The sequence below is a fragment of the Sphingobacterium prati genome (genome assembly GCF_013167215.1).
Taxonomy (GTDB): Bacteria; Bacteroidota; Bacteroidia; order Sphingobacteriales; family Sphingobacteriaceae; genus Sphingobacterium; species Sphingobacterium prati.
On sequence record NZ_JABJWY010000033.1, the window covers coordinates 87,592 to 145,262 of the forward strand.

Below are 57,671 nucleotides of genomic sequence, written 5' to 3' on the forward strand. Positions count from 1 at the left end.
CCCCCCCCCCTACGTTAACGAAAAAAAGCGGACAACATGAATGCTATCCGCTTTGCTTATCACAAAAAAACACTTATCTCTACAAACCGTTCAACCAGCTATTCACTTCATCTTGTGTTTTTCCGGTCTTCTTCTGAAGTTTACCGACCAATTCGTCTTCTTTGCCTTCTGCATACAGTAAATCATCATCTGTAAGATCTGCATATTGTTGTTTTACTTTACCCTTGATTTCGTTCCAACGGCCTTTCCATGTTAATTCACTCATAATATTTTCCTTTCGTTTTTTTATAAATAGAACAGCCTACAGCCCGAATCGTTTAAGAAATTATGTTATTATAATGTTAAATCCTATTTTACAATGAATGTACTCAGGCAATCTTCATCGCGTGCAGGAATATTCCAGCCATCCCTTTATTATCCTATCGGACGACGTTCGTTTTTATAGCATCCCCATCTTTGGTGTCAGTGGGAAAGGCAGGGACCATGCCTTTTTATGACCGGCAACGATTGCATAGAACTAGCTTGGAAGTGACAGCCAAGTTTGTTATCCTTGTGTAACCAAATTATAAATCCATGAGCACCACTGCAGCAATCAACAAAGTACCGATAGCCATCAAAGCTTCTATATTAGCCTGCCTGCTGTTATTTTCATCTTTTCTTAACAACAAGAAAGAGGTGGTAATCTACCTGATCGGAGACTCCACTGTCGCTGACTATTCGCTTGAAGAGGGATATATGGAAAAACGTTTTCCCCTGGTCGGATGGGGCCAGATGTTCCAAGCATTTTTTGCACCGGACAGCTTGCCGCAGCTACGCCATCTGATTGGCAAAACCGATGTAGTCCGGATTGACGACCGGGCGAAGGGCGGCCGAAGCACCCGTACTTTTTTTCAGGAAGGAAGATGGCGTGAGGTATATGATAGACTAAACAAGGGTGACATTGTGATGATGCAGTTTGGACATAATGATGGCTCAGTATCCCATACCGAACGCTATGTACCTATCGAAGGCTATAAGGAGTTTTTGCGTTTGTTCATCCTTCAAACCAGGCAGAAAGGCGCTATACCTATCCTATTGACACCGGTGGCACGCAATTATCCATGGAAAGAAGGCAAATTAGCTAACGTCCATGGCGATTATCCCGCCGCAGTGCTAGCAATCGCGAAAGAGCAAAATGTACGCTGCATCGACCTGAATGCGCTTTCCATGAACCTGTTTACCAGCAAAGGTCAAGCATACGTGACTCAAAATTACTTTATGAATATTCCTTCCGGAAAGTACAAGGCTTACCCCGAAGGGCAAAAGGACAATACCCATTTTCAGGCAGCTGGCGGTACCGCCGTGGCAGCCCTTGTTTTCAACGCATTAAAAGAAAAACTGCAATAGATACGAAATTCGAATTAAGTGTTTTCATAGTTAGGTTAATTAAAGTGACTCCCCTTCATCGCTCGGTGATTGGGGAGTTTTTTATGCATTCTTATCTTGCAAGGAAACTGACGAAAGATAATTGTATGATCTGTCTCCGAAGTGCGGGGCAATAATCAGAGCTGCCTAAGAAAGTGCATCTTGCCCGATATGGGGTCTACTTCTACGAGTACCTTGCGGTGGTTTTCATATTCATAGATATACCAATCAGGATGATCAGGGTCTCCGGCTGAATATGTATTCAATAAACGATCGTCAGATTCTGTTGATAAGTCTTGCGGATTATTATTATCCATTCGGGGCAATAGTATTAGTGTGCTCTAATTTACGATTTTCTATTTTAGTGTGCAATACTTTCTAGCGTCCATCAAAACAAAACGCCAGGAAAGCCCTACAGCGTCAATTTTTATTTATCCAATGTTTCAAAAAGAGAATTTTGAGACCTGTATTCAGGAACGATTTCCTTGACCAATCTGACCAAATTCATTTTGTCCTCATTGGAATTTGCATTTTTTACAAATTCGCATAAACGTTCTACACGCGCTTTTTGGAAGGCTAAATCCGGTGTATTCACCTTCGCTATCATGATCTTTTCATGATAGGTTTTCTCCGTATTCTCCCCATTAGCCAAAAGCTCCTCGTAGATTTTTTCTCCGGGCCGGAGGCCAACGATTTTAATATCGATATCTTCGGGATAATGATACCCCTTGAGTCTGATCATCTTCTTAGCCAGTTCCATAATCTTCACAGGCTCCCCCATATCAAAAACAAATATTTCACCGCCTTTTCCCATTACCGCAGCCTCCTGTACCAATTGACAGGCTTCGGGTATCGTCATAAAATAGCGGGTTATATTTGGATCAGTGATTGTCAAAGGCCCGCCCTTGAGCATCTGCTTTTCAAACAATGGAATGACCGAACCATTGGAACCCAATACATTACCAAAGCGGGTCACAATAAAATTAGTCCTGGAGTGCATATTGACAGTTGAGATTGCAATTTCAGCAACACGCTTGGTAGCGCCCATGACATTTGTGGGATTCACCGCCTTATCAGTAGAGACCATCACAAATTTGGACACCCCATATTTGTCAGCAAGTCGCGCTACATTATAGGATCCCCATACATTTGTTAAAATAGACTCATAAGGATTAGCCTCCATCAAGGGCACATGCTTATAGGCTGCTGCGTGAAATACATAAGTAGGACGATAAAACTGGAATAAAGTATCCATAAAAGACTCATCCCTAACATTTCCTACAATAAAGGCACAACGCGAAAAATGATGGGAGCCGCTGAGCTCCTGCTGAATATCATACAAAGCCGATTCCGCCTGGTCCAGCACAATAAGCTGCTTTAGATCCGTATGAGCGAGCTGGCGGACCAGTTCACCACCGATCGAGCCGGCACCACCAGTGACAAGCACAATCTGGCCTTTCATCTCAGAGGCAATAGTAGGATTGTCCAGGTCAATCGCTTTACGGCCCAACAAATCCTCGATACGCAGGCTCCTGATCTGTCTCGTCGCCACCTCCCCGGCCAATAGCCGGGCGGTATCCGGTATAATTTTTACAATTAAGGGAATCGGTTCGGCGAGTTTAAAAACTTGATCTAAGCGTTCCGGGTTACGGTCATCCACCGCAATGACAATTTCGGACGCATTCCCGTGCCGCTGTACAAAACCCTTATTTAAAGCATTAATATCGTGAATTTTAAACCCTTGAATACGGTTCCCGATGCGATGGGGATTATCATCCATAATGGCTACGATCCGGTATTTGTTGCGCGAGGTGGTATGGATAAAATGAAAGGTGGTATTACCCATATTGCCGGCGCCAAAAAGAATCACCGGAATACGGTTATCTTTATTGCCCCACATCAATGCATGATACAGCGCACGGTAAAGCACACGACTAACGGTCATGCCAAAACCAGCTATCAATGCATGAAATAAAAGCTGTGTATCCGAGAAAGGAAGCATATCCCCATAGGAAGGAAACAGCCATTCTATGGTTTTAGAAATGAGTTCAACGGAAAAGTATGCCAACACAACCGTCAAGACAATACGTTGCAATTCGCGGATCCCGGTTTTATGAATGACTCCCTTATATGAACCAGAGATACAGAACCAAATCAAATAGATCAACGACACAAGTAGCAATTGTCTACCCATATTGTCTAGCTCTACGGCTCCTCTATGCTTGAATATAAGCACATAGCTGACCAAAAAAGCAGTGGCCACCACCGCCATGTCCAACAGTAGAATGATCCAACGCGGCTTGTTAATGGACAAGCCCTCTTTCCACAAATTACTCATCTAACTATATAAGATATTATATACTTTAATCGCGAAATACGATAAAAAAGTATCCCTTTCAGTAATTAAATATTTTAAAGACAATCCTTACATTTATCGTACCTAAAATCGTCTTATCGGTCAAATTTCAAAAAAACATTTTTAAGCCAGCAGGTTTTTGTGATGATAGCAGTATTCGCCGCGTATTCTCAAAATAAGTAATCGAGTGCGAAATTACTAAACTAAAAGATAAATAAAGGATAAAAAAGTTTGCTATGTTTATTTACACGAAGAGACTACCGAAACATGCAACTGACCTGAGGTATATTCACCGATCAGTACATCAGTCGAAACTAAAGTATAGTTTTTTTGATAAATGACGAGAGGAGCAATCCGATTAGCGGTAGAAATAAGAAATTACAGCCGAGCTCTTGGCTATTGTAGGCAATTGAATCTATTTATTATGCGGCACAATGCTGAAATTGAAAACTTAACCAGACCGCTGTCCAAAAATAAAGACAGTCCAGCAGTTAAATAAGCACATAAGCCCAATGGGTAACCTTCTTAGCTATAATATTGGCAAGAAAAACTAAAAAACACATAGATTTCCAAAAAAAACAACAAAAAAAATAAAAAAATATAAAACAAACCATTTTTATTATAAAAGAATCCATAAAAATTTGATAAAAAATACATTCAAACAAATAAATAACAAAATATTAATACATAATAAATATATTATTCACTTATTAAGTGATAATATCAACAAAAAAAACAACATTAAAACAATTATACCACATATTTTTTAGTTAATTTTAAAAATTAAATACTAAATAATGCATAAATATCTATTTTTTTGTACAAGTTTCAAATAAATGACCTGTTTTCAATACAATATTACCAATAAAATTAAATAAAAAATCAAAATTTGATATCTTATAAATAATTAAAGCGTTATAAACCAATCAAAAAACATTATTTTTTTATAATTAACTATTTAAAAAAACAAATACACCTATAATTGGCCTGTGATTTGTACAGAAATGATCAAACTTAGATCTACAATCTACAAACAACACTGAGTACGCGGGAAACCGCAAATCACCTGTCGCTATTAAATCAAAGCGGCAGGCTAAAATTTATTTTGGATAATATGGCTAACTAAGAAAATTAAAATCACGAAAACGAATCTTATTTTTTTTAAAAAATTAAGATATTTAAAACATTAGTTCATTTAAATGTTATATAAGGAAAATTTACATTCTTATATAACATTAAATACACTATTTAATATAGTTATCGTGATGGTTTTCAAAACAACCTTATCATCCATTGAATTTGACTAATCATTCAGTGTTATGCTAAAATATGTTCAAAACCGTGCGTTAACTTGTATTAAAATGTTACTGATAATAACAGACGCCATTTGCTTAAATTTGTCTTTTTTACTTGTAAATTCATGGAGCACAGCTAATGGATTCATTGACACAGCGGAGGTCATTTCAAGTAACTACTATTCATTCTGGGCCATGTTCAATCTGGCCGCATTGGCACTATCGCTCATCCACCATCTGTATAATGATGCAACGATCGAGCACATTGAGCGCATCTACAGAGCCACCCTGAAAACTGCAATAGCTTTGATGATCGTCTTCTCAGGCTACGCACTTTTAGCACACCCATTTACGGGCATCGGTTCCTTTCTGATTTCCCTTACGATCATCGTTTTTCTGTATTGTTTGATTTCCCGATTTTTGCTCACCTACATTTATGTTAAATTGCCAAAACGATTTAAGTGGAATAAAAAAGTAGCTTTGATCGGCCATTATGAAAATTTAGACAACATTGCAGCCGCTTTCTCAAGGCAAAATGCTTTCTACACAGTAGACACAATTCCCTTTGAATCGGACGAAAAAGACCTCAGTAAAGAAGAAAAGATTGACATCTTTAAGCGCTACTTTGAAGAAGTTTCCAAAGCGGGTATTCACGATGTATTTCTCATTGGTTCAAATGATATTACAGACTGCAGTCAAGAACTAATCCTAGCCGCAGATCACCAATGCGTACAGCTCAATTTTGTTCCCACGATTACCGCCAACATTGCGTATGGGAACGGTCGTCAAGAAGCTTTGACCATGCAGCTTCCGGTACTAAAATCGCATGAAGAGCCCATGTCATCCATGGAAAACAGGTTAAAAAAGCGTTTCGTTGACCTTTTGATTTCATCCTTCGTCATGCTGTTTATTTTAAGTTGGATGATTCCCTTAGTTGGCATTATTATTAAAATACAAAGCCCAGGCCCCATCTTTTTCAGACAGCCCCGCTCTGGCCGCAACAATAAATCTTTCGATTGCTTCAAATTCAGGAGTATGGTTCAGAATAAAGATTCCCATGCCAAACAGGCTTCAAAAGATGACAACCGCATCACGCCAATTGGACGCTTTCTCAGAAAGACCAATCTTGACGAATTTCCACAATTTATCAACGTCTTTCTGGGACAGATGAGTGTCGTCGGACCAAGACCACATATGCTTTCACATACCGAACACTATAGCAAACTAATTCAGCATTATATGGTACGTCATTTTGTCAAACCCGGTATTACGGGCTGGGCTCAGGTTAACGGATATCGAGGCGAAACAAAAGACCCACAGCTTATGGCAAAGAGAGTTGAATACGACCTGGACTACCTAAGCAACTGGTCTGCCATGTTGGATTTTAAGATTGTCTGTATGACAGCGATCAATATGATTAAAGGAGAAGAAAATGCATTTTAAAATCAATATACAAATAAAATATCAAAGAACTCAAGTGTTGACTTGTGATTGTAGGGAGATATTCCGGCCGGTCGCTCCGGCCGGGTATTTCTACAATCCTCAGCTCACGGAGTAATCAAAAACAAAAAACACATGTGGCATTTTTTTAAACGTAATACGTCGAAATACAATTTAGAATGGCTTGGGGTTGATATTCATTCACATATACTCCCGGGGATAGACGATGGTAGCACGTCCATTGCCCAAAGCGTTGCCTTAATGGATTCACTTATGCAGCTAGGCCTAACCACATTCTACTTTACGCCCCATGTGTATCAGGAAGTACATCCCAATACACCCAAATCTATCGCAACTGCCTATCAAATCCTACAGCAACAGTGTGCCGTAAATGGGGGATACGCAGCGGAATATATGGTTGACAGCCACTTTCATTCCCTCATATCTAACGCGAAAGAGCAGGATTTGCTGACACTCCCCGGAAATTTCATCTTGATAGAAATGTCCTACATCCACGAAAGCCGAACCATCGAAGCGGATATTTTTAAGCTTCTGACCTTGGGCTATAAGCCCATATTGGCACATCCCGAACGCTATATCTATTACCATGGCTCCATAGAAAACATCAGAAGATTGCGTGATCGCGGATGCTACCTGCAGCTTAACCTGCTCTCTCTCTCCGGGTACTATGGCTCCCGGGAGAAAACAGCAGCCCAACACCTGATTGATGCAGGACTAATCGATTTCGTTGGTACCGATGTGCACCATAGCAAACATACCAAGGTAATGGAACAGTACTATACAACTCATAATATCAGCATCTTATTTAAAAATTGCAGGCTAAAAAACCAAGAATTAGGCGGACAGGTGCACGCTGTTCTACAACAATAAACTACAATTCTACAACACATACAACACGATTAACATGAGTATTCCTAAAATCCATTTACACAAGGCCCAGTATTTATTATATCTCCTACTTACCTTTTTTTCACTACAGTCCTGTTCAGTAAAAAAAACGGTTTACTTTAACGATCTTCCGGCCGATTCAACCCGCTTATTGCGTACGTCAACAGCCTTTACGGATCCTACCATCCAACAGGATGATATATTAAATATTACCATCCAGACCTCAGACCCTACCTCGGCGGCCATTTCCAATCAGTCCACGCCTGTACAGGCTGTAGGTGCCAGTTCAGCTAGCAACGTGGGTAATCAACTGATATCGGGTTATCTGGTTGACAAAAACGGTTATATCAATATTACCCTGTTGGGCGATATTTACGTCAAGGGTTTAACCACCTTTCAGGCCAGAGAAAAGATCACCAATCTGGCAAAAAAATATTATAATGATCCGAATGTGCTTGTGCGCTTCGCCAATTTCAAAGTCACCATCCTGGGGGAGGTCACCAGACCAGCGACCTATAGTTTACCCAATGAGAAAGTCACCATTCTTGACGCGATGGGACTAGCAGGGGATATGACCATTTATGGCCGTAGGGACAACGTGCTTCTGGCGCGGGATCACGATGGCCAAAAAGAGCTCGTCCGACTCAATCTTAACGACAGCAAGCTCTTTAGTTCTCCATATTTCTATCTGAAACAAAACGACGTAATCTATGTAGAGCCTGGAAAAGGCAAAGCGGCAATGAATAATGCTTCACGGACGCAAACTTTTGCACTCGTAGGCTCATTTTTATCTTTATTAGTCGTCGTATTCACCCGTATACATTGATGTATCCAAATCCATCATTGTATTTTCATTCAACTACTAAACTTACACGCTCTAACTATCTTTTATATGAAGAAAATAAACGACTGGGAAGACGAATTAACTTTTGAAGATACCAAATCGGACAATCGTGATTTGATCCAATTTATTCGGCGACTCTATAGCAACTGGTATTGGTTTGCCTTATGTGCGCTCGTCGGTTTAAGCCTCGCTTATCTCTACCTTCGGTATACTAACCCGACCTACACCATTAAGGCCAAATTGCTTGTATCGGACGACAAAAAGGGCGGAATGGTGGAACCCTCAGCCTTGCTGGATCTCTCAAGCCTTATGGGCGCAAAAAATTCTGTCGACAATGAAGTAGAGGTGTTAAAAACGGCTGACCTCTTTCGGGAAGCGGTACTTGCCGAAAAAACCTATATCACCTATTTCAACGCCGGACAGGTACATAATGCTCCAGTCATGTTGGCACCCATTGAACTCCAACTGCTTTCAAATCCGGACTCTATTCGTGACGGCATCAGCCTTAAGGCTCTTTTAATTGACAGCAAAACCGTCGAATTGTCCAATGCAGACACGAGCTTTCGCACCACCTATGATAAGGACTTTCGCCTACCCGGCGTAGGCACCGTGATCCTGCACAAAAAAGAATATCCTACTGTTGAAGGAATGACCTTTGGCTTTTCTGTTATCCCCATCAGAAAAGCGGTCGGAAGCCTAGCGGAATCGCTCAACATTGAAGTTACCAATAAAAATGTGTCAACTATAGACCTAACGCTAAATCACGGCATTGCCCAGCGCGGCGAACAGATCTTGCGGACTTTGATTCAAAAGTACATCGAACGAAATTTGCATGATAAAAATGCCGTTGCTGATTCGACCCTTTCTTTCATCAACGCACGCCTTAAATTTGTCACAAAAGAACTTGCAGGGGTAGAAAACAAAATATCCGGTTATAAGAAGAATGCCCGCCTGTCTGATATCTCCGAGCAGAGCAAGATCCTCTTGCATACCTCTTCGGAGTACAGCAAATCCCTCGCCGAAGCTGAAACGCAACTTGCCATACTAGATGATATAAGCAAGTATCTTAAGGACAGCAGCAATCCACGGGTAGTCCCGGCATCTATTATCCCGCAAGATATATCCTTCAACACGCTGATCCCGCGCTTCAATGAGCTGGTTTTACAACGTGAAAGATTACTATTAGGCAATACAGTCAATAACCCGATTATTCAAAATATTGACAAACAATTGCAGGGCCTGCGTGCGGATATGATCGCCAATATTCAAAATACAAGGCAACAACTGGATCTATCGCGGAGTAAACAACAGCAAAGAAGCGACCTGCTGACAAATCAACTTTCAGAAGTACCTACCATCGAGCGCGGATTTATCGATCTTACGCGGATGCAGCAGATCAAACAGGAGCAATATATATTTCTACAACAAAAATGGGAAGAAACAGCTATCAGCCGAACAGCCAACGTCGCCAATGCCAAAGTAATTGATTCACCCAAGGCAGATGAATTTCCCATCGCCCCGAAAAAAAAGCTTATCTACGTATTGGGTTTATTGGCAGGCCTGATCACGCCTTTAGGAATTGTTTACCTCAAAGATCTGCTTAATGTACGTATACGTTCGATAGAAGATATTACGAGCCGGAGCAATCTGCCCGTCCTGGGAGCGATTGCACACAACCAAAGCCATGAGCAGGTTGTGATCACCAAGACTTCAAGATCACCTATAGCCGAACAGTTTAGGGCCTTGCGGACCAATCTGGAGTTTGTCTTGCAGGGCGGCAAAACCATCCTATTTACCTCCTCCATGTCCGGCGAAGGGAAGTCGTACATTGCCTTGAACCTAGCCGTCACACTAGCCTTACTAAATAAACGCGTGGTATTGATGGAGCTCGACCTTCGGAAACCCACCTTAACTTCCAAATTATCTATTGAAGCAGGGGCTGGATTTTCGCACTATGTTGTCCGTCCGGAAATGGAAATAGATGAAATCATCACCCCATCGCGCAAACATGAGCTTGTGGACCTTATTCAGGCCGGAATCATTCCGCCTAATCCTGCCGAATTGTTGGTACTTCAACGAACAGCAGATCTGATAAACAACCTCAAAGACCGTTATGATTACATTCTCATCGATGCTCCGCCAGTGGGGTTGGTTACTGACGCACAACTATTAAATCGCTATGCCGACGTCTGTCTTTATATCATCCGCCAAGACTTCACCTTCAAGGAGCAGCTATTTATTCCGAACGACCTGGAAAAGAAAGGAAAAATCAAACCCATCCAGTTTGTGGTCAATGATGTTCAGGCCAAAGGTAGCTATCAGCGAAATTATGGTTATGGCTACGGCTACGGTTATGGCGATTATGGGCAAGAAGAGAAACAGCCCTGGTGGAAATTTTGGAACAAGAAATAAAAATAAAGCAATCACGCCATGAATAACCCCGCTAAACGAATATTATTGAACACAAGTTTTCTATATGGCAAGCTTATCTTCTCGGCCTTTGTCACATTATACAGTACCCGGATCCTAATCAGTGCACTGGGTATTGCCGATTTTGGTATTTACAACCTGATCGCAGGCGTTATCCTGATGCTTGCTTTTATCAATGGTGCCATGACCATCACCACCCAGCGCTACCTTTCGTATCATCTCGGTAAAAATGATAGCCATACGTTAACGAAAATATTCAATTCGAGTGTGAGCATCCACTTTATGATCAGCCTTATCATTGTCTTCGTCCTTGAAGTACTTAGCATTTGGCTCTTGGGTGGTTTTCTTAAAATTCCGGCCGACAAGCAGTTTGAAGCGACCTGTTGCTACCATATGATGGTCATCAGCACCTTTTTTACGGTCAATGCTGTCCCATATGATTCACTGATCAATGCCAAAGAAGACATGCGATTTGACGCCATCATTGGCATCGTAGAGACGATGCTCAAGCTAGTGGCAGCCTATTATATCACCTTTTTCAGCGCGCATAAATTAATTGCTTACAGTGCCGGCATCGTGTTTACCACCATTGTGATCCGTATTGCAAAATCACTATGGTGCCGAATAAAATACCAGGAATCCAGCATACAGATGAAATGGTTAAGAGAAGGATATCTCTTTCGTGAAATGCTATCCTATGCCACCTGGAATCTATTTGGATCGATCTGTTATGTCGCCTCAAGCCAAGGCATTGCGGTCGTGCTAAACCGCTTTTTGGGCGTCAATATAAATGGTACCTATGCGATTTCACAGCAAATGAATTCCCAGCTTCAGTCCTTCTCTGTGATCATTTCCAAAGCCCTAAATCCACAGATCATGAAAAGTGAGGGCATTGGAGACCGGGCACGGATGACCAAGCTCTCTTTGCTGTCGTCCAAAAGTTCCACCCTATTGCTGCTGTTTGTTGTCATTCCCCTCATTGCCGAGATGAATGGCGTCCTTCACCTCTGGCTTCCCAAAATACCACCAACAACCGCGCTTTTCTGTACAGTTATCCTGATCAATGCAGTCATCAACCAGCTATCAACGGGATTAAAATCCGCTGTGCAGGCGAGCGGAAACATCAAGCTGTATCAATCTGTTGTGGGCAGCACCATTATTCTGATTGTCCCCATAACCTATATTTTGCTGCAGTTTGGTTGTACTGTATTTCAGGTACTTTTGGCCATGAGCAGCATGGAAGTTGTATCGCTGACATTGCGTTTAATCATCTGCCATAAAGTCACCAGAATAGGAATCAATCGTTTTTTCAGTGAGGTCATTATCAAGGTTATATTGGTATCGACTGTTGCCGTATGTACCATGATTCTACTTCAATACTGTCTTAATTTCTCCATCCTCCGTCTGTTTCTGACTGTCCTGCTCAATACCATCGTCATGTCCCTCAGCATCTACCTGTTGGGCATCAATGCATCGGAGCGGACGATGGTGAATGCGGCTATTAAAAAGATAAAGAAAAAAAATATAAGTCTTAGTGTATGAATCGTTTAAAAGCTATATTAGGTAAGAACGCATTAGTTTACATGCGTGTTTTCCGCATCTATTACTATGATCTGGTCAGATTTTACAACTATTCAAATGTAAAACAGCTATTTTCTAACGAGGATGCTTATAAAGGTCGTCTGACTATCCTATACCATGTGATCGAGAAAGGCTTAACCATGCCCGAGACTAGGCTTGGGTTTGGCCTACCTGTCATCAAGGATCTTATTGAACTCTTACAAAAATTTAAGAAGGAAGGTTATGATACCAAGTGTCTAGAGTATCAGCATAGCAAGAACGTATTGGCAGAATATTTTTACTTTCATCAGGAACAAGCTTATACTTTGCCCGAAGAGATTACCCAGCAGTATCAGGAATTCTCCAATTCAATTATACAAGCCCCTCAGGTTCACCAACTACGATTTACACGGGAAGAATATTTCAAATACAAGGATCATCCTTTTGATCTATTCTCATCGTCGCGGTATTCATGCCGCAATTATTCCAGCAGGCCCATTCCCGCAGAAATCTTAAAAAAATGCATTAGTCTCGCCATGAAATCACCAACATCCTGCAATCGGCAGCTCAATCGAATTTATGTAATCACTTCGCCCGAAGTAAAAGAAGAAGTACTTAAACTTCAATATGGCAACCGGGGCTTTGGACATTTAGCCAGCACGCTATTTATTTTAACGGCCAATATATCCTATTTTCAAGGGCCAAATGACCGAAACGAATCCTACATAAATACAGGCATGTTTGCCATGTCATTGCTCAACGCACTTCATCACCATGAGATTGGAGCCTGCCCGCTTAATTGGAGCGTAGACCATAAACGGGATACGCGTTTACGCAAACTCCTTCATATACCCGATAATGAGCGGATTGGTTTAGTAATTTCGGCGGGTTATTTACCAGACACGCTAGAAATTGCCTCTTCACCACGGTTAGAAGTCGATCAAATCACTAAATTTTTTGCCTAATGAAAATCGGAATTGTTACTTTTCACAATGTATATAACTATGGCGGCATGTTGCAAGCCTATGCCTTATGTCAATTTTTGAATCAGAAATACGCTAACTGCTATTGTATTGATTATCAACAGGAGGCACTGACCAAGAAATATAGTCATCAATTGTGGGATACGGAAAAAACGTCCGTACAAAATGTCAAACATTTTATAAGCTATTATTTGCTCAGGCGTAATTATAAAAAGGAAAAAAAGTTTAATGCTTTTTTACAGCACTATATTCCGCTCACATCGCCAGTACATCATATCGGCGAATTTCGTGCAGTTTCATCCAGCTTCGACATTTTAGTGAGCGGCAGTGATCAGCTCTGGAACCCCCAGTTTACCGGCGGCCAGCTGGATCCTGTTTACCTCTTGGATACCAATCATTCACCCCGCAAATTTGCTTACGCATCGAGTGCGGGCGCCCGTGACTTTAATGCTTTGGAGCTCCAGCAACTGAAACAGTATCTCGACAGCTACCAAGCTGTCGCTGTACGGGAAGAATATTTACGGCAGCAGCTTAGCCCCATTAAACAGGATGTACAAGTCGTACTCGATCCAACCCTTTTACTTAGCAAGAGCGACTGGTTAAGCATCCGCCAGCCAGTGAGCGGTCTACCAAAAGAATTTATTTTGCTCTACACCTTTGATAACGATAGCAAAACCATTGCAATTGCCCACCGTATCGCACAAGAATTATCCTTACCGATTGTTTCCCTTTTCAAGGTAAAAACCAAGCTACCCATCCAGTATACCTTTGCAGACCTCGGACCCGCCGAATTTTTGGATGTACTCGACCAATGCCGTTTTGTTGTCTCCAATTCATTTCATGGGACAGCCTTCGCCATTAACTTTCAAAAAGACTTTTATAGTGTCTACAAGCCGTCCAATCCCCACCGTGTCCTCAATCTTGTAAAAAAACTGCGCCTCGAAAATAGAGTTATAAACAGTATTCAGGACCTCCCCCAAGTAACCCAGTGGACTATAGATTATAGCGTGCCCATGGCAGCACTGGAAATGGAGCGCGCTTTCGCTGACAACTTCTTGACCTTTCAGTACGATGGAGATCTTCAGCAGGCATAACAAACTTAGCTCCACAGGCGCATTCGTGCTATTGTTCAGTTTACTTTATGTCCGTTTATTCCGGCCATTAGGGTTTACAGACGATATCTGGAAACTATTTTTTTACCCTGTTCTCCTATATCTGATGGGAGCAGTAGCATCTGGATTTTTCAACAGTCGCTACAAAGATGTATTTTCAACTCCCATTCGTTTATTTATTGGGATCATCTTCCTCTCCTCGCTGGTCTGTATGATGACCTGGGGGCAGAGTATTATCGATACACTACTCTCCTGTCTGCCCTATTTTTCCTTCCTGCTCTATTTTTATTTGCTTCAGCGAAATCTTAAAACGAAGGAGGCGGAGAAATTATTATGGTGGTTTACAGCCCTCTTTATCGTCTGCTTTTACATCGCACTAGCTGTAGCACCAACACGTTTATTTTTGGGTTATGGTGAAATAGGCAAGGAAATTGACACCGAACGAGGCCTGTCGAGAATCCGCTTGACACTCATCGGTGGCGGCCCTTTGTATCTGGCCTTTTTCCTTGCCATAAATAAGTATAAGATGCAGCGCAATAAGAACAAATGGCTCATACTGATCCTGATCTTTTTTATCACCATCGTGCTTCAATTAGGCCGTCAGACCATTGTGATTAGCTTATTGCTCGGATTATTATTTTACCTGAAAGGGTCGAGTTTCGCCAAAAAACTTGGTGCCATTATTGTCCTGGGGAGCCTGGTATTTATACTACCCATCCTTGCTGCCAATATCTTTCAGGGGCTACAAGAACGCACCAACAAAGAGCTGGAATCCCAACAGGACGGGGATGACAATGTCCGGCTTGCGGCCTACAAATTTTATTTTAACGATGTCTCCCGGAGCCCTTTAAATGATATTTTTGGCAATGGCATGTTTTCCCTGGGCAAGTCACGCTATGGAGATTTTGTCGATAAAAACGGCCGTAGTCAGGGGCTGATACCTGCCGACGTAGGTTATGCCTCCATCTTTCTCTATTTCGGTGTTTTGGGGCTGCTATTTTTCGCTGTCTTGCTCTTTAAAGTCATGCGGTTAAAAGTCGCGCCGCAATACAGCTACCTTAAATATTACATTTATTTTCTGTTTATCGGAAATATAGCAGGGTCTACCCTACTGGGCACCATCCCCACGCTCTGTTTGGCACTATACATATTAAGCAAAGGCAACTTATTATATCATTATCAACTTCAGCAAAAGTCCATTAGCCATGCAAAAACTTAAGATAATACATGTCGTTCACGATTTTCTCTTTGGGGGTATAGAAAGTTACCTGTATTACCTGATTCAGGCACAATTACAAAACCCAAGCATCGAAGTAGCCATTTTATGCTGCCAGGCCAAAGATAAGGTCGCCAACAGAAGAATGCTGGATCTCGATGTTAAAATATACTTTCAAGTCCTTAAACCCTTTGATCTGCGCTTATCCCGCTATCAAAACATTCACACCATTGTCAAGGACTACGATATTGCGCAGCTTCATATTTTCAAGCCACTCCTCTTGCGTACATTGGCACAGTCAGGTATACCTGTCATCTTCACTGTACATACTGCCGGCGCGATCCGGAGAAAGCAAAGCTATTACCATAAAATGAAAGCAGGATTACAAGTGTGGCAGATGAACAATCACTGCAAAGGTATCGTCAACAACTCCACATACTCCAAACAATATTGGGTGGACAAGGGGCTGCAAACAACCTTCAATACGGTTATTTACAATGGTGTACATTTTATCCAAACAACTGAAAGCAGCTTGGCATTTGAGCAATTTCCCGCATGCAAGGGCAAATATATCATCGGGACAAGCAGCAGGTTTATCAGCTGGAAGCGTGTAGACCTACTCATCCAGAGCTTTGCCAAAATAAGTACAGATTACCCAGAAGCCATCCTACTTTTAGTTGGCGATGGCCCAGAAAGAGAAAAGCTAGAGCGGTTGGTTGAAGCGCTAAATTTAACCGATCGCATCTATTTTACCGGTTATCAAAAAAATGTGCGAGCCTATCAACAGGCTATGGACGTTTGTGTCTTCCCATCCGTTTCCGAACCATTCGGTCTGGTGGCCATCGAGTGCCTCCATTTGGGTAAGCCTGTCCTGGTCATGCAAGATGGTGGCGGTTTGACCGAACTGATTGAGCAAATAGAACCAACATACATTGCCAAAGATGAAGATCATCTCAGTGAATTGCTATGCCTACACCTCAATAACTCAGCCCTAAATGATCCATCGCTACAGCAAAAACGCAGGGACTATGCCGAGAATTTTAATATCCTGAAAATCGAAAAGCAATATTACACATTTTACCAAAGCCTAATTAACCATGCCTAACATTTTGTTTTATAAAGGATATACACAATACCATAATATTGGCGACCAACTGATCAATAAAAGCCTACTCGAATTCTTTCGGCAATTCAGTCGCGTCGTTGTGAGCGACAAAGGCATGCCTGATTATTATACCGAGATTTTAGCCTTGCAAGAAACTGAAAAATCAAGCTCCCGACCGTTAGGATTCCATCTCCAGTTGCTAAAATGTGCTGTACAAGCAATTTTCACGCCCCAACAACAGGTCTATTTTCTTGCCTCTCCCCCAGGAGATCAGTCAACGACATCAAATGTTACCGGATTAAAATATATACTATCAGGATTATTTTACATGCTGCTCTATCTCATAGGCGTACGGATTATTAAGATCGGCTTTTCACTAGGTCCGTTAAGCCCCCTTGGCAACATTGGCGAACGCTTTAGGGCTCTTTTTGTATGCCATTATTATGTCCGGGATAGTCTATCGCTCCAATATGCCCAAAGATTGGGCATATCACAAGCCAAGATTTTTCCTGATCTATGCTGGACATTCCAACCACAAACTGCTCCACCTCCAGCCCATGATACCGGCCTGGACAGCCGGCCAAAGATCCTACTCTCTTTCCGGAGCGCAGTCCATCAAGGCAGCGCTGCTGGCTATCAACAGGATCTGCTCCAACTCATTCAAGCCCTTGTACGTCAAAATGCCGATCAATACCAGTTTGAAATCGTCTATCAAGTCGCCTCGGATGCAGCCTTTAGCCAGCAACTCTATGCAGCAATCCAAACCGATGCAACGATCCACTTCCATGAGCAGCAATTAGGGCTCGCAAATGCACATTATTATCAATCTGCAGCAGCAGTGCTCACCAATCGCTTACATGTTGCGCTCTTGGCCGCAAAATACGGTTGCCTACCCATCATAGTAACCGATATCAATAAACATGTCAAGATTAAAGGGATATTCATTGACGCAGGCTTACAGTCACTACTACTCGATACGCAGCAAGAAGCACAAGATATTACGCGCCAGCTCAGCGCCATCCTTGTTCAACGCCAAGCGCATTTCGAGCAACTTGAGCGTGCCGAACAACAGTATAGCACCCTATCCAATCAAACGATTAACGATATTTTTATTACCTAGCTATGACCTACTCCATCATCATTCCCCACAAAAATTCGGCTGACTTGCTGCACAGGCTATTGAAGTCAATACCCAAGCGCGAAGATCTGGAAATCATCGTTGTTGATGACGCCAGCCAAGCAAGCGAAAAGGAAAAATTGCAGGAACTGCAAAAGTCCTACAACTTTAAGTTACACCTTAATAGCATCGGGAAAGGTGCCGGAGCCAGCCGTAATATCGGCCTGGAGATGGCACGAGGCACCTATGTTCTCTTTGCAGATTCAGATGACTACTTTACCCATGCACTTGCCCATGAGCTCGACCGTATTCCAGCCTATAATAAAGATTTAATATGTTACAAAGTAAATTCTGTCGATTCACAAAGCTATCAAACAAGCCATCGGCATCATTTTTTCAATGAGCTGGTCACCAATTTTCAACAGCGGGGCAAGATGGATGTACGCTACAAATATTCAGTACCCTGGGGCAAAGTCTATCGGCGCAGTTTTATAGAACAACATCGGATCCGATTTGCTGAGGTCATCGCAGGAAATGACATGTGGTTTTCTTGCCTATGCGGTGTCCTATGCAGCTCCTTCACCGTCAAAGAAGAAATCCTCTATACCGTAACCGTCCGAGAAGGTAGCATTGTCAATACCGTAAATCCAGACTATTTCAAATCCCGCTTTGATGAGACCATCCGGGTCAATGATTTACTAAGAAGCTACCACTTGTCCGGTTATCAATACTCTGTTTTGTACTTCGTATCCAATGCCCATAAGTTCGGGCTAAAAGCCTACGTTGCCAAGCAGTTACTCGCACATAGAAGCAATATCCTCATCGGTTTAGAAAAAATATTTAAATACAAACAGGTTTTGGTCGATCGAGAAAACAGAAGAATTAAATAAGCGAATTTATACCATGTTATTAGACAATAAAAATATAAAACAACTTGACGGGATTAGAGGAATATCCATTCTCATTGTATATTTATCCCATATCGGATTGGGGCACTTAATTCCAGGGGGATTTGGGGTCACGGTCTTCTTTTTCATCAGCGGATTTCTCATTGCCAAACTTCTTCTTCATGAAATTCAGACAACCCATACCATCAATTTTGTCAATTTTTATATCCGGAGAGCATTCCGGCTCTACCCGGCCCTATTATTCTTTACCCTCGCAGCAGTTATCATACTATTGATTCACCGGGTGCCACTCATTACTGCGCAGCTTGGAGCAGCCCTATTCTATTTTGAAAATTACTTTTATGTTTATTTTATCAACTATCAGCAAGAACATCCCCTTTGGAGCACATTTAAAATTTTATGGTCGCTATCCATTGAAGAGCATTATTACCTCTTTTATCCCCTCATGCTTTTCTGGACCTACAAGCATAGCGCGGCCCATATCCTACTCTGTACATTCTTATTGATTATCCCTTTACTATTCCGTTTCTATTATGTCATCCAATTAAAAGATCCAGCGATCTATGAAAAATACAATTATTCATTGACCCACACCCGTATAGATTCCATTCTATATGGATCCCTACTGGCTTATTTACTGTATATGAGCAAGCACAAAGAGCGGATTTATAGTATACTGAGAAGTAATCTTATTTTTTTTATTTCCCTTATAGGACTCCTACTTACCTTCCTATGGCGTGATGACGCGTTCAGAGAAACCCTAAGGTATACGATTCAAGGAATATGCTTGGCCCCCTTGATTGTCCATATTGTCTACGCGACACAGCATAAGATCTATGCTAGTCTTTTTGCCAACCCTATTCTGGTCTATATTGGCAAGTTGAGCTATTCCATCTATTTATTTCATTGGCTAGCCATTCCCCTATCGACCTTGTACTTTGCAAAATACGGGCTGCAATGGCAATTGTCTGTAACGATATTCACACTTGTATTTTCCCTCTTTTCTTACTATAAAGTAGAAATGCCATTTGTAAAACTCCGCAAAAAATTTGGTTCCAACGTTTAAGCAATGCATATGAAAACACAACCTATCTTCAATATAAAGATGCTCGATATTCAGCTTCCACAACTCTTGGCACAAATGGATAGTGGCGTTCTGATTACCCCTAATGTAGACCATTTAATGAAACTACAGAAGGACCATGAATTCTATCAGATTTATAATCAGGCCGAATGGATCATTTGCGACAGCAATATTGTACAACTAGGCTTACGCCTATTAGGAAGGTCTGTGCAACAAGTCATTCCAGGATCCACCTTGTTTCCCATGTATTATCATTATCACAAAGAGCATGAAGACATTAGCCTATTCCTACTGGGGGCCGCACCAGGGATAGCCCATAAGGCCGCAGCTAATATCAACCAAAAGGCAGGCCGTCATATGGTGGTAGGAGCACATTCTCCCAGTTTTGGTTTTGAAAAAAATGAAGCAGAATGTCAAGAAATCATTGCGCTGATCAATCAATCCGGAGCGAGCGTCCTGGTGGTTGGCGTTGGCGCCCCTAAACAAGAAAAATGGATATATAAATACAAAAGCCAACTTCCAGGCATCAAACTATTTATGGCCCTGGGTGCCACGATAGATTTTGAAGCGGGCACACTAAAAAGAGCGCCACTTTGGATTCAGCGCCTAGGATTAGAATGGCTATACCGTCTTGTGAAAGAACCAAGACGCTTATGGAAACGGTACATCCTCGACGATATGCCCTTCTTTTATTTAATCCTAAAAGAAAAGCTTCGAAGGTACCGCAATCCTTTTGCAGCACCTGCAAGCGAACTCGTTGATTCACCTAAACCCTAATATGATGCGAAAAGACTATGTTATACAATTCAGGCGATACTTTGCACAATCGACAAGATGGATCTGGCTGTATGCCTTACTGTTAATCCTCCTGCAGATTAGCTATCCGGGATTACACATCCACGCCCAGCAGGATAGTACTGGCAATACCCATTTTTTTCTGGAAGTCAATGCCGGATATATCAATGATCAGGGCGTACCCTTATGGATGCGTGCCAACCAGTACGGATCCATCCCACTTGAAGGGGCCTCTTCAAGTGTTATTGGACGCGTCTTTAAAAATTATGCTAACCCAAAGCCGGGGCAGCGTCCACGTTCCTTTGATTGGGGTTATGCCCTGGAAGGAAGGGCCAATTTGGGCAAAAAAGTCAATGGCGATCTGATTGAAGCCCATGTCAAGCTCAAATATCATGCGGCCGAATTCCGTCTAGGTCGTAGTAAGGAACTCATGGGATTAAACGGCGACAGCCTGCTCAGCTCCGGAAATTTCGCTGTTTCGGGTAATGCACTCGGTGTTCCGAAGGCGGAGATCAGTATCCCAGATTATTATCGTCTTCCTTGGTTTGGCGGAATATTCGCATTTAAAGGTAATTTTGCCCTAGGATATATGGGCAAATCGGAGATGAATCCCAGTGCATTTCTAGTACCCACTAAGGATTATGAACTGGAAACCTATCTCCTTCAAAAATCATTTTATCTCCGTTTTGGTAAACCCAGCTGGAAATTGAATTTGATAGGCGGATTTAACCATCAGGCCCAATTTGGAGGCGAAAAGAAACGTTATGGCGAAGCCTTTGACCTCAATTTATTTCAAACCCTGACCTATGTTTCCCTCGGGAAGGCCTTTGGAGGCAAAGGCAGTCCCGTACTCCGCTCAAAAATGGGAAATCACCAAGGATCGATAGACCTTGGAGTCTCCTATGATTTTGGGAATATAAATCTCTTGGTCTATCGGCAAAATTTTTATGATGTAGGTGCCCTCTCCAAACTGGCCAATATAAAAGATGGTCTCAACGGCATTACGCTCAGCAATAAGGCATTTCACCACAAATCAGGTAAAGCCTTTGATTGGCAGAGCCTATTATTCGAGTTTTTTTATTCCAAAGATCAGGCGGGTTATCCCTGGTCTAAGCCTACCCAGTCTGGCGATGAAGACTATTATAACAATTCAGAATATCTGGAGGGCTGGTCCTATAAGGGGCTAGGAATGGGCAGCCCACTAATTGCCACAGCACAATCCGTGAGGCCTGGCCAGGCCCATTATCCCAAAGATTTCTTTATTAGTAATAGGGTGGTTGCCGGACACTTCGGGTCAAGGTTCAGCATCTATCAGTGGTATATACTGAGTAAGCTAACCTTTGCAAGGCACTATGGGACATTTGCCACCAGTGAATTCGGAAAATCAACGGGGTCTCATTTTCATACCCCCTATAAAGATTCCTTTACACCCGTCAATCAATTTTCCTTCCTGCTCCGCGCCGAACGAGAATTCTTGCACAAAACCCGCATCGGCGCCACCTTCGCGACCGATCAGGGCAAGTTGTTCTATAGTGGGTCAGGTCTATTACTACATGTAAACCGATATTTTTAACTATAAAATCAAAAGAAATGAAAATTGGAATTACATTCTCTGCCTTTGACCTTCTGCATGCAGGTCATATCAAAATGCTGGAAGATGCAAAAAAACACTGTGATTATTTAATCTGTGGCCTACAGACCGACCCGACTTTAGATAGACCAGAAAAAAACAAACCTACGCAGTCTATCGTCGAACGTTATATTCAGCTTAAAGGCTGCAAATATGTTGACCAGATTGTTCCCTATGCCACCGAGCAAGATCTCGAAGACGTCTTGCGTTCCTTTAACATTGATGTCCGGATTTTAGGTGATGAATATCGGGAGAAAAATTTTACAGGTCGGCCCTATTGCGAAGAGAAGGGTATTATCCTCTATTATAACAGCCGCGACCATCGCTTTTCAAGCTCCTCATTAAGGCGTTTAGTGGCCGAGAAAGAGTGGGCTAGTCCGACCATCCAAGACAACGAAGCCAGTGCATAGAGTGCATTGGTCATACCCGCCAACAATAAGGAACTAATCACCTTTAGACCATAATAGATCAAAACATGAAACCGAGCTTGCGAGCTCTCATCAGCCATTAAAAAAAGATAATTAGATGAAAATTGGAATAACCTTTGGAGTTTTCGATCTCCTACATGCTGGACACATTATGATGTTAGAAGAAGCTAAAGTCCACTGTGACTACCTCATTGTCGGTCTCAATACCGATCCGGGCGAGATCAATCCAACAAAAAATAAGCCGAGTCAGACCATTGTTGAACGCTATATCCAGTTAGAAGGCTGCCGATATGTGGACGAAATTATTCCCTACGAGACAGAGCAGGATTTGATTGATATGCTCCTGGCCTTACCTATCCAGGTCCGTATCATTGGGGAAGAATACCGCGATTGTGATTTTACAGGAAGACAACTTTGTATTCAGAAAGACATCAATATCTACTACAACAAACGTACCCATCGCTTTTCCAGCCATGGTCTACGGCAGGTCGTAGCCGAAAAAGAATCCTTTAAAAACAGTAAAGCAATGATTTAACATCCTACATTTTTAACGATAAATTATGAATAAGATCAAACATGTCATCCTAAGTGGTGGCGTTGGCAGCCGCCTATGGCCATTATCGCGCAAAAATCAGCCTAAACAATATTTAAATCTGTTTAAAGAAGGTTCCCTTTTTGGAATGACCATCAAACGCAATCAATTCCTGACCGATAGCCTATTGGTCGTTGGCAACAAAGACAATTATAAGTTGAGTGAAGAGACCTTAGACAGCATGCAGGTGGCCCATCAGCAGATTATCGAAGCCTACCCACGCAATACCGCAGCAGCCATTGCCTTTGCGGCCCTAGCCTCTGATCCAAGCGATATCCTTTTAGTGACACCTTCCGATCATTTAATTATCGGCGACGAAGCGTATGCCGAGGCGATCACTGCCGGAATCGACAAAGCACGCTCAGGTTACCTGGTTACCTTCGGCATTCAGGCCACCAAGCCAGAGACCGGCTATGGATATATCGAATACGAAGACGATCAGGTACGCTCTTTTCGCGAAAAACCAAATCAGGATACAGCAGAATCATTTTTGGAACGCGGCAATTTCCTTTGGAACTCCGGGATGTTTTGCTTTCGAGCGGATACCTTATTGGAAGAATTAAAACTACATGCTCCCAATGTCTATTCCGCCGCCTTAAAAACATGGAAATCCAGTTCTGAAGGCTGGCTTGATGGAGCACTTTCCAAAGAAATACCCTCCATCAGTATCGATTACGCCGTGATGGAACGATCCACAAAAATCAGGGTTGTAAAGACCGCGTTTGAATGGTCAGATTTAGGCTCTTTCGAGTCCTTATATGACTATTTGGTTGATGTTGGTCATCCCGTGGACGAATTTGGCAACATGTCCATTGGAACAACGCAATATACTGCGTTCGTTGGGCTCAAAGATACCATACTCGTCTCCACAGCGGATGCTTTGCTGATGGTTCAAAAAGAAAAATCACAAGACGTGAAACATATCTATAATATATTAGAAAGACACCAGAGCAAATTAATTGAATAACAGCGCTACTCAACGATATATATTCATTTTGCCGAGCTCATCCGCCAACAAAATCGGATGCGTTTTGAGCATTTCTAAAAAATCGCCTTGTTGCGGATCACCTGCATAAGTAACATAATAATTCTTAGCAGTATTGGCCCAAAAAATAAAGGCGATTATATCCTTATTAAAATAATGGACACATCTTTCCGTAAAATAATGGGCATCGCTATAATTTTTCAGACCACCTTCAGCAATGAAGCAACCCTTCTTTAACTGTTTCGAACAATGGACAAGTACATCCATTGATTTGTCAAGATTCTGCCGAAAAGCAGTCGTACTGTAGCGCGGGGAATCATAAAAATCTAGCGATAGCAAATCGATATAGGTATCACCCGGGTAGCGCTCCATAAAATCAGCTTCCGAAAAAACCTTATCGGTATTGTATACCCATAATAGATGATCTACCTTTTTCTCTTTCGTCAGGTAGTCATGCGTGAGTTGGTAGAGTTCGATATACTCTTTGGCCGAACAAGCCTTTTTGCCCCACCAAAACCAGCCCCCGTTACATTCGTGGAATGGCCGGAATAAAACAGGAATTAAGTTGCCGTTCTCGTCCTGCAGCTGTCCGAAAAAATCAGCCAACATCGCTAGCCAGGACAGATAAGTCTTCTTTACGGCTGGGTTAGTAAGGATCTGAGTCACTGTATTTCCCAAATCTTTGATTTTTCCTTTGGCATTTCGATTTTTTTGGTCATACACCTTATCGATGGGATTGCGCGTATGCCAAGACAAGCAGATGGGTAAGCCTATTTTCCGGCAGTATTTGATTGCATCGATAAGATGAGCGACGCGGCCTTCTAGCCATACAGCACCATTATTCAGTTCCATCCAGCCTAGATCATAACTAACCATCCCCGGAAACTGACCACATACATCTTTAATATCCGAATTTCCAATATTTGTAATACCCTTCCGCCCCAGCGTATTGGTACTTTGATGCCCCAATAGCACCTGTTCACTTTGCCCAATTTTATTAAGCTGAAAGAGCAAATTCCGTGTCTGATGAGTGATATACGGATTAGATGGGGCAAGACTTTTATGCGCATGTTCAGGTGTAATGTGTGTAATTTGGCTTGAGTACGTATCCATGTAGAACAAATAAAAGATTGATTTATATTAATTTACGCTAAAAATCCGAAAAATAAAAGCAATTAGTAGAAAACAGATAATTGCTTCGTTTATGATGGCATCTTTTTTGAACAGCAGTATCAAAATGTACTATTTTATGCAAAAAAAACAATTACTAAAATTTCTTCCTTTGCTCACTACTGCTTTACTGAGTATACAGTGTGCGCATCTTAAGAACAACATTACTGGGATGGAAACAAAACATGCCGATTCAAGTCTTTACGTTACATTAGACGGAAGTCAGCGTTATCAGATCGATCAGCCCATTATGATCGAATTTAAAGTGACCAATTCAAACCCAGATACCTTATCCTTTTGCCAATACGACACACCGTTTGAAAATATGGTCAGCAAATTTCTTCAGGTTGAAAACGGTAAGGGAGAAGAAGTCAAGTATATGGGCCCTATGGCGCGACGTGTCATGCCACCTCCAGCGGAAACCTATCATAAAATAGCGCCCGGCGGAAGTAAGACGATCACATTTGATCTTAAAAAGGGATATCCAATAGCCAAAGCCGGCAAATATACCATCCATTATATTGGAGACACCATCAATGGGCTGATCAGTAAAAAAGGACTGTCCATTACCGTTATGGATGGCAAGTAAAATTTAAGCATAGGACAAACCAACTATTCTCTATTTCTAAGGAGGATAGCTACGCTCTGATCATGAGAATTGTTAGTTACGGTGTGCGAAGAGCTGAACAATCCGCTTCGCGGTAGAAATAACAGAAAGGATCCCGAACATTAAGCGAGGGATCCTTTTCTATTATTTTCGTCGTCGGTCATTCACCCTCGTATTGGTCATTCGTCCCTGAAACTGGAACTTTTATCCCTGAAAATAGACCTTTCGTCCCTAAAGAAACCCATTCTGCTACCATAGTACAATACCATAAATCGCTATAGCCGTAATAGGAACTTTGTAGCGATCCCATATGCTGTAGAAACTGAAAACAGCCTTAATGTGATCATGACCAATTTAGATATTAGTTTGCCTATTTAATGCTAGCTTCTCCTCGCTATAATGGACGATCTGAAGATAAAAACAAAGCAGCAATTCATTTGTTTATAAACAGTTACACAAGACAAAGTGAACTTTGCCACCTCTTCAAAGGGTGTAAGCAAAAGATAAGACTGAGCCATATAAACTATTATTCTTTTCACTTAACATATATATGTATGGAAAATTTATCAATGATTTACAAGGGAGCCCACTCAGACACGCTTTACAGCTCCTTTTTTGATGGGTCTGCCTGGCATGGAGACACAAAAATCGAAGACCAGCCCGGCAATATCAGCCCGGAATCCAATTACAATCCCGGAGCCGCTGTACTCAACAACTGGCTATATATTATCTACAAAGGCGCCCATTCGAATACCTTATATTCCAGTTGGTACGATGGAAAAAAGTGGAACGGAAACAAAAAAATCAGCGATCAGCTCGGAAAGATTTCTCCTGAATCGAATTATTGCCCCAACGCAGTCGTCTACAAGGGGGCACTCTTTATCGTCTATAAAGGAGCCAGTTCGAATGAACTATATTCTGCCTGGTTTGACGGCACCACTTGGTTCGGCAATAAAAAGATTAGTAGTCAGAAAGGAAATATCAGTCCTGAATCCAACTACAATCCCGGAATGGTCGTTTTCGACGACAAATTGTATATCATTTATAAATCAGCTAACTCAAATGACCTTTATACGGCCTATTATCAGGACGGCTCCTGGTTTGGAAATACCAAGATCAAGGATCAGCCAGGAGGCATATCTCCTCAATCCGATGACAATCCTGGAGTCGCCGTATTTAATAATCGCATGTATATCGTCTTTAAAGGAGCAAATTCCGATACCCTTTACACCGCATTTTATGATGGTACAACCTGGCAGGGGAACCAAAAGATCAGTGATCAGCCAGGTAATATCTCACCCGAATCGAATTACTGTCCCAATGCAGCCGTGTATAACAATAGATTGTATATCGTCTATAAAGGAGCACATTCAGACAATATCTACACAGCAGCATTTGACGGCAACAGCTGGTCAGGGAACACAAAAATAGCCGATCAAGCCGGAGATATCAGTCCCGAATCCAACTATACCCCATCACTCAGCATGTCTACGGTCACCCCCAACTATCAGTCCGATTGGATGCAAAGTTTACCAGATTCAATTTTAGTTTCAGAGATCAATATGCCAGGATCCCACGATGCGGCCGCCATCAATACATCGACATCCACGCCCTACGCCTGTCATAATCAATCTATTTCCGATCAGTTGTTCTATGGCATCAGACTATTAGACGTCCGCATTGAGGTTTTGAAAGATGGAGACTCCTATACCTTCATGACCTGCCATAGCGCCAAATTATCATCAACCGGATTGAACACCTACCAATCCTTAATTTCTTTATTGGATGAATGCCGCACATTTTTAAGCATAAATTCGAAGGAGGTCATTGTGATGTCGGTCAAAATCGATGACTGGCATGGAACGGAAGGGGACGAAAATAAAATGGCGGCAAAAGAGTCGCTTGCCGATCTTCTGGAGACCTATCCCATTTATTATAGCGAAAATATCCCAGCTCTCGGACAGGTACGTGGAAAGATATTCTTATATTCAAGGATCAGTAATCTGCGCGTGGGCGTTCCTCTACACATACCCGACAACACATCCGGTGAATATGTCAAAGACGATAAAAAGCGCTCCTATCCGGTGTTTGTACAGGACAAGTATGAAGATCTCTCCCTATTTTTTCCAGAAAAAGAAAAATTGGAACTCGTTATCAAGGCATTTTCCAAGAAAAAAGAGGAAATGGTTGTCTGGAATTTTGCAAGTGCCACGCAAAAAATCATTTTTGGCGTCTATATCATGCCCGGCTTGTTAAGCTTCTTTGGTGCTCAGGAAGCCAGTAATCGACCACAAAAATTCGGCTGGGTACTATTTGACTACCCATTCAATGCTTACCTAACCACTACCTATCAGGCCATGACAATTGTTTCCCTGATCATCGACTCCAACTTCGAATATTCGACATATCCCGAGAAATTCAAGGTGCTCTATTTTTAGCCACTCAGGACATTCCTTTCGCATAAAGCCTCCCGCTAATTGAGGAGGCTTTTATGCCTTTTTATTTTAAATCCACGTAAAGTCAATACAACGTTTATACAGATCTAAAATACTTTCAAATTAGGTTAATAAAAAAGGTAACTCCCCGTACATCGCCCGATGATAGGGGAGTTTTTTTATATTAAAGGGCCTATTGACTTAAAAGCTAATTGTAATAGGAATAGACTTGAATGTACTCATGTTAAAAGTTGTATTTTTATATAAAATAACAAGATTGTACTGACCAGATTGCCACTGTCTGTCGCCAGCAATTTGACTACCCAAGCCATCTTTCTCCGCACCGATTATAATATCGTCCCCACTGAGGGTTCCATCGACCAACTTATACGTATTGACTTTAGATGCTGGCCCCAAATCCTTATGCTCCACCTTAGAGATAATGATGGCCTTTGTAAAGTCAAGTTTATCTATGGTTTCAGGAAAATAATTCAGTGTCCGTTTGATCAATGCTGTATATAGGATACCATCACCTTGTATCTGCTTAATCTGTGCCCGGGCTGTAAACTTATCCCCTTTTTTGAAAAGTAAGGGGTTTTCGACATAGGTATTCATATAATAGATCATCTCGTCATTTCGGGAGAAAATATCACGATCTACGATAGGATCGACAGGCATATTAGCCGCATCAAAGATCTGAAAATCTTCTTTCAGCTCCAGCTTCGATCCGTTTGCATCATTTACAATGAAGAAAAAATCAAATTTACCCTCGGGTGCTTCCAATGGAATGGTAAAATGCTTATGTACATTGGCATTTTTTAGTCCTTTAAACTCATTCCATGCAATTTCCATTTTCCATGATGAGGTATAGGTCTCCCCAGCCTTTGGTAAAATCTTGACTTGAACAGATTCGATTTTGTCTCCAGCAAGGAGATCCGCATTAAAATGGAAATCCCGTCCTCTGATTGCCTGCTTATTATTTGCATAACCGATTTCTACATTTTCAGCCTTCGGCTGACTAATCTCGGACACTTCCCCATCCTTTTTGCAGGATATAAATAGCCCTGCTGTGAACATAAATGCCAAGATAATTTTTATTGGTCTGATCATAGGGTATAGTTTTTATTAAATGCAATATGGTTGCAAATATAATAAACATATAATCAAAAGCAATACAGTTGCATTAATGTCAATCAATCCGGTACCTTAACTTTGATTGGAAGTATCCAAACATTATCACAAAAAAGCGGACGACCTTACTACTATCCGCTATTTCTTATCACAAGAAAACACTCTCTATTCATAATAGATAACTCCCCTTCACATCGGCCGATGATAAGGGAGTGTTGACTGCCCCCGCTGAACCTCAAGTTTCGGATTTGTGCAGAGCCTATCTAAAGAATACTTGTTGATGTCTTTGTGTTAAACAGGCGAATAAGATACATCCATTAATCCAGAACAGTCATCAACTCAGTCGAGATTTATCGAAATTTGGCAGCACAAGCAGCTTATAACTCAATTTGGGGTATAGCAGTTCATTATCAAACTCATCCATGATCTTGCCGCTGTAGTAATACTTTCCCCGATTTTCAAGATCCAAACAAAAGCCTAGCACCGCAACAAAATATACCGGCGGCAATTCATAATTATTACCAGCGCGCCCCTTCTTTCCCAGTTTACTGATCGTTCGCGAAGTATAAGTCACCGCACGGTCAAAGAAAAAGTCCTGACTCTGCAGCTGCATCTCCACCAGGAACACTTCGACTATTCGTTGATATTACTTAACCAGTTATTAGCAATGCCATAATCCGTAGGTTTTTCTGTAGATTCAATACGAAGTGTCCCACCTCTTCTGAGTTCATCGTGTGTTATCCATAAACGTCCCAAATCCTTACCGTTCAGTTGGATTGATTTGATATAACGTCTTTTGTCACTTGCATTCGGCACCTCAATGGTGAGCGGATTTATACCGTTTTCTAAAATAATCTGATCGAAAAAGGGTACACTAATATAGAAAATAGGCTCGCCTATCAAGGGTTGCTGCAGTCCGATGGCGGAAAGCACCCACCAACTTGACATCGCACCGGCATCGTCGTCCATCGTCCGTATAAACGCTTTTGGCTCATTTTTATAGATACGATCGATATGTGCTCCGATACCGCGGCTATTGTCGTTGAAATAATATTGTATGGTGGTATCCAACGCTATACGATGTACCCATTCCTGATAACGCCAAGGTGTCTTACTTGCATTATACAAGGTCAGCGATTGCATATCCGGCTCATTCGCTCTATTGAAATAATACCCGTCATAAAATTCATCCAGCTGCTTTACAAACTCTTCTTCGCCACCAGCGAGCTGCTTTAATCCAGCGACATCGAAGGGCACATTCCAGCGATATTGTCTGATTGTACCCTGATACATATCACGCGCTGACATACGATCGACATCCCGTTTGGTCAGATCTTTAAAATCTTTATTCCAAATTGTCTGATATGATCTTGCCCGCTCCAGATAGATTTTGCTGTCCTTTGGAAAAAGTCTGGCCATTGCCCACATATCATAACATGCTTCAAGGTATTTATCCGGTTTCTTAAAATCAAAGCGCATGGTATCACGTACCAAGGAGTCTTTGATGCCACGAAGATCTACCTGATATCCTTTCCTGACGGCATCCAGCAGGACGACAGCGGCATGCTCTGTCCGGACTGAATTAGCCGGTTCATAAGGTCCCGCAAAATCAAATTTTCCATAACGGTATAGGTCTGCAATCGATGAGACGATACCTTGGTACATGTGGGGATCTAGCAATTCCAGAAGCGGCAATTGTGTTTTATAATTGTCCCAGATGGCCCAACCGTGATAACGTGTTTCTTTGGAATGATGTATTTTTCCGTCTGTTCCCCGAAAATCGCCTTGCTTATCGCTGATAACATAGGGAGATTGCAAGCTGCGATATAGCAAGGAGTAGAACATATCTACTTTATCCGAATCGCCCTTTACTTTCAGCACTGAAAAGGAATTTTTCCAGCGATCAGCGGCCCGTTTCTTTACGGTCTCAAAATCTAACTTAGCATATTCAGCCACTTTCTTTTTTGCGTCATTTTGATTCACAGCAGAAAAAGCGATATTAATGTCCGCTATCTTAGTCTCCTCTTTCAGGTCTACCCATATCTTATTTCCTTCTTTTCGCCATCCACTGGCTTTAGGAATTTCCAGCGCATAATAAATGGTATAGATACCAACATGACAGGTAGTTTTGGCACGCACTTTACCTAACAGGAGGTTACCCGTCTCTGTGAATTCATTATCAACAAAAGCCCCATTGAAAGCATGCCCGAGATCGATAAAAAAACCTTTTTTTCCGACTGGAAAGACAAATTGCTCCTTACCGAAGTCATCGTCCACAGCCACTTCAACCTGAATGCCTTCTGCTGTATTCACCGCATAATAACCCGGACTTGCCTGCTCATCAACTTTATTCAAAAGCTTAGTGTCATTTTCTAAAAAAGGCCTGATCAGGATCAGCCCTCCACTTCCCATACAGCCCACTCCTTCCAGGCGGTTATGGGTAAGGCCTTTAATTGCCTTGGCCAGATACTCGTACCCTGTATGCGTTGTAGGATGGGTATAGGGCACTACACTCAGTTGGTGAAAAGGAGAAGACGCCGCTGGCGAAAGCTGACCGTGGTCGCCAGAAGATCCCAAGAATACATTCACACGTTCGGTTTGCGCTCCTGCAGCAACCGCATAACAGAGTAGCAAAGACAGCAGTATTTTTTTCATATATAATCTATCATTTTCATATATATTAGGGGCGCGAGAATTGCGCCCCTAAAGAAACAGTTAATAACCAGGGTTTTGAACTAGATTCGGATTATTTGCCATCTGCGTATAGGGTATTGGGTAGATTTCTTTGGTTACATCATTTGATGCTTTATGATCCCACCACGATCCGTTCGTAAAACGTCCAAAACGAATGATATCTGTCCTTCGCTTTCCCTCAAAAATAAATTCACGGCCTTTTTCTGCCAATAGCTCATCCAAGGTCAGCTTACCGACGCTATATTTTGCCTGCTCCCAATCCGCTGCTTTAAAAGCTCTTTTTCGAGAAGAGTTGATCAAATCTACCGCTTCCTCTGTGGCTGTGCCGCCATTCTTGCGCATCAATGCTTCCGCCTTGAAAAAATAGATTTCTGTCAGACGATAGATCATAAAATGATTTTCTCTATAGTTCGGGTCTGATGTTCGACCTGTCTTGTATTTGTCAAATCGTGCACCACTATTTTCCTCACCTTCGGCCATTCCGCCTGCGCTTGTCAAATCGCCCTGACTTTCTTTCCGGATGCTATTGACGTAGATCAGCGGTTTACCGTTATATCCCTCCGTTCCCAGAATAGGTTGCTGGGTACCATATTTATATTGTGGACCAAAAAGAAACCAGGTACTTTTACGTAGGTCATTATCCGCATAGGAATTAAACATGGTAGGAATGACCACGTAACCGTTATTACCGGCATAGTTTACATCTAAGGCCGCACTCATGTTGCTAAATCCCATCAAAGGAATCCAGTCCCATACAAACCCTCCTTTCATACTGTATGCATATTGGAAAAGTGCCTCAGAAGCTAGTCTATTTGTGTTAGCAAAAGTTGCCAACAGATCATTTGCCAAACGAGGAGCTCCACCAAGCCCCCCCGCCTCGCCGTTCATTATTTTATCGCAGGCAGCAATACATTCATCCCACATTGCTTTTCCGGTCCATTTTTCAGCATTCAGGTAAAGCTCTGCCAACATAGCGTAACCGCCCGTTTTACCGATTCTGCCAATCAGTTTTTCATCATATTTTAGGAGTTGCGGAACATACGTTTCCAGTTCCTGCCTGATAAAATCAAAAACTTCTGCTCTCGGTTTTGTTGGAGGATTGGTTGGAATTCCGACCTGAGTAACAATCGGGATATTTCCCCAAAGATCCATCAGTTTGATGTAATGGAAGGCTCTTAGTGCATGTAACTCGGCAAGTACAGCTTTAAGTTCTTCCTCGGGCATCCCGACCTGAACAGCCTGGAGCTTTTCAATATCTTCTATTGCTGCATTGCAATAGCCCACTCCTGTCCAAATACCGGACCACGCGTTACGCATTCTACTTTCGGCATCCGTCCAGGTATGATAATGCTGACGCATATGATCCCCATTATCATAGGCATGTCGACCCTTTTGGGGCCAAGCGACCTGATCCGCACTCATCTCGGCATGATAGTAATACCCGTCGCCCCTTATTGGAGCAATCCATGATTGCAAGTGTGTCATTGGGCGTAATGCTCCTTGCAATACTTCCTGGCGATTTTGATAAAAATTATCTTTATATAAATCTGAATATATTTTTTCATCCAGTTTTGTACAAGCTGTGGTGGCAAGAGCTAATGCCATGACACCGGCTTTCCATACGTTGTTTTTCATTGTCTTAAAATTAAAATCCCATATTTAACCCAAAAGTCCATGATTGTGTACGCGGATAAAAACCACGCGCATCCACACCTGTCTCAAAGCCGATGTCTCTAATTTCCGGATCCAATCCCTTGTAGCCTGTAATTGTCATCAAGTTACGTCCGCTCACATAGAGTCTGAGATTTCTCAAATAGGTATTTTTTGTTTTAAAATTATAGCCCAGTGTCAAATTATCCAGGCGTACAAAATCACCACGTTCAATATAATAGCTTGAATACTGTGGTGCATCATTGAGCTGAGCATGACGGTCAAAGGTACTGTTATAGATATTATTAGGCAGGTAACTACGGTTACCATAAAATACTTCGGGTAGATTGAGGATATCAAATGCAAATTTTCCTCTCAAAAGAACATTAAGATCAAACCCTTTATAACGGAAAGTCTGGGCTAATCCGAGGACATATTTTGGTACTCCATTTCCAATAACGCCCCAGTCTTCCTCCGTGATTTGGTTAGCTGGAACAATACGACCATCCGCTTTATAGTACATCCATTTTCCATTTTCGTCAAACTGGGCAAAGCGTTTTCCATAAAAATTCCCAACAGCGCCGCCTTCCTCAACACGTATAGCTGGGCCCATAGCTCCAGGATTGGGGATATCCGCAAAATTAAGCCAGTTGGCTTTAAATACATCACTTGAAAGTTTGGTCAATCTGTTGAACTGGGAATTCGCTGTAAAATTCACCTGCCATTGAAAGTTATCTTTCTCGACAGGAATTGCCTGTATAGCGATCTCGACACCGTTATTTTTGATTGTGCCCACATTCGTATAAAGAGAGCTTCTGACAAAAGGTGGCTGCTGCGCAGTATAGTTATACAATAGATCCTTTGTATTACGTGTATATACGTCGATGGACCCAGATATTCGCTGATTCAACATCGCATAATCCAATCCAATATTCCATTCTTCCTTTCTTTCCCAGCGCAAATCAGGATTTGGGTTCCTTGCGGGCCCATAAGTCTGATAGTAAATGTTATCCTGGGGGTATAGTCCACCAGTTGAGAGTGTTGTTAACGACTGATAATTGGGGATACCCTGATTTCCGGTCACACCAAATCCTGCACGAAGCTTTAAGCTGTTTACAAGGGCAATATCCTTCATAAATGATTCTTCACTAATCGCCCAACCAATGGAAGCTGCAGGAAAGTTTCCCCATTTATTGTTCGCCCCAAAACGTGACGATCCTTCACGACGCAAAATAAACTGCGCATAGTATTTATTGGCGAATGAATAATTCACACGGCCAAAAAAAGCAATTAATGTATTGTCATCTTTAAAGCTTCCCAGCCCCGGGCGGGGTAACAATGTATTCTGAATAGCACTACCAGCACCCAAATTCCAGTCCAGGAACCCATCTGTTGTAAACCCGTTGTTTGAAGCATCGAAAGATTCATAGGTACCATATTGATAACTGTAACCAGCGACAGCACTTACCGTTTGATTGTCTCCTATCTTCAAATTGTAATTGATCGTCGGTTCGAAAGTCTTTGTATGGCTCAATTCATTCTTCTTACTTGCATATCCCATGCCGTTCCAACTTGTCCCCACACGCTGATCCCAGTCTAACATTGATCTAAAGTTACGGTCATTCCAATTGTCACGCAGATAAGAAGCAAAGAAAGAAGCTGTTAAATTGTCCAGGATATGAGCTGTCAGGCGGGCATCACCAGAAAATGTCTGTTGATTACGTTCACTTTCGCGCGTGGCGTAACGGGCAATCGGATTGTAATTCTCCTGCATTTCAAAAAACTTTCCATCGTCTTTTTTTACCGGAGCCGTAGGATTCCATTTGACAGCCTGTTCAAAATCGTTTCCGCCCAGTAGATTTGCCTGATTGAAGTTTGTAACCAAGTTCACCTGAAGGTCCAATTTCCCCTGCATGCCTTTTTGATTGAAATTCAATCTACCGCCGATCTGTTCTCTTCCGTTTTCCTTTGCAATTCCCTGAAAATTATTATAATACAGCGAGCCCCTGTAATTTGCTTTGTCTGAACCGCCTGACGCAGCGAGATTATGATAATGACTCAAATTCTGCTTGTTGATAAGCTCATTATACATATTGGTGGTTCCGCCCAGATCATTGGATTTTCCAATAATCCCTTCAGCAATTTTCTGGCGAAAAGTTTCAGCAGACAGTACATCCGGTCTTTTAGTCACAAAATCACGTTGGATATAGCTATTATAGTTGAATGTTGGTTCACCAGCTTTACCTTTTTTGGTTGTAATCAATATAACACCTGCATTTCCCCGTGTACCGTAAATAGCCGCAGCAGAACCATCCTTTAACACATCAAATGACTCGATATCATCCTGTTGCAGAAGATCCAGATTTCCTCCCGGGATTCCATCGATAACAATTAGTGGCGATGTTGTCCCTGTCAATGACGTGATGCCACGCAATTGAATCGAGGCCCCCGAATTAGGGTTATTACCTTGATTTTTCGTGATATTAAGTCCTGCAACTTTTCCCTGAATTAATTCCAACGGCGAGCGTGCAGTACCGGGATTAAAGTCCTTCTCCTTGACAGATGTTACAGCAGAGGTAATTTCCTTCTTCTTCAGTTCACCATACCCTACCACGACAACTTCTTCCAAAGCGCTAATTTCCTGTTCGAGGATAACCAATAAAGGGGCTTTGTCTACATTGACCTGTTTTGTTTTAAACCCGACGAAACTAAATACAAGCGATTTTGTTTCTGGACCTACTGTTATTTCAAACTTGCCCTGAGCATCAGTTGTCGTAGCATAGTTTTGATTTTCCAGAGCTATGACCGAAACTCCTGTTAATCCTTTTCCAGAAGCATCGCTGACCGTTCCTTGCAGACGTCTAGACTGATTTTTATATATGTTGTCGAAAACCATAGGTTTTCTTTTTATAAAAACCGTTGATTCATTGATTTCATAAGTAATTGGTTGTCCCTCTATACATAGATCAAGTACTTGCTTAAGTGACGCATTTTCGAGGTTTATCGAAACCGGCTTGGTATCCAGCAGTGTAGATTTTACATAGAGAAAGTCATATCCTGTTTTCTTTTGGATGTCAAACAGAACATCTTTGACAGATTTTCTGCTGACATGGATCGACAGTCGCTGCGCCCGAACAGCGGCCACTGACTGAAGCGAAAGCAGGAATGCGAAAAAAATCGTCAGTTTCATAGTTAGCCAAAAAGGATTTGTATACCGTCGACGACAACGATAAAATATGTTTAAATTTTTATACATTTGATAGCATGTTGTTCTATTAATAATTTGCTTAAAAAGGTTTTATTTTTGAGAAACGACATTATTAGCCAAGAACGGGTCCAGCGTTCTTGGTTTTTTTATTTTGTTGGTTTCATCATGGTTAGGCTGGTACATTTATTTCATGATGGTGACCCTCCTTTCTTTCATCTGATAGTTAAAGCTTCCCAGTTTTTGCAGGTTCTTCAAAAGCTGGTTCAGCGATTTGGTCCGTTTAAATGTTCCTGAGAAATGCTGATCCGGAAGATCTTGAATAACAATATCCTCAATATCATACCAACGCTTCACAACTTTTAGAATGGAAGCTACAGATTGATCTTCGAAATAGAAAAAACCATCCATCCATAGCGAAATAGCACTGGCGTCCACTGTTTTCTTACTGATTTCAGCTTGATTATCTTTTGCGACAGCCTGTTCACCGGGCTTAAGAAAAACACTGTTGTATGGATTAGAAAAATGAACCGATCCTTCGAGTAAAGTAGCTACGACTTCCTTATCATCAGGATAGGCAGTTACATTAAATGATGTCCCAAGCACTTTGATACGGGATTCCTTTACATGAACAAAGAATGGACGTTTGGTATCGTGGGCAACATCAAAGAAAGCCTCCCCTTCCAGCCTCACTTCTCTGCTCGACTGCGTGAAAACCTGGGGATAGTATAAGGAAGATCCACTATTCAGTACCACCGAGCTACCATCGGCTAGTACAATACGACTAGTATGTCCTTTTGCGCTTCGAAAGGTCAAATACTGGGCTTTTTCGTCTTGTTTGTAGGAAGATATCGCTTGATAATATACTTCCCCCTGCTCGTCTTTCATTCTTTTGAGCCCTACTGCCGCTAGTTGATCTTCAGCACCTTCTTTCAGTACAATTGTCTTTCCACTGGGTAAACTTAAGGAAGGTAGATCATCCTGCGCTAAATAAATATCATGTGCAGATGTTGTACGAATAGCTTGTTGCTTCGATAAACTGGTTGTTGACCAATACCAGACTGTAGCGCCCGAAAGAATGATTAAAAGCACGGCAGCAGCTACCAGAGCTCGAAACAAAGGCCGTTTGGAACCTTGATTCGTAATCTTTCGCCGAATATTGAGATAAACTTGATCTTGTCTATTTCGCCGCCAAGCTATATCAGTACGTCCGTCAATATCCATTCGGTCGATCACTTCCTGCTGAATCTCTGGTTCGAGATTCAGCAACAGATCATTTAACTCCTCTTGCTCCGATTCAGCAAGCTGATCCGTTATGTGTTTTCTTAAAAGATATTCAAATCTCTTTATATCCATCTTTGCTTATGTTCCTTCTTTAAGAACACCAAATGGAAAGGGGAGGACTAGTGAAAAAATGAAAAAAATAAAATAAAGTGGTATCCATACTTTTGAAAGGCCTTTCTGAAAAATTTGAGCGACTGTACAATATGGTTTCGGACGGTATTCGGCGATATATCCAGACGGTCAGCGATTTCTTTATATGATAGACCTTCTTCGCGACTCATCAGGTAGATTTGTTGCTGCTGTTTGGGCAACATTTTTACCACACTCTTTTCCAGACTGTCAATTTCCAGCGCATGTGTCGGAGAGTCGGCAGTTGAGCTATGCATGATCCTATCGGCCAAATCTGTATTTACCGACGCTAAAATCACGCTATCACGCAATTTATTTAATGCCTGACGTTTGGTCATAACATACAACAAAGACCATATATTTCCCTTATCGTCAAGCGAGGATCTTACATTCCATAATTTAAAAAATACTTCTTGGACAATGTCTTCGGCATCAAACTGATTTTTTACGATACGAAATGCCAAACGATAGACTACTTGACCGTAGCAATCAAATAATTCTTTCAGCGCATGCTGCTCATTATTTTTTAATTCGTCGATGATGCTCATTTCGATTTAGCAAATCAGTAAGCTTATTTTACTTCAATACGGTAAACTTTCTGCTCTCAAAATTAGCCTAAACAAGGTTAACTTAGCATTAAGCTACTATTAATTCCATTGATTATTTGCGCTTACAAAGGTTAAATTGATTTTCTTCCAGTAAGAAAGCTCAAATTACTATTCTTATGTTAAAAGGAAATCAAATTTCCACTTCCTAGCATCATATTTGCAAATAAACTCTGCTTCCAATATTGAATATTAAGCAACAAACAAGTTCAAACTTTTTGAAATTTAAATATTTATTGCATAAATTAGATATGCCGGTTAAAGGAAAACCAACTTTTAGCTAAGCACCTCAATAAATTAAGGTGCTTTATTTCAACATCATCATTGAATTTTAATAAGAATACTTTTCATAAAAATAGGTTAATATAAAAAAAGGTAACTCCCCTCACATCACTCGATGATAGGGGAGTTTTTTATTCTTAAATCCATAAAAGTATATTATCGTTTTAAGTGGGAATTAAGGCCCTGTACCATACCTCCCATCAATGGATCGGTATAACTCGACTGCCCTGTTTCAATATGCCCTGCGTACCGCAGCTTTAACTGTGGATCTCCAGGACTGGTTACTTGGATATCATACCAGCCCTTACTTTTACTGCAATCCGCTTCAACCAGTTTGTCTGCCCCCTGTTTAAGTATTTGTGGCTTAAATGTACCATAGGAGCAATCGACCAACTGAAGATCTACCCTAGATGACTGCACCTGAATACAAAGAACCGGATTTCCCGAAACAACTTTTGAGTAGACATCAACTTTTGGGATACCCGACTTTTTAGCTTCAATCGATCGGTAAAAGCCATTAGGGCCATGGAGAGCAAATGAGACTTGATCGCCTGCTATCTTATCCAATTGCCAATCGTACTGCAATTGGTCTCCATCCTGAACAGCAAAATTCCAAACTTTCCCTTTTTCATGTCCATCATAGGGAACATATGAGATGACAAAGTACGGAATGCCTGCACCAGGTTTAAAAGTATTCAACCTTCGATCTAGTTTCGTGCTGATAGAAAAAATAGCGTCTGTACTGGCCATCTTTACCTCTAGATCATACTGTAGCGCGCAGGCCTGCTTCCATCCCTGTTCCTGCATCTGTACAGTGCTATGATATTGGCCTGTTGCCCTAATCTCTGCTATCTTTTGGCTATCAATTTGTACAAAATCGGATGGCAGCTTTTTGTTCCGAGCAGAGAATATCCGTTCGACATATTCATTTCTGTCCACTGGAAGAACGTTGGTTTTAGACACTTTGTCTATCGGACGGAAAGCTGTTGTCAGATCGCCACACACCATCCTGCGCCACAGACTGATATTGTCTTCCCGGACAATCTTCCCAGTTTTTTTCTCTAAAAATTGTTCCAAAAATTGAAGACAAGATGTATGGTCGAAAACTTCCGAATTGACCCATCCTCCCTTTGACCAAGGTGATGCAATAACCATGGGCACGCGATAGCCCAAACCAATAGGGCTTTCCAAGGACGCATTTTGATTGTTTGTACGCTTTCTCTCTTGCTCTTGGGTCACGTATTCGTCCGTGGTATCTATTCTGGAGACTGCCCCTTGGTCGCTATTTGAACTTAACGGTGGTACAAACGGAGAAACATGGTCAAAATATCCATCGTTCTCATCATAGGTCAAGATAAATATTGTCTTCTTCCAGACTTCTGGGTCTTTGGTCAGAATATCCAATACCTCCGAAACATACCATGCACCATACCATGGCGAACCCGGATGATCTGAAAACCGACAGGGAGCGACCAACCAGGATACAGTAGGTAATTTTCTCTCTTCGGCATCTTTTCTAAATTGATAGAAAATATCGCCCGCAGGGACCTCCACTTCTTGCTGTTTCCCTTCCTCCACATAAGTCATTTTATCTAATTTGTGGAAATTAGGGTCATTTAGATTAGTTACAAAGGCATTGCGATGGATATCTTTTTCAAACTGCGATAGTTTATCAAAGTTGTCTGGCGAATATTGGATCACACCTTGTTGCAAACGTGCCAGTTCGACTTTGGACTTCCTTAACAATTCTGCTTTTTGATCACTTTTTAGCTCCTTCTGCAGCTCCTTTATCCGCTCTTTCATCCACTGATAATGCGCAAGGTGATATCTTACCCCGTACTGCTTATGAAATTCAAGGTTGTTGTCTGTAAAATTGGCCAGCCAATCCTCTTCCTCACCTTCAAAGCCGACAGGTATACTCAGCTCATTTTGGTACACCCGCCACGATATCCCGACTTCCTGTAGCCGTTCGGGATAAGTCTTCCAGCTAACGTCCTTGTAATTGATCTGTCCATTATCCACATGGGCAACAGATTCGGGATTACGGGGCTGTTCGCGCACGGTGCCGGTCCAAAAATAAGAACGGTTGGCACTGGTTCCGGTTAATGAGGAACAAAAATGCTGGTCGCACACCGTAAAAGCATCTGCAAAGGCATAATAAAAAGGAATATCCGCACGATTATAATAGCCCATTGTCAGTGGCATATTTTTATATTCATCATTCCCCGAGCTTTTTGCTTCCAACCAATTATCCATTTTTCCGTCATGGCGTGCAGCAACCATATCACGCCAGCCATGCGGCAGTGAGCCCATCCAAGTGGATTTGCTATTGACGATATCCAAATGGAAAGGTGCAAAATATGCACCTTCCTTATTTCCCTGAATCCATACTGGCAGACCGTTTGGCAATTTCATGGCACGCGGATCATTAAATCCTCGTACTCCTTTCAATGTTCCAAAACAATGATCAAATGATCTGTTTTCCTGCATCAAAAAGACGATATGCTCAGCATCCAAAAATGTCGACCCTTTTGGAGCTTCGATAGCCAATGCTTTTTGGATGGACTCCGGTAACCAATTTATCGCAGCCGTACTCCCGGCAAGCATCGCTGCCTTTTTTAAAAACGTCCTTCTCGAATCCATTATTTTAGCCACCAGGTCTGTAAGTTAATATTATCATTTCCACCAAACTGTGATTTGATCGCATCGGAAACATTGGCGGTATTGTTATTGTATTCATCTTGCGGATACATCCATCGATAGGCTGTCTTTACATTGGCCGCTTTGCGCAAAGTCGGATAGCCCGTGCGTAAGTGGTCAAAATAGGCCGTGTAGCCACCTTGATGAAATGATCGCAGGTATTTCTGCATCAGGATACGCTCCAATTTCTGTTCGTTTGAACTGACAGCATCGAGTTTTATCGTATTTTGCGCCAAGTATTGAGCGGCTTGACTCTCATTGGTATAGCTGCCTACATTCTTCGCATATTTTTCATAAAACTTGAACGATGCTTGCACCCCTTTGGCATAAGTAGAATTTAGATCTCCTGTAATCCAGCCTTTCAGCATGGCTTCAGCCAAAATAAATTGCATTTCGGAACAACCCAATAATACCAAAGGCTCCGCAGTAGGATCCTGATAAAATCGTTCGTGGACTTTGGATAATTTACCTAATACAGCCTTGTCGTTGACCTGCGCATAAGGAACGATTGGATCTCCGCCTTCGTAAGCCGTAAAATCATTAATGGCTTTACCAGCTTCTTTCCCCAAGCGTGTCTGTGTAGCAACAACAAACAATCTAGGATCCTTTAGCTCCCGTAACCGTTGGATAAAGGTGGAGTCCATATACATTCCCGAGCCATAGCCACTGGAATTGAACTCAGGGTAGCGGTTGCCATCCTGATTCAGGAAAACCAACTGTCCATCTTCGGCTCCGCTCACATCAGTAATCCTGGACTCGCTCGAATAGATCTTCGCGAATTCTGTCGCCAGGTTAAACGGAAGGTCAGCTGATTTCTTCGACAGGGTTAACAATACTTTTAAGCGAAAAGAATTGACCAACTTATTCCAGTTCGCACTATTTCCACCATAGATAATATCACCGTTTATGGTATTATTATTTTTCTTCAATATCGCATTTGCTTCCTCCAGCTCTTTCAACACACCAACTAAAACATCTTTCTGTGTATCATATTTTGGTGTAAATACGCCCGCGTTTTCGCCTTTAGCAGCCTCTGAATAAGGAACATCGCCAAAAGTCAAGGTAAGATTATAGAAATAATAAGCACGGAAAAATTTAGCCAATGCCAGATAGTTTTCAGCACCTATTTTCTCTGCTTCTTCGGTCATCTTCGTAATATTCCGGAGAAAACCATATTGTTCGAAGCTGCCACGCTGCCAATTGTAAATCTGATTGGCATTCTCACCATCCGTCTGTACAATCATCTTCAAAGCATATAGTGGAGAGGTTCCTCGCCAAGTACGAAAAGCATCCCATTCGACTTTAGTCAGTAGTGCCTGTGGATGGGTTGTTGTTGCTTCATTCGGATTAATATTTACTTCGGTCAATTTCTGACAAGAAGTCATTACTGAAAGCGAAAACAATCCAAAAAATAGGTGTTTATTAAATATTTTCATCTTGCTATTTTGTTAAAACTTGAAATCTAGAGAAAAACCAATATATCTTGTCGATGGATCCTGCAGGTTCCCATCATTGCCAACACCAAAATCCGGGTCGATATAAGGTACTTTCTTCCACATCGCTAAATTGTATCCGAATAGTGATGCATTTAAAGCAGTAAGCTGTTTTAGTTTAAATACTTTATTGACATCATAGCTTACTGAAAGCCGACGCAATTTCACAAATGAACGATCAAATACATTGGCAAAAAGTTTACTTTCAGCCTCCGTCACGCGTGCCTGGTATGGATAATTTTGGCTCCATGCCTGCCAATCGACAGCTTTGGAATTGTTGGTATAGGTGCGTGTATCCGAAGTAATATTGCCGTTTACATCACGGGTTAGCTCCCCACCTGTTACAATCACGCCATCCGGCACAAACACAGGTTTGCCAGCATCATATTGTTCCTGGCGATATAAAACCGATGATGGATGCTTTCCGCCCCACCACATTTTTTCGATTGTGGTCGAGTTCATCACACCGCCAATAGACCCGTCGATATCGAGATTTACCTGAAATCCTTTAAATTTAAACTGATTGGCAAAACCAAATTGCCAATCTGGTTGGAAATAGCCCAAATACTGTGGGAAAGGATTTTTGGTCGGCATACCGGTATTGGGATTTAGGATGACCTTGCCATCCGCAGATTTTTCCCAAACCGTTCCGTAATAACTGTCCGCACGATCTCCTTTTTTTAAGTTACCATATTTCGCCTGGTCATTATAGATTTCTTCCAGGCGCTGGACGGCGCGCGACCAATTTACGGTCGATGTCCAGGAAAACTGGTCATTTTTGATGATATTTCCCGTTAAAGAAACCTCCAAACCTTTGGTACGGTATTTATTTCCATTGACCTTACGCGAAGTAAAAGCCGATGCCTGTGAAACACTTAAGTCTATAATCTGATTTTTGTCGACAACATTGTAATAGGTAACGTCTGCCGACAGCCTGTTTTTAAAAAAGGCCAATGAAGCTCCTACTTCCAGCGAAATTGACTGCTGTGGAAGAATATCAGGATTTATAATTCCCGCAGGATAAGTCACAGACGGCGTCGAACCATAAGTGACATCTTTCTTATACGTCGACGCAATGCTATAAGGATCCAAATCAGAAGATACGGATGCCCAGGAGCTATACAATTTTACAAAGTCTATTTGCTCGGGTAGTTTAAAATAATCGGAGATTACACTACTCAACGAAACAGATGGGTAGAAAAAGGACTGATTTGCTTTCGACAGCGTCGATGACCAGTCATTTCTTCCTGAAAAATTTAAATATGTGGACTTAAACACGTTTAAGTTTACCGATGCATAGGCACTTCGGATTATTTTTTCAGTGGTTGTATTCGTGGCCTTTACCGGTCCTTGGGTATTTCCCAAATTGTAGACAAATGGAACGACTAGACCATCTGTTGTTTGATAAAGTTCACGATAATCGCGTTTGAACGTTGATGATCCTGCATTCACGGTTATTCCAAAATCATCAGATAACTCTTTGATATAGGTGGCTAGCACATCCGCATCAAAGTTAAGTTGTTTGCTATCCCAGTTTTTATAATCGCCATTTCTTGAATCGCCATAGTTCATATACGATTTAGGGCTCTGCATATCTTGGAATAGATTTTTTTGCCTTGCCGCGGCACGGCCTTTAATCGTAAATTCGGGCGAAATACGCCAAGTCAAGGCTGTCTGTCCGTGCAAAATATCCTGATCATATACCTGATTTAATTCGTTGGCAGCAAAATAAGGGTTATTGTACCATGCATAATTGTAGTTCGCCTGGCGATAGCCTTCTTGACCCGGAATATAGAGATGATCCTTTAAATCTTGTCCATTTACGTCATTCCCCATCCATAGCAAAATGGTATACATATGATTTTTGGGACCATATCCATACCTTGGATAATTTGGAGACTTTACTTTATTATAGGAAAGATTAAGATCCAATTGTACTTCAGGCGTAAAACGATATGAAGTGTTGAGGTTCAGACCACCTGTAGAAAGTTTGGTGTTGGGCACCTGCCCTTTTTGATAAGCATATTTTCCAGTTCCAAAGATGCTGACTTTTTCCGATCGGTAGGATAACGTTGCATTGTTCTCCGTGATTAGTCCTGTTCCCAGGAAATCCTCCAAATTGTTGTGTGCTACCCAGTCGATCGGTACCCTTTCATAACGTGATTTATCGTTGTACTTTGTTCCGCTGACATCTCCCCACCAAGGGATCACCTCACCAGTCTGTTTATCACGGATGGGGCTATTCCATTGTGCCACCTTTATTCCAGAATTCAATTTGGGGCCCCAGGTCATATCGCCATCGGAGATTCCGCCATCGGCGCCATCCCAAAACTCATACTTACCATTAGATCCACTTCCAAATTCTTTTTGCGACTCAGGAAAAACAGTAAATCCCGCCGAAAACATATTCGTGGTCCCCACAGAAAATTCCAATTTATCACTTTTTGCGCTTTTCGTGGTGATTAGAATAGCCCCATTTTTACCACGTGAGCCATATAAAGAGGAAGCTGCCGTCCCCTTCAAAACATTGATATTCTCAATATTCTGGCTGGACATATCGTAAAAATCAGATTCCACAGGAATCCCATCCACAACAATTAAAGGCGTTTTGCCGCGCAATTGAAAGGAAGGGGCTTGAAAAATACCTGTTGGATTATTGACAATCAACCCGGATACCTGTCCCGTCAAGGCTGTACCAATGTTCATTGTTTTAGATTCCTTAAGCACGTCCAGCTTGACTTCTTGTGTCGCATACCCGATCTGCTTTTTCTGCTGCTTGATCCCAATTGCGGTCACAACAACTTCGTCCAGCTTAGAGTCATCTTTTTCCAAAACAACTTCGAGCGGGCTGTCTGTGGCCGTTATGGTGACTGTTTTATAGCCTAAGGAAGAAATGCGGACTTGGTCCCCAGCCTGTCCTTTGAGATTAAATTTACCGTTAAACTCGGTGCGGGTACTCTGCTTACTGGTTTCGTTGACGATGGTACCACCATCTATAGGCTTGCCATCTTGATCTTTGACAATTCCTTTGATAACAGATTGATCTGTCATTTCGAACGCGACGGTTTCCTTTGTGAGATTTGCCCAAACAGTGTCAACACTTGCTGCATTTAGTAATGCGATCGCTAAGGTAACTTGGGCTGTTTTCCTAAATTGAGGTAGCTTAATAGGTTTCATTATTTTGAATTTGCGCCAAAATAAAGAAGCTAATATTAGCTACAGATAAAGATAGTATTAACAAAACAAGCTTAACAGTTGCTTATTTTTAGGTTAATCTTACTTATTCATTACAGCTACAACAATACCGGACAATCCGACAATAGGTACCCTTCCCCTACGAAAGGCTGTCCCATGATCCGAGTTCCCGTTTATAAAATTCATCCACAAGCATAGTTCTGTTTAACCATTGTTGGAAAATGACTATCCTAAACCATTAGCCAAGTTTGATATCGAATCAAAGTTAGGATCGGGCAACCAGCTTAGGATCAACCGATGGTTGCCTTTCCAAAGTCCAATATATTTATTGTTTACATCTATTAGCTTCATAGTTATTTCTCTTATTCTTCCAAACACGCTTCGAAGGATATTAGCTCCTATTTATGCTGCCGCATCACATTCCAAAAATTATAATCCAACATTGGTGCTTTTAAAACGCCTACATTATGCCCAATAGTAACTATTTGCCCACGATGGTAGGTTGTATGGATTAATAAATGCTGGAGGTACTCATACTTGGGGAAGTTTGACGAAAACCATTGGGATTCTATTAAATAGGGTTCGCTCATCGCTTCGATATTTTCTATTACATAATCTGCTAAAAGCTTTGCCTCATTTACTAAGTTGTTCATTTCTGTTTCAATATCCACTGTTGTCGCGATATAGTCAAAACTTGGTGTTGGCGTTTCACGGATCATCGAGGACCAGTACAACTGAGTATCACTAATATGTTTCAGTGTTTTTGCGATACTACTAAAACTGGATGGGCATTCAGCCTGCAGCAATTCATGGGAGTAGTTTTTCAGCCAACTGACCAATTGCTCCGCAACCCATACGTTGTATTCAACGCTGTTTGTCATTAATGTTTTTAAACTCATGGCATTCTTATTTTTTTTTAATCAACTTACGAATTAGGATGAATTCTACTATGCTTTCAATAAGGGTCAATTCCTCAGAAAGCCTGGTTATTTTTTCTATTAAATATAGTAAATATTTTGACTTAAAGTTCTACTAATTAAATTGATACCACAACAATATTGATATTATCGCTATTCTCGACCACTCAGCCAGCTATTCCCTTGTCTTATATTTTACCAGCTAATTGGTGCGGCATTCTATCAATTGCAAGATGCAAGCAATAATTCATTCGATAAATAAAAAAATTATCCGATAATCAGAATCCTTTTGTACCTTTAATAAGTCACTCAATTATAAATCTAAAACAAAGAAATATGTTCAAAAGATTAGCTTTATTTGGTATTCTGATTTTGAGTATAACTACAACTTCCTTAGCGCAACAGGATTGCCAGGAGATAAAAGCAGCATTGGAGAAAACCAAAGCTGAAAATGAATATCTAAAAAACTCATTAAAAATTGGCAAGGCCATTAACGAAGTTACGACTGATAATATTCTTTTTAAACTAACAAAAGTCGAAGGGGATTCAAAGAATCAAACAGTTACGTGTACTATTGTACTGACTACCTCGGCAGCCAACTGGTATATTAATTCAAATGTTAGGTCAATTATTGATATTGATGGCAATGAATATCGTTTAAAATCATTCACGAATGGCGCTTCAAATTATCTAACTGCCATTCAACTGAATACGGATGTACCCATAAAATGCACCTATACATTCAAAGGAGTACTTCCTGCTGTGAAAATGATCAAATTATTTAAATTCGGCTATTCGCATTCTGCAGGGGAACCTTATTTTGTAGACTTTAAAGATATTTCAATTGACTGGAAATAGCCGAATTTTGCAGAGCGCAGCTAAAGTTTTGACTAATCCATGATATCAATTACATATGGACGGAACCGTTATGTCCGATCATGCAATCCAGGTGAGCAGTATTCAATTCGTGTGATAGAAGTGGAGACTAATAAATAATTTGAAGATAAATTGGTATCTTTGAGCTAGATAAATGAAAAACATTAAAGATGAACTACAGAATATCATTCTTAGAGATGGACCAATTGGCAGTTCAAGCAAACTCAAACAAGTCCAGAATTTCCTTAGAAGAAATGCGTGCTCAGGCAAAAGATCTGAAAAACAAGAGTATTTCAAAAGTGAAGAAGAAAAATGCTTAATTGATTTTGCTGTCGAACACGCTTTATTCTATTTAGATGAGATAGATGAAAGCATGTTTATAAGTGAAGGAGCTGAACAGCGTGTCTATAAATTTGATGACTTCAATGTTATAAAGCTTAATTCATCAATATTTTATGAATATTGGCTAGATTATTTTAATAATCTACTCATCCACAATTTTTTCTTTAGTTCTACTAAATATGATTTTTTGGGGTTCAAAATCATTGATGGACAGCTTTATGCTATAGTAAAACAACAATTTATTCTGGCGAACGAAACTACTAACCTCCAATTGGTCCGTTCTTTCCTTGAATATAATTCCTTTCGAAATACACGTAATAATGATTATGTAAATAGTGATCTCTGTTTGATTTTTGAAGATCTACATGATGAAAATGTATTGACTAAGGATGGGATTCTCTATTTCATAGACACAGTCTTTTATCTCAGTAAAAATTTTAGCTCTTCAGAGTAATACAGAAACAGTTTCAAATTATTTATAAACATACAATCTACCAAGATTAATAATTTCGGCGTTAAGTTCACGAAGGCAAGTTTTAGATCATCAATCGATGGTATTAATTCCATTCCGAATACAACTCGCAGCGTTTTTTATAACCTTTCGTTTAAATATCTTACAACATTTTAGCTAATTAAGCTCATGCGAAGATGATTTTTTTTATATTTGGTACTAATCCGTAAATCTTTCGGTATCAACTCGTATTATGGACAATAAACAACAGTCGAGAAAAAAATATCAAGGAGAAAAAAACAACAAAGAGCGAACTATGGGCAAGTTAATTGCTTCAGTCGGTAAAGTTCTTGAAGAAAAAGGTTATCCCGGACTTACGATAGCCAATATTTCAAAGGCGGCAGGTGTGGACCGTAAGCTTATTAGTTTATATTTTGGATCGCTGGACAAATTGGTTGAAACTTACATAAGAGGAAAAGACTATTGGCTTTCGGCAACCGTGAACGCTGTTGAATACTTCGGCAATTCGCCCGAGGTGGGATCAAGAGGCTTTTTAGAATCTTTATTATTAAATCAATTCGAAGATTTTCTTACAAATACTGAAATGCAAAAGATATTGGCCTGGCAGATCTGCGAAGAGTCTACACTCATGTCTGAGATGTCTCAGGAACGGGAAAAGATGAGTGCGCTATTCTTCGCTTTTGCGGATAAAGAACTTCAAGGTAAGGATCTCGACCTAAGGGCAGTTGTAACGATTCTCGTTGCAGGTATTTATTACATCGTCCTTCACTCGGCGCATACAAAAAGTACAGTCTGTGAAATCGATATCTCAACACCAGAAGGATTGGACAGGATCAAAACTTCAATTAAGAACATCTTGGGATGGGCTTATAACTCGGTGGAACAGCCTGTTGCTTAACCCAATGCTCCAATCACAAAACCGCCAGAAAATATCAACATTAATAAGGACATGGGGGCTAATATTCATGCCCTTCTATCTATCAGGTTACTGGTAAATTCTGTCTTATTCTTTTCCAGCGCTTTGTTCGTCAATGAATTCGCCAACCGGACGATCGTCTAATCGGGCTACAACCTTAAACGCGTTATAGATCTGATCAACCGAATATTGATGTGCCGCTAAAGTTTCAAAAAACACTTCATTTAAGGTCTTTACCATGTTTTGGATCTGATCGTAGGATTGAAGTGCTGTGATCGTAAATCTTATCCCCGAATGATTTTTGGACACAGCGGGAAATACCCCGATGTTCAGCAAAAACCCGCGTTTAATCATCCTTTCCATAATGGTATATGCTAGCTCGGCTCTTGAGGTGCCAACGAAGAATATTCCGGAATCAAAATTCGAAATTAGCGGCAGTGAGGTTTCCTTAAATAATGCGCTGGCATATTTTATCCTATTCGCCAATTCGGCCTGCAGCTCCGAGATTTCGTCAGTTAAGTGGATCTTTGCAGAAGCTACCGCAGCACCTAATGTCGCCGGCTGCAACGGACCGGAGGAGTTGAATGGAGCGCCACAGGCACGCACCCTCCTAGCTAATTCCTTATTCGGAAAAACCAAAATGCCGCCACCTGTAGCAAAAGCTTTGGCCATCGATGAGGCTACGATCATCCTATCGTGAATAGTATGGTTGCTGAGTATATATCCTTTTCCATTTTTTCCTAATATACTCATACTATGTGCATCGTCGATATAGGTATGAAATGAAGGATAGGACTCCAACAAATTAAAGATCTCATCAGCCGGGCAGCGGTCCCCGAACATGGAATAAATGCCGTCTGCAAAATACCAAACGCGCTTGTATGTTTTTTGGAGTGTTTCGATGCGCTCCTTCAGTAAATCTAACCGGTTATGCCGCAGGACTTCAAAATGTATTGGCCAATTTGCCCTAAAAACGTTGATCCCGCTCAATACTGAATTATGGAGTTGTTGATCAGCGATCACAGCATCTTCTGAATCCAAAATTACTGGTATGGCAGATAAGTGTGCAAGCGTTGTGGTAGGGGCAATAATGGTGGGGGCTTCGAAAATATCGCTCATCAACTCTTCCAATTCCCTATATAATTCGATGGAAACATAGGCTCTTGATTCGGAAAACTGCACGCCATATTTTTCTACAGCAGCTATTGCAGCACGTTTTAAACGCTCGTCATGTTCTAGTCCAAGATAGCTACAGGAGGTAAAGTTCACTAATGCTGAGTCATTGATGTGGATGAGGTTGTCGGTTGTTAAATCACCTTCCTGCGTTAAATGAAGTATCCCTCTTTTAACGCCTTCAGAAATGCTCTGATCAATAGCACTCATAAAATTATAATGGTTCATGGCTCTGTATTTATATTAAGTTCTCCATTAAAGTTATCGATTTTCCTAATAAAAAGTAGCGGTGTTTTTCGTTATTTGATATTAATTTATAACTTTCAAGGATTAGACATGCCAAAATCTCATACTTTCCTTAACAATCAATGTTGTCAATAAAAAAAATGGGAAACAAATTGTTCCCCACTTTTTATAACCAAGAAATTCATTCTTTTATTGAACGGAAAAACAAGCTAATATAGTATTGCTGTTGTTTAACGCATTGGGGTTAGACACAAGAATTCCGTATTCACCGGGCTCCATACTGTTTATGCTCAGTTTATAAGAATTGTCTTTAAATTTCTTTGCTTGGTAGGCGACAAAGTCCTGGCTGCTTGTCGATCCTCCCGAAAGTGTTCCTACCTCAGCGATCTTCGATTTACGTTCTTTTTTTCAATAGGCTAATAATTAATACAATTCTTTTCATTCATAATTAATAATTCGACATAAATATAGAAAAAGAAAATATATCTATCCAATTGTTGATGAATCTTTGGAACAGTTAGCTGATAAACGAAAAAAGGTAGAAACATCCTTAAGGGTCATACTTAAAATCACCGCAATCTTTTCAGTAACGAACAATTAAGATTATTATGTATATTTGAGCTTATTTAAAGTATATTTTGAAAATGCAAAGGGTTGGGAATTAGATTTCCTGACCTTTTTTATTGCATTTCAGAAGCAAGGGCATTCTTTACATGTAACCAAAGGAAAAACAGAAAAAAGATAGCCTGTTCTCTTAAATCATTATCTTTGTGTAAATTTTTATGCGAATAATCTAAATGGACAATCAGCTAAAGGATATATTTTTTCAATTATTGCGTATAGGGCTTTGGGGAGAAGGAAGGTTAGTCCTAACAAGGCCAATGGATATAGATGATTGGAATACAATCCGAAAATTTGCCGTTAATCATACTGTCGAAGGTATTATTTACGATAGCTTTCCTTTTTTAGAAGAGCAGCAGCTCCCGCCACAAGCACTTCGATTGAGATGGGCAGTCCGTATGGACCAAATCGAAAGGCACAATGAAAAAATGAATCAGGTGATTGCAGAGCTGTTCAACATTTTCAGTAACCTTGGCATCCGTCCGATATTACAAAAAGGGCAAGGAGTGGCCGCGTATTATCGTAATCCAAGCCATCGTATCAGTGGCGATATTGACTGGTGTTTTGAAGCGGATGGCTATGCTAAAGCAAGAAATTTTCTGAAAGACAAACATCCTAATTTTCAAGATACGGCAGGCTTCAGTTTGGATTATCACTGGAAAGGGATTCATATTGAACACCATAAAAAGATTTTTGACCTTCGCAGCCCGCTAAAGAGAGGGTTCTTAAAAAAGATTCTGAAGAAATACCAGGAAAAACAAGAGAGTGTTTCTATCAATGGAACTCCGGTACGATTACTTGCTCCAGAACTGCAACTTTTTCAGGTAAATGTCCATATTTTAAAACACCTCATAACTTATGGGATAGGACTTCGTCAGTTTTGTGATTCAGCGAGGCTTTATTATGCTGTATCTTCAAAGATTGATCCCGCCTCTCTTCGACAAATCTATACACAAGCAGGTATTTTAAAGTGGACCCATCTATTGCATAAGCTTTTGGTAGAATATCTTGGACTACCTAAAGCAGCATTACCTTTTCAGTATCCGGAAAATATAGCTATCGATTGGATGTTCGACGAGGTATGGCATTCTGGTAACTTTGGGTTCCACGATGAAAGATTCGAAAATGGAAAAATAATCCCCGTATTGTCGGTTCATCCAGACGCTACAAAACGTTTGTGGAATAGCTTTAAAAAATATGTCAATTATGCGCCCCAGGAGGCCATAGCTTTTCCTGTAGTCCACCTTTATTCCAAGTTTTTGGGCAAAGACAGCGATTAATTTTCTCTTAAAATAAGAAACGACTTTCGCATTTTGTTAACACAAAATAGCGAAAGTCGTTTGTCTATATCTCATTATTTCTATAGTTTTTGTTCAGTTTCCGTATTATTACGCAACTGTTCTTGTTCTTCCGTTTTAGTCTGGTTTCCTTCCAATTCCTCAGCTTTCACGCCTTTCGGATTGCTCCATAGTTTCTTTTTATAAGCGTCAAGTTTCTCTTCCACTTTCTTTCCATCGAGTTGCTGTACACCGTTTTCAGATTCTTTTACATTCTGCAGCATTCCCGGGGATGATTCTCTGATGATAGTACTCGCAAACTTGTTCTGTACAAAAAAATCGTCCATGCTCATATCATATAGACCTTTGTCTGGATCGGAGATATCAACCTGAACCAGACTATAGCGCAACTGCGGAAAGTAAAGCCAAAAGGCGGGAGTTGAACCTACAGACTCGGCTAATTCGGCAGAAGTTGTAATATTCATTAAAGGGGCAACACCGATGATACGAGTCTCGAGCCTACTACGTTGTTTATCAAAAAAGATATCCTCCTTGACACGGAATTTGGTCACCCGCGAAGGATCAAATTCATTCAGTGTCATTTTTGAATCAATCTGGTTACCCTCATCATCAAAGATTGGCACGAGTACGCTGTCCGCAAACCGAGCCATCCCTTCTTGTGCACTTAATCTGCCCTTAAAAGAATCATCATCAGGGCTATACAGCGAAAGCTTGCCCTTCTCGATCGCTTTCATTACCACCTCAATTAAAGAATTACCAGGAATAGCCAAAATCGCATTCTTATCATCTTTCAGATCAATATCCCGCCATACACGCTTATAAAAACGGATATTTTTTTTGTTTACTTCTGGATAAGCAAAAGGAACCGCATCTTCCATCGAATTTGCTTGATAGAACCCATCAGTAAGCGGAATTGTATCTTGGTTGATTTCCCCAGATTCCACGGGCTTTGCAGCGGAAATATTATTTAAAGTATCTTGATTTCTGGGCACCGTATCTATTGTTGTCTCTTGTTGAGCAAACAATGAGCTAATGACGAAAGTCATTGCAGTTGCCACTAATATTTTTGTTTTCATCACTTTCAATTTCATTTTGTGATCAAATAATTAATACTTGCGCGTTTTACTTTGTACGGTTGGCATTTCGAATGCCGACATGACACAACGAAATCCGATATAGGAATGTGGTTCGTAGTCCACTGAATAGTTTCTTGTCTCACTATTCAGCTGCTCGCCATTATCCTTCCAAGAACCACCACGTACCACCTTCCGTTTCAATGCATCACCATCTTTTGCATCCGCATCATACAATAAAGCTGGATTTAAGTCATTGACAAAAACTACTGCAGAAGGACTATAGGCATCCAGTGTCCATTCAGACACATTCCCCGCCATATTATAGACACCAAAAGCATTCGGCATATATGATTTAACCGGCAAAGTAAAGGTGGCCCCATCCCGGGAATAAGTTCCTTCTCCCTGTTTAAAATTGACGGCCAATTTCTTTTTACCGTCAGTTCCATCAACTGTCATACGAGAACCTGCTATTGTATCCTGTGGATCTAATTTACCTGATGCAGCATATTGCCATTGCGCTTCAGTAGGTAAGCTCAAGCTCAATTGATAACCATTGAGATAAGAATTCTTCAGCACAGTAGCCGCCATCTCACTTGCACGCCAATCGGTAAATGCCCGGGCTTGTCTCCAGGTAACACCAACCACAGGATAATAATCAAAAGAAGGATGCGTAAAGTAATTGGCATCCAAAGAAGCCAACTGCGCATTTGGAAAATCCTTTGTCCAGATATCCTCCACTGGCATAACCGCTACAGAGTCGGTCACGTAAGATTTTTTAACGTTACCTTTCGATTGCAAATAGGAAAAACGATATTTAATCACCTCGGGATTAAGTGCACGTCGGTTGCCTCGCATTTCTAACATGGGAGCCAAACGCTCCTGAATACTTGGATCATTGCTTTTCCAAAGTGGTGAAACCTTTTTGACTTTCGCCCAATTGATTCGGCGCTGTCCAACCTGTTCACCTGCGATCTCCAAAAAGTATTGATCATCTTGCAGGTAATCCGTTACGGCGACGGAATCAGCCACCCAGTTCACAAATTCGCGATATTGTTTGTTTGTTACTTCGGCCTCATCAATAAAAAATGCACTCACACTTACATTCTTTCCTACATTTCCACTATCAAGGGAGCCCTTGAAAAGTATGGTACCAGAAGGAATATAAACCATGCCCGGAGGCGCTGGCAACTTACCCCCTTTAAAAGCTTCTACTTTAGGGGATTTATACAAATTTGAATTGGACTTACATGCAGAAAAACCAATTAAGATAGCCAAAGAAACAAGCCCCAATAGACGATTGCTATAGCTTCCTTTTAATATATTCATCATTTGTTCTTTTAGATTAAATGTTTGGTTAGCTTATTTACGACTGAACAGTGCATATTTTACACCTAGCGATATAAAGCCATATTGATCCTTATTGCTGTTGATAATACCATCCAGATTATCGTTCGTTGTCAGGGTATGTTGGTAGTTTACGTTAATTGCCCATTGCGGTCCGTAGAGTGTCCGGCCAAATGGGATATCCACTCCAATGTTTAGTGGAATAATAAAATGAATACCAGAACGATCTTCAGCAATTTCGCCACCACGATCGATAATTGAGCTAGCGTATAGAGGATCTAACTGTCTTTTTATACGGTTCTTTAATGCTCCAGCTCCAGCGCCTACATAGACATTGGAAAGAATGCGTGAAAATGTATTTGCTTGCAGTGTATAATAACTGTAATTATCTGGACGCCGCAAAAACTGCCCAATACGAACTTTACCGTTCACATTCGCAGCGTAATAACTATTTTCAAATTCGCTATTGTAACCGTTACCAGCAAGTTTTCCCTTCTCGCCGTGTAAACCAACGGAAATAAATGGTGTAATTAGATAATCTGCTTCACCATAGAATCCGAATTTGGCCCCATCATTGGTTAAATCGGTCAGGCCAAATGTTGCCCCAGCACCAGCACCTACACTAAAAGGGCGCGAAAATTGAGCAGATGCAGTCCCTATGGACATGCAGAATAGCCCAATAAATGTAAGCACCAATTTTTCTTTCAATTGCAAAAATCTGTTTCTCAGTGGTCTCATCTGTATCGATTAGTAATTAAAATGTATATATTCAAAAACGTTTTTCATGCAAAATTATTATAAAATAAAACCCCAAGTCGAGGTATCGACTTGGGGTTAAACAACAATAAGGCCAAAAATCTATTTTATCATAGATCTATTTGATATTTAAACGATTTTTAAGGTCATGCCAAACTTTTGCAAGCCCTGTTTTCTTTTTACCTTTATCACCATAGCCATAACCGTAGCCATAACCATAGCCATAACCGCGAGCAAAGTCAACGTCATTGACGACAGCTGCAAGATTTTTTAGCTTGCCATCCACATAGAGTTCACGCGGCACCTGAAGTAAACGCTTGTCCAAATAATTAACACGTGATACATACAGTGTCAGGTCTGCATTGTGAGCAATTAACAATGTATCTGTCACAAGACTCACTGGTGCAGTATCGACCAAAATATAGTCATAATGATTACGTGCATACTTAATTACGTCATCAAAGTGCCCATTCATTAAAAGTTCGGCCGGATTCGGTGCTATATATCCCGAATATACCACATCAAAGTCATAATTGCCCGGCTTTTTAATGATGATATTATCCACATCCATTTCCGGATTGATCAAGAATTGTGTAATCCCTACATTGGTATGCTGTAAATGTGATAAGCCTAAATAATCCAATACCTTTGGACTACGGATATCAGCTCCTATCAATAATACTTTCTTTCCAGACATAGATAAGATCTGCGCAAGATTGGTCGTTACAAAAGATTTACCTTCACCAGAGATAGTTGATGTCACAAAAACAACCTTAGATTTATCCTTTTGATCAGCACCAAACATAAAGTTCATATTGGTGCGTAAGATCCGAAATGCTTCCGCCAAGGACGAACGATCGT

Annotated in this window: 44 protein-coding genes (1 of these 44 running past the window's edge); 24 read left to right on the plus strand and 20 right to left on the minus strand. The window is 41.1% G+C overall.

Going from position 1 to position 57,671, the window contains the following annotated elements; genetic code table 11:
* Positions 1 to 79: 79 nt before the first annotated feature.
* Positions 80 to 265 (minus strand): CsbD family protein, encoded by a 186-nt coding sequence (locus tag HPC41_RS09985; RefSeq protein ID WP_046675215.1) that lies wholly within the window; start codon positions 263 to 265, stop codon positions 80 to 82.
* 308 nt (positions 266 to 573) lie between these two features.
* Between HPC41_RS09985 and HPC41_RS09990 the strand changes: the two genes are divergently transcribed.
* Positions 574 to 1,386: a rhamnogalacturonan acetylesterase gene (locus tag HPC41_RS09990; RefSeq protein ID WP_172393879.1), complete on the plus strand. Its 813-nt coding sequence runs from the start codon at positions 574 to 576 to the stop codon at positions 1,384 to 1,386.
* 155 nt (positions 1,387 to 1,541) lie between these two features.
* Here HPC41_RS09990 and HPC41_RS09995 read toward each other — a convergent pair whose 3' ends face one another.
* Positions 1,542 to 1,721 carry a hypothetical protein gene (locus HPC41_RS09995; RefSeq protein ID WP_172393880.1) on the minus strand — a complete coding sequence of 60 codons (180 nt, stop codon included), beginning with the start codon at positions 1,719 to 1,721 and terminating at the stop codon, positions 1,542 to 1,544.
* A gap of 110 nt (positions 1,722 to 1,831) precedes the next feature.
* Positions 1,832 to 3,742 (minus strand): polysaccharide biosynthesis protein, encoded by a 1,911-nt coding sequence (locus tag HPC41_RS10000; protein ID WP_172393881.1) that lies wholly within the window; start codon positions 3,740 to 3,742, stop codon positions 1,832 to 1,834.
* Positions 3,743 to 5,121: 1,379 nt separating this feature from the next.
* Between HPC41_RS10000 and HPC41_RS10005 the strand changes: the two genes are divergently transcribed.
* The 17 genes from HPC41_RS10005 to HPC41_RS10085 all read left to right on the plus strand — a co-directional run bounded on the left by HPC41_RS10005 (position 5,122) and on the right by HPC41_RS10085 (position 24,175).
* Positions 5,122 to 6,498 carry an exopolysaccharide biosynthesis polyprenyl glycosylphosphotransferase gene (locus HPC41_RS10005; RefSeq protein ID WP_172393882.1) on the plus strand — a complete coding sequence of 459 codons (1,377 nt, stop codon included), beginning with the start codon at positions 5,122 to 5,124 and terminating at the stop codon, positions 6,496 to 6,498.
* Between the two features lie 132 nt (positions 6,499 to 6,630).
* Positions 6,631 to 7,386, plus strand: coding sequence for a tyrosine-protein phosphatase (locus tag HPC41_RS10010; protein WP_172393883.1), 756 nt, complete (start codon positions 6,631 to 6,633; stop codon positions 7,384 to 7,386).
* Between the two features lie 34 nt (positions 7,387 to 7,420).
* Positions 7,421 to 8,230 (plus strand): polysaccharide biosynthesis/export family protein, encoded by an 810-nt coding sequence (locus HPC41_RS10015; protein ID WP_172393884.1) that lies wholly within the window; start codon positions 7,421 to 7,423, stop codon positions 8,228 to 8,230.
* 66 nt (positions 8,231 to 8,296) lie between these two features.
* Entirely contained in the window at positions 8,297 to 10,660 is a 2,364-nt protein-coding gene (locus tag HPC41_RS10020; RefSeq protein ID WP_172393885.1) for a GumC family protein, read from the plus strand.
* An 18-nt stretch (positions 10,661 to 10,678) separates the two neighbouring features.
* Positions 10,679 to 12,220, plus strand: coding sequence for a lipopolysaccharide biosynthesis protein (locus HPC41_RS10025; RefSeq protein ID WP_172393886.1), 1,542 nt, complete (start codon positions 10,679 to 10,681; stop codon positions 12,218 to 12,220).
* Entirely contained in the window at positions 12,217 to 13,203 is a 987-nt protein-coding gene (locus tag HPC41_RS10030; protein ID WP_172393887.1) for a nitroreductase family protein, read from the plus strand. Before HPC41_RS10025 ends, HPC41_RS10030 begins: the two co-directional genes overlap by 4 nt.
* Positions 13,203 to 14,315, plus strand: a complete 1,113-nt coding sequence (locus HPC41_RS10035) for a polysaccharide pyruvyl transferase family protein (RefSeq protein WP_172393888.1) — start codon at positions 13,203 to 13,205, stop codon at positions 14,313 to 14,315. The genes HPC41_RS10030 and HPC41_RS10035 overlap by 1 nt, the downstream gene beginning before the upstream one ends.
* Positions 14,293 to 15,552, plus strand: a complete 1,260-nt coding sequence (locus HPC41_RS10040) for an O-antigen ligase family protein (protein WP_172393889.1) — start codon at positions 14,293 to 14,295, stop codon at positions 15,550 to 15,552. The genes HPC41_RS10035 and HPC41_RS10040 overlap by 23 nt, the downstream gene beginning before the upstream one ends.
* Positions 15,539 to 16,654 (plus strand): glycosyltransferase family 4 protein, encoded by a 1,116-nt coding sequence (locus tag HPC41_RS10045; RefSeq protein ID WP_172393890.1) that lies wholly within the window; start codon positions 15,539 to 15,541, stop codon positions 16,652 to 16,654. The genes HPC41_RS10040 and HPC41_RS10045 overlap by 14 nt, the downstream gene beginning before the upstream one ends.
* Positions 16,647 to 17,774: a polysaccharide pyruvyl transferase family protein gene (locus HPC41_RS10050; RefSeq protein ID WP_172393891.1), complete on the plus strand. Its 1,128-nt coding sequence runs from the start codon at positions 16,647 to 16,649 to the stop codon at positions 17,772 to 17,774. Before HPC41_RS10045 ends, HPC41_RS10050 begins: the two co-directional genes overlap by 8 nt.
* 2 nt (positions 17,775 to 17,776) lie before the next feature.
* Entirely contained in the window at positions 17,777 to 18,661 is an 885-nt protein-coding gene (locus tag HPC41_RS10055) for a glycosyltransferase family 2 protein (protein ID WP_172393892.1), read from the plus strand.
* 13 nt (positions 18,662 to 18,674) lie between these two features.
* Positions 18,675 to 19,745 (plus strand): acyltransferase family protein, encoded by a 1,071-nt coding sequence (locus HPC41_RS10060; protein WP_172393893.1) that lies wholly within the window; start codon positions 18,675 to 18,677, stop codon positions 19,743 to 19,745.
* Positions 19,746 to 19,754: 9 nt separating this feature from the next.
* Entirely contained in the window at positions 19,755 to 20,540 is a 786-nt protein-coding gene (locus HPC41_RS10065) for a WecB/TagA/CpsF family glycosyltransferase (protein WP_172393894.1), read from the plus strand.
* A 1-nt stretch (position 20,541) separates the two neighbouring features.
* Positions 20,542 to 22,131 (plus strand): capsule assembly Wzi family protein, encoded by a 1,590-nt coding sequence (locus tag HPC41_RS10070; protein ID WP_246250567.1) that lies wholly within the window; start codon positions 20,542 to 20,544, stop codon positions 22,129 to 22,131.
* A 17-nt stretch (positions 22,132 to 22,148) separates the two neighbouring features.
* Positions 22,149 to 22,598, plus strand: coding sequence for an adenylyltransferase/cytidyltransferase family protein (locus tag HPC41_RS10075; RefSeq protein WP_172393895.1), 450 nt, complete (start codon positions 22,149 to 22,151; stop codon positions 22,596 to 22,598).
* Between the two features lie 115 nt (positions 22,599 to 22,713).
* Complete coding sequence (locus tag HPC41_RS10080) at positions 22,714 to 23,151, plus strand: adenylyltransferase/cytidyltransferase family protein (RefSeq protein ID WP_172393896.1); 438 nt, start codon at positions 22,714 to 22,716, stop codon at positions 23,149 to 23,151.
* A gap of 25 nt (positions 23,152 to 23,176) precedes the next feature.
* Entirely contained in the window at positions 23,177 to 24,175 is a 999-nt protein-coding gene (locus HPC41_RS10085) for a mannose-1-phosphate guanylyltransferase (RefSeq protein ID WP_172393897.1), read from the plus strand.
* Between the two features lie 9 nt (positions 24,176 to 24,184).
* Here HPC41_RS10085 and HPC41_RS10090 read toward each other — a convergent pair whose 3' ends face one another.
* A complete protein-coding gene (locus tag HPC41_RS10090) occupies positions 24,185 to 25,306 on the minus strand; it encodes a glycoside hydrolase family 26 protein (RefSeq protein WP_172393898.1) in 1,122 nt (373 codons plus the stop codon).
* 136 nt (positions 25,307 to 25,442) lie between these two features.
* Between HPC41_RS10090 and HPC41_RS10095 the strand changes: the two genes are divergently transcribed.
* The gene (locus HPC41_RS10095; protein WP_172393899.1) at positions 25,443 to 25,952 is read left to right on the plus strand and encodes a hypothetical protein; all 510 of its coding nucleotides are present in this window, start codon (positions 25,443 to 25,445) and stop codon (positions 25,950 to 25,952) included.
* Between the two features lie 572 nt (positions 25,953 to 26,524).
* On the plus strand, positions 26,525 to 28,408 hold the full coding sequence (locus HPC41_RS10100; RefSeq protein WP_172393900.1) for a phosphatidylinositol-specific phospholipase C domain-containing protein: 1,884 nt from the start codon (positions 26,525 to 26,527) through the stop codon (positions 28,406 to 28,408).
* 198 nt (positions 28,409 to 28,606) lie between these two features.
* Here HPC41_RS10100 and HPC41_RS10105 read toward each other — a convergent pair whose 3' ends face one another.
* From HPC41_RS10105 to HPC41_RS10155, 11 genes are all read right to left on the minus strand, one after another.
* The gene (locus tag HPC41_RS10105) at positions 28,607 to 29,515 is read right to left on the minus strand and encodes a DUF4625 domain-containing protein (RefSeq protein ID WP_172393901.1); all 909 of its coding nucleotides are present in this window, start codon (positions 29,513 to 29,515) and stop codon (positions 28,607 to 28,609) included.
* Between the two features lie 355 nt (positions 29,516 to 29,870).
* Complete coding sequence (locus HPC41_RS10110; protein WP_343043815.1) at positions 29,871 to 30,164, minus strand: PD-(D/E)XK nuclease family transposase; 294 nt, start codon at positions 30,162 to 30,164, stop codon at positions 29,871 to 29,873.
* Between the two features lie 5 nt (positions 30,165 to 30,169).
* Entirely contained in the window at positions 30,170 to 32,191 is a 2,022-nt protein-coding gene (locus HPC41_RS10115) for a glycoside hydrolase domain-containing protein (protein ID WP_172393903.1), read from the minus strand.
* Positions 32,192 to 32,251: 60 nt separating this feature from the next.
* Complete coding sequence (locus HPC41_RS10120) at positions 32,252 to 33,865, minus strand: RagB/SusD family nutrient uptake outer membrane protein (RefSeq protein WP_172393904.1); 1,614 nt, start codon at positions 33,863 to 33,865, stop codon at positions 32,252 to 32,254.
* Positions 33,866 to 33,875: 10 nt separating this feature from the next.
* The gene (locus HPC41_RS10125) at positions 33,876 to 37,070 is read right to left on the minus strand and encodes a SusC/RagA family TonB-linked outer membrane protein (RefSeq protein WP_172393905.1); all 3,195 of its coding nucleotides are present in this window, start codon (positions 37,068 to 37,070) and stop codon (positions 33,876 to 33,878) included.
* A gap of 201 nt (positions 37,071 to 37,271) precedes the next feature.
* On the minus strand, positions 37,272 to 38,441 hold the full coding sequence (locus HPC41_RS10130; RefSeq protein WP_172393906.1) for a FecR family protein: 1,170 nt from the start codon (positions 38,439 to 38,441) through the stop codon (positions 37,272 to 37,274).
* Positions 38,442 to 38,488: 47 nt separating this feature from the next.
* Entirely contained in the window at positions 38,489 to 39,046 is a 558-nt protein-coding gene (locus HPC41_RS10135; RefSeq protein WP_172393907.1) for an RNA polymerase sigma factor, read from the minus strand.
* Between the two features lie 495 nt (positions 39,047 to 39,541).
* Positions 39,542 to 42,028: a phosphocholine-specific phospholipase C gene (locus tag HPC41_RS10140; RefSeq protein WP_216660722.1), complete on the minus strand. Its 2,487-nt coding sequence runs from the start codon at positions 42,026 to 42,028 to the stop codon at positions 39,542 to 39,544.
* A complete protein-coding gene (locus HPC41_RS10145; protein ID WP_172393908.1) occupies positions 42,028 to 43,521 on the minus strand; it encodes a SusD/RagB family nutrient-binding outer membrane lipoprotein in 1,494 nt (497 codons plus the stop codon). Before HPC41_RS10145 ends, HPC41_RS10140 begins: the two co-directional genes overlap by 1 nt.
* A 12-nt stretch (positions 43,522 to 43,533) precedes the next feature.
* Positions 43,534 to 46,755, minus strand: coding sequence for a SusC/RagA family TonB-linked outer membrane protein (locus HPC41_RS10150; protein ID WP_216660723.1), 3,222 nt, complete (start codon positions 46,753 to 46,755; stop codon positions 43,534 to 43,536).
* A 416-nt stretch (positions 46,756 to 47,171) separates the two neighbouring features.
* Positions 47,172 to 47,672 (minus strand): DinB family protein, encoded by a 501-nt coding sequence (locus HPC41_RS10155; protein ID WP_172393909.1) that lies wholly within the window; start codon positions 47,670 to 47,672, stop codon positions 47,172 to 47,174.
* Between the two features lie 354 nt (positions 47,673 to 48,026).
* On the opposite strand from HPC41_RS10155, the gene HPC41_RS10160 reads away from it, so the two are divergent.
* The 3 genes from HPC41_RS10160 (at position 48,027) to HPC41_RS10170 (ending at position 50,278) form a co-directional block, all read left to right on the plus strand.
* Positions 48,027 to 48,548, plus strand: coding sequence for a hypothetical protein (locus tag HPC41_RS10160; RefSeq protein ID WP_172393910.1), 522 nt, complete (start codon positions 48,027 to 48,029; stop codon positions 48,546 to 48,548).
* 172 nt (positions 48,549 to 48,720) lie between these two features.
* On the plus strand, positions 48,721 to 49,362 hold the full coding sequence (locus tag HPC41_RS10165; RefSeq protein ID WP_172393911.1) for a putative polyvalent protein kinase domain-containing protein: 642 nt from the start codon (positions 48,721 to 48,723) through the stop codon (positions 49,360 to 49,362).
* Positions 49,363 to 49,612: 250 nt separating this feature from the next.
* Complete coding sequence (locus HPC41_RS10170) at positions 49,613 to 50,278, plus strand: TetR/AcrR family transcriptional regulator (protein WP_172393912.1); 666 nt, start codon at positions 49,613 to 49,615, stop codon at positions 50,276 to 50,278.
* A gap of 105 nt (positions 50,279 to 50,383) precedes the next feature.
* On the opposite strand, the gene HPC41_RS10175 is transcribed toward HPC41_RS10170, so the two are convergent.
* A complete protein-coding gene (locus HPC41_RS10175) occupies positions 50,384 to 51,697 on the minus strand; it encodes an aminotransferase class I/II-fold pyridoxal phosphate-dependent enzyme (protein WP_172393913.1) in 1,314 nt (437 codons plus the stop codon).
* 815 nt (positions 51,698 to 52,512) lie between these two features.
* Here HPC41_RS10175 and HPC41_RS10180 point away from each other — a divergent pair.
* Positions 52,513 to 53,616, plus strand: a complete 1,104-nt coding sequence (locus tag HPC41_RS10180) for a nucleotidyltransferase domain-containing protein (protein WP_172393914.1) — start codon at positions 52,513 to 52,515, stop codon at positions 53,614 to 53,616.
* An 80-nt stretch (positions 53,617 to 53,696) separates the two neighbouring features.
* Here HPC41_RS10180 and porN read toward each other — a convergent pair whose 3' ends face one another.
* The 4 genes from porN to HPC41_RS10200 all read right to left on the minus strand — a co-directional run.
* Positions 53,697 to 54,710, minus strand: a complete 1,014-nt coding sequence (gene porN / locus HPC41_RS10185) for a type IX secretion system ring subunit PorN/GldN (RefSeq protein ID WP_172393915.1) — start codon at positions 54,708 to 54,710, stop codon at positions 53,697 to 53,699.
* Positions 54,711 to 54,740: 30 nt separating this feature from the next.
* Positions 54,741 to 56,039 (minus strand): T9SS ring complex lipoprotein PorK/GldK, encoded by a 1,299-nt coding sequence (porK, locus tag HPC41_RS10190; protein WP_172393916.1) that lies wholly within the window; start codon positions 56,037 to 56,039, stop codon positions 54,741 to 54,743.
* 30 nt (positions 56,040 to 56,069) lie between these two features.
* Entirely contained in the window at positions 56,070 to 56,792 is a 723-nt protein-coding gene (locus tag HPC41_RS10195; protein WP_172393917.1) for a porin family protein, read from the minus strand.
* A 136-nt stretch (positions 56,793 to 56,928) separates the two neighbouring features.
* Positions 56,929 to 57,671, minus strand: the 3' portion of a protein-coding gene (locus HPC41_RS10200; protein ID WP_172393918.1) for a GumC family protein. 1,657 nt of this gene lie beyond the right edge of the window; only the last 743 of its 2,400 coding nucleotides appear in the window; the start codon falls outside the window, past its right edge; the stop codon is at positions 56,929 to 56,931.

Coding starts and splice junctions, on each gene's coding strand:
- HPC41_RS09985 (WP_046675215.1), bottom strand. CDS start 265: ATGAGTGAATTAACATGGAAAGGCCGTTGGAACGAAATCAAGGGTAAA.
- HPC41_RS09990 (WP_172393879.1), top strand. CDS start 574: ATGAGCACCACTGCAGCAATCAACAAAGTACCGATAGCCATCAAAGCT.
- HPC41_RS09995 (WP_172393880.1), bottom strand. CDS start 1,721: ATGGATAATAATAATCCGCAAGACTTATCAACAGAATCTGACGATCGT.
- HPC41_RS10000 (WP_172393881.1), bottom strand. CDS start 3,742: ATGAGTAATTTGTGGAAAGAGGGCTTGTCCATTAACAAGCCGCGTTGG.
- HPC41_RS10005 (WP_172393882.1), top strand. CDS start 5,122: ATGTTACTGATAATAACAGACGCCATTTGCTTAAATTTGTCTTTTTTA.
- HPC41_RS10010 (WP_172393883.1), top strand. CDS start 6,631: ATGTGGCATTTTTTTAAACGTAATACGTCGAAATACAATTTAGAATGG.
- HPC41_RS10015 (WP_172393884.1), top strand. CDS start 7,421: ATGAGTATTCCTAAAATCCATTTACACAAGGCCCAGTATTTATTATAT.
- HPC41_RS10020 (WP_172393885.1), top strand. CDS start 8,297: ATGAAGAAAATAAACGACTGGGAAGACGAATTAACTTTTGAAGATACC.
- HPC41_RS10025 (WP_172393886.1), top strand. CDS start 10,679: ATGAATAACCCCGCTAAACGAATATTATTGAACACAAGTTTTCTATAT.
- HPC41_RS10030 (WP_172393887.1), top strand. CDS start 12,217: ATGAATCGTTTAAAAGCTATATTAGGTAAGAACGCATTAGTTTACATG.
- HPC41_RS10035 (WP_172393888.1), top strand. CDS start 13,203: ATGAAAATCGGAATTGTTACTTTTCACAATGTATATAACTATGGCGGC.
- HPC41_RS10040 (WP_172393889.1), top strand. CDS start 14,293: ATGGAGATCTTCAGCAGGCATAACAAACTTAGCTCCACAGGCGCATTC.
- HPC41_RS10045 (WP_172393890.1), top strand. CDS start 15,539: ATGCAAAAACTTAAGATAATACATGTCGTTCACGATTTTCTCTTTGGG.
- HPC41_RS10050 (WP_172393891.1), top strand. CDS start 16,647: ATGCCTAACATTTTGTTTTATAAAGGATATACACAATACCATAATATT.
- HPC41_RS10055 (WP_172393892.1), top strand. CDS start 17,777: ATGACCTACTCCATCATCATTCCCCACAAAAATTCGGCTGACTTGCTG.
- HPC41_RS10060 (WP_172393893.1), top strand. CDS start 18,675: ATGTTATTAGACAATAAAAATATAAAACAACTTGACGGGATTAGAGGA.
- HPC41_RS10065 (WP_172393894.1), top strand. CDS start 19,755: ATGAAAACACAACCTATCTTCAATATAAAGATGCTCGATATTCAGCTT.
- HPC41_RS10070 (WP_246250567.1), top strand. CDS start 20,542: ATGATGCGAAAAGACTATGTTATACAATTCAGGCGATACTTTGCACAA.
- HPC41_RS10075 (WP_172393895.1), top strand. CDS start 22,149: ATGAAAATTGGAATTACATTCTCTGCCTTTGACCTTCTGCATGCAGGT.
- HPC41_RS10080 (WP_172393896.1), top strand. CDS start 22,714: ATGAAAATTGGAATAACCTTTGGAGTTTTCGATCTCCTACATGCTGGA.
- HPC41_RS10085 (WP_172393897.1), top strand. CDS start 23,177: ATGAATAAGATCAAACATGTCATCCTAAGTGGTGGCGTTGGCAGCCGC.
- HPC41_RS10090 (WP_172393898.1), bottom strand. CDS start 25,306: ATGGATACGTACTCAAGCCAAATTACACACATTACACCTGAACATGCG.
- HPC41_RS10095 (WP_172393899.1), top strand. CDS start 25,443: ATGCAAAAAAAACAATTACTAAAATTTCTTCCTTTGCTCACTACTGCT.
- HPC41_RS10100 (WP_172393900.1), top strand. CDS start 26,525: ATGGAAAATTTATCAATGATTTACAAGGGAGCCCACTCAGACACGCTT.
- HPC41_RS10105 (WP_172393901.1), bottom strand. CDS start 29,515: ATGATCAGACCAATAAAAATTATCTTGGCATTTATGTTCACAGCAGGG.
- HPC41_RS10115 (WP_172393903.1), bottom strand. CDS start 32,191: ATGAAAAAAATACTGCTGTCTTTGCTACTCTGTTATGCGGTTGCTGCA.
- HPC41_RS10120 (WP_172393904.1), bottom strand. CDS start 33,865: ATGAAAAACAACGTATGGAAAGCCGGTGTCATGGCATTAGCTCTTGCC.
- HPC41_RS10125 (WP_172393905.1), bottom strand. CDS start 37,070: ATGAAACTGACGATTTTTTTCGCATTCCTGCTTTCGCTTCAGTCAGTG.
- HPC41_RS10130 (WP_172393906.1), bottom strand. CDS start 38,441: ATGGATATAAAGAGATTTGAATATCTTTTAAGAAAACACATAACGGAT.
- HPC41_RS10135 (WP_172393907.1), bottom strand. CDS start 39,046: ATGAGCATCATCGACGAATTAAAAAATAATGAGCAGCATGCGCTGAAA.
- HPC41_RS10140 (WP_216660722.1), bottom strand. CDS start 42,028: ATGGATTCGAGAAGGACGTTTTTAAAAAAGGCAGCGATGCTTGCCGGG.
- HPC41_RS10145 (WP_172393908.1), bottom strand. CDS start 43,521: ATGAAAATATTTAATAAACACCTATTTTTTGGATTGTTTTCGCTTTCA.
- HPC41_RS10150 (WP_216660723.1), bottom strand. CDS start 46,755: ATGAAACCTATTAAGCTACCTCAATTTAGGAAAACAGCCCAAGTTACC.
- HPC41_RS10155 (WP_172393909.1), bottom strand. CDS start 47,672: ATGAGTTTAAAAACATTAATGACAAACAGCGTTGAATACAACGTATGG.
- HPC41_RS10160 (WP_172393910.1), top strand. CDS start 48,027: ATGTTCAAAAGATTAGCTTTATTTGGTATTCTGATTTTGAGTATAACT.
- HPC41_RS10165 (WP_172393911.1), top strand. CDS start 48,721: ATGAAAAACATTAAAGATGAACTACAGAATATCATTCTTAGAGATGGA.
- HPC41_RS10170 (WP_172393912.1), top strand. CDS start 49,613: ATGGACAATAAACAACAGTCGAGAAAAAAATATCAAGGAGAAAAAAAC.
- HPC41_RS10175 (WP_172393913.1), bottom strand. CDS start 51,697: ATGAACCATTATAATTTTATGAGTGCTATTGATCAGAGCATTTCTGAA.
- HPC41_RS10180 (WP_172393914.1), top strand. CDS start 52,513: ATGGACAATCAGCTAAAGGATATATTTTTTCAATTATTGCGTATAGGG.
- porN (WP_172393915.1), bottom strand. CDS start 54,710: ATGAAAACAAAAATATTAGTGGCAACTGCAATGACTTTCGTCATTAGC.
- porK (WP_172393916.1), bottom strand. CDS start 56,039: ATGATGAATATATTAAAAGGAAGCTATAGCAATCGTCTATTGGGGCTT.
- HPC41_RS10195 (WP_172393917.1), bottom strand. CDS start 56,792: ATGAGACCACTGAGAAACAGATTTTTGCAATTGAAAGAAAAATTGGTG.